The organism is Streptomyces sp. CNZ287, assembly GCF_007827615.1.
In genome coordinates this window covers 1-55,224 of record NZ_VISV01000007.1, presented here as the reverse complement: position 1 = coordinate 55,224, position 55,224 = coordinate 1, and the positions used below count along the sequence as shown (strand labels likewise).

The 55,224-nt window shown below is 72.8% G+C and carries 60 protein-coding genes (1 of these 60 only partly in view); 34 read left to right on the top strand and 26 right to left on the bottom strand.

Annotated elements, in window-relative coordinates:
• The 8 genes from trpB to hisI form a co-directional block, all read right to left on the bottom strand.
• On the bottom strand, positions 1–300 hold the start of the coding sequence (gene trpB / locus FB457_RS15030; protein ID WP_047015212.1) for a tryptophan synthase subunit beta. 942 nt of this gene lie to the left of the window's left edge; the window shows 300 of its 1,242 coding nt (coding positions 1–300); its start codon is at positions 298–300; its stop codon lies beyond the left edge, outside the window.
• Positions 275–418: a hypothetical protein gene (locus FB457_RS36145; RefSeq protein WP_442802413.1), complete on the bottom strand. Its 144-nt coding sequence runs from the start codon at positions 416–418 to the stop codon at positions 275–277. Before FB457_RS36145 ends, trpB begins: the two co-directional genes overlap by 26 nt.
• A gap of 148 nt (positions 419–566) precedes the next feature.
• Positions 567–1,376, bottom strand: coding sequence for an indole-3-glycerol phosphate synthase TrpC (gene trpC / locus FB457_RS15020; protein ID WP_047015213.1), 810 nt, complete (start codon positions 1,374–1,376; stop codon positions 567–569).
• Between the two features lie 159 nt (positions 1,377–1,535).
• A complete protein-coding gene (locus FB457_RS15015; protein ID WP_145782188.1) occupies positions 1,536–1,970 on the bottom strand; it encodes a DUF2752 domain-containing protein in 435 nt (144 codons plus the stop codon).
• A gap of 130 nt (positions 1,971–2,100) precedes the next feature.
• A complete protein-coding gene (locus FB457_RS15010; protein WP_047015215.1) occupies positions 2,101–2,325 on the bottom strand; it encodes an HGxxPAAW family protein in 225 nt (74 codons plus the stop codon).
• A gap of 89 nt (positions 2,326–2,414) precedes the next feature.
• Positions 2,415–3,029, bottom strand: a complete 615-nt coding sequence (locus FB457_RS15005) for a TIGR02234 family membrane protein (RefSeq protein WP_047015216.1) — start codon at positions 3,027–3,029, stop codon at positions 2,415–2,417.
• 162 nt (positions 3,030–3,191) lie between these two features.
• Complete coding sequence (locus FB457_RS15000) at positions 3,192–4,745, bottom strand: anthranilate synthase component I (RefSeq protein WP_047015217.1); 1,554 nt, start codon at positions 4,743–4,745, stop codon at positions 3,192–3,194.
• Positions 4,742–5,119 (bottom strand): phosphoribosyl-AMP cyclohydrolase, encoded by a 378-nt coding sequence (hisI, locus tag FB457_RS14995; protein ID WP_047015218.1) that lies wholly within the window; start codon positions 5,117–5,119, stop codon positions 4,742–4,744. The genes FB457_RS15000 and hisI overlap by 4 nt, the downstream gene beginning before the upstream one ends.
• A gap of 115 nt (positions 5,120–5,234) precedes the next feature.
• Between hisI and FB457_RS14990 the strand changes: the two genes are divergently transcribed.
• The 3 genes from FB457_RS14990 to FB457_RS14975 all read left to right on the top strand — a co-directional run bounded on the left by FB457_RS14990 (position 5,235) and on the right by FB457_RS14975 (position 7,898).
• Entirely contained in the window at positions 5,235–5,882 is a 648-nt protein-coding gene (locus FB457_RS14990) for a hypothetical protein (RefSeq protein ID WP_145782187.1), read from the top strand.
• A 79-nt stretch (positions 5,883–5,961) separates the two neighbouring features.
• Positions 5,962–6,594, top strand: a complete 633-nt coding sequence (locus FB457_RS14985) for a TIGR03085 family metal-binding protein (protein WP_047015220.1) — start codon at positions 5,962–5,964, stop codon at positions 6,592–6,594.
• A 974-nt stretch (positions 6,595–7,568) separates the two neighbouring features.
• On the top strand, positions 7,569–7,898 hold the full coding sequence (locus FB457_RS14975) for a hypothetical protein (protein WP_145782186.1): 330 nt from the start codon (positions 7,569–7,571) through the stop codon (positions 7,896–7,898).
• Between the two features lie 106 nt (positions 7,899–8,004).
• Here the strand turns inward: FB457_RS14975 and FB457_RS14970 are convergent, their stop codons facing one another.
• A complete protein-coding gene (locus FB457_RS14970; RefSeq protein WP_047015221.1) occupies positions 8,005–8,709 on the bottom strand; it encodes a response regulator transcription factor in 705 nt (234 codons plus the stop codon).
• Between the two features lie 152 nt (positions 8,710–8,861).
• Here FB457_RS14970 and FB457_RS14965 point away from each other — a divergent pair, with 152 nt between their 5' ends.
• The 3 genes from FB457_RS14965 (at position 8,862) to FB457_RS14955 (ending at position 12,606) form a co-directional block, all read left to right on the top strand.
• Positions 8,862–9,479 (top strand): M15 family metallopeptidase, encoded by a 618-nt coding sequence (locus FB457_RS14965; RefSeq protein ID WP_347615313.1) that lies wholly within the window; start codon positions 8,862–8,864, stop codon positions 9,477–9,479.
• 17 nt (positions 9,480–9,496) lie between these two features.
• Positions 9,497–10,543 carry an endonuclease/exonuclease/phosphatase family protein gene (locus tag FB457_RS14960; RefSeq protein ID WP_145782245.1) on the top strand — a complete coding sequence of 349 codons (1,047 nt, stop codon included), beginning with the start codon at positions 9,497–9,499 and terminating at the stop codon, positions 10,541–10,543.
• A gap of 212 nt (positions 10,544–10,755) precedes the next feature.
• Positions 10,756–12,606 carry a glycoside hydrolase family 3 protein gene (locus FB457_RS14955; protein WP_145782185.1) on the top strand — a complete coding sequence of 617 codons (1,851 nt, stop codon included), beginning with the start codon at positions 10,756–10,758 and terminating at the stop codon, positions 12,604–12,606.
• Between the two features lie 85 nt (positions 12,607–12,691).
• Here FB457_RS14955 and FB457_RS14950 read toward each other — a convergent pair whose 3' ends face one another.
• A complete protein-coding gene (locus tag FB457_RS14950; RefSeq protein ID WP_047015224.1) occupies positions 12,692–13,600 on the bottom strand; it encodes a LysR family transcriptional regulator in 909 nt (302 codons plus the stop codon).
• A gap of 93 nt (positions 13,601–13,693) precedes the next feature.
• On the opposite strand from FB457_RS14950, the gene FB457_RS14945 reads away from it, so the two are divergent.
• Genes FB457_RS14945 through FB457_RS14935 form a run of 3 tightly spaced genes read left to right on the top strand, consistent with a single transcriptional unit; the run spans position 13,694 to position 17,138 of the window.
• A complete protein-coding gene (locus tag FB457_RS14945; protein ID WP_078898174.1) occupies positions 13,694–14,446 on the top strand; it encodes a succinate dehydrogenase in 753 nt (250 codons plus the stop codon).
• A gap of 2 nt (positions 14,447–14,448) precedes the next feature.
• Positions 14,449–16,398, top strand: a complete 1,950-nt coding sequence (locus FB457_RS14940; protein WP_145782182.1) for a fumarate reductase/succinate dehydrogenase flavoprotein subunit — start codon at positions 14,449–14,451, stop codon at positions 16,396–16,398.
• The gene (locus FB457_RS14935; RefSeq protein WP_047015226.1) at positions 16,395–17,138 is read left to right on the top strand and encodes a succinate dehydrogenase/fumarate reductase iron-sulfur subunit; all 744 of its coding nucleotides are present in this window, start codon (positions 16,395–16,397) and stop codon (positions 17,136–17,138) included. The genes FB457_RS14940 and FB457_RS14935 overlap by 4 nt, the downstream gene beginning before the upstream one ends.
• Positions 17,139–17,148: 10 nt before the next feature.
• On the opposite strand, the gene FB457_RS14930 is transcribed toward FB457_RS14935, so the two are convergent.
• Positions 17,149–18,375 carry an MFS transporter gene (locus FB457_RS14930; RefSeq protein WP_078898175.1) on the bottom strand — a complete coding sequence of 409 codons (1,227 nt, stop codon included), beginning with the start codon at positions 18,373–18,375 and terminating at the stop codon, positions 17,149–17,151.
• Between the two features lie 201 nt (positions 18,376–18,576).
• Between FB457_RS14930 and FB457_RS14925 the strand changes: the two genes are divergently transcribed.
• Positions 18,577–19,464: a LysR substrate-binding domain-containing protein gene (locus FB457_RS14925; protein ID WP_145782243.1), complete on the top strand. Its 888-nt coding sequence runs from the start codon at positions 18,577–18,579 to the stop codon at positions 19,462–19,464.
• A 67-nt stretch (positions 19,465–19,531) separates the two neighbouring features.
• Here the strand turns inward: FB457_RS14925 and FB457_RS14920 are convergent, their stop codons facing one another.
• Positions 19,532–19,975 (bottom strand): nuclear transport factor 2 family protein, encoded by a 444-nt coding sequence (locus FB457_RS14920; RefSeq protein ID WP_047015228.1) that lies wholly within the window; start codon positions 19,973–19,975, stop codon positions 19,532–19,534.
• Between the two features lie 159 nt (positions 19,976–20,134).
• Between FB457_RS14920 and FB457_RS14915 the strand changes: the two genes are divergently transcribed.
• From FB457_RS14915 to FB457_RS14900, 4 genes are all read left to right on the top strand, one after another.
• Positions 20,135–20,977, top strand: a complete 843-nt coding sequence (locus FB457_RS14915; RefSeq protein ID WP_145782181.1) for a Scr1 family TA system antitoxin-like transcriptional regulator — start codon at positions 20,135–20,137, stop codon at positions 20,975–20,977.
• Complete coding sequence (locus FB457_RS14910) at positions 20,961–21,203, top strand: DUF397 domain-containing protein (protein ID WP_047015230.1); 243 nt, start codon at positions 20,961–20,963, stop codon at positions 21,201–21,203. The genes FB457_RS14915 and FB457_RS14910 overlap by 17 nt, the downstream gene beginning before the upstream one ends.
• Positions 21,204–21,316: 113 nt before the next feature.
• Complete coding sequence (locus FB457_RS14905; RefSeq protein WP_047015231.1) at positions 21,317–21,721, top strand: type II toxin-antitoxin system PemK/MazF family toxin; 405 nt, start codon at positions 21,317–21,319, stop codon at positions 21,719–21,721.
• 181 nt (positions 21,722–21,902) lie between these two features.
• Entirely contained in the window at positions 21,903–22,481 is a 579-nt protein-coding gene (locus FB457_RS14900) for a phosphotransferase-like protein (protein WP_145782180.1), read from the top strand.
• A gap of 40 nt (positions 22,482–22,521) precedes the next feature.
• On the opposite strand, the gene FB457_RS14895 is transcribed toward FB457_RS14900, so the two are convergent.
• Both FB457_RS14895 and FB457_RS14890 read right to left on the bottom strand, forming a co-directional pair.
• Positions 22,522–23,217, bottom strand: coding sequence for an ATP-binding cassette domain-containing protein (locus tag FB457_RS14895; RefSeq protein ID WP_047015233.1), 696 nt, complete (start codon positions 23,215–23,217; stop codon positions 22,522–22,524).
• Positions 23,186–23,776, bottom strand: a complete 591-nt coding sequence (locus FB457_RS14890) for a hypothetical protein (RefSeq protein WP_145782178.1) — start codon at positions 23,774–23,776, stop codon at positions 23,186–23,188. Before FB457_RS14890 ends, FB457_RS14895 begins: the two co-directional genes overlap by 32 nt.
• A gap of 12 nt (positions 23,777–23,788) precedes the next feature.
• Here FB457_RS14890 and FB457_RS14885 point away from each other — a divergent pair, with 12 nt between their 5' ends.
• Positions 23,789–24,253: a ribonuclease FAU-1 family protein gene (locus FB457_RS14885; protein ID WP_145782177.1), complete on the top strand. Its 465-nt coding sequence runs from the start codon at positions 23,789–23,791 to the stop codon at positions 24,251–24,253.
• On the opposite strand, the gene FB457_RS36140 is transcribed toward FB457_RS14885, so the two are convergent.
• Complete coding sequence (locus tag FB457_RS36140; protein WP_486589040.1) at positions 24,185–24,883, bottom strand: flavin reductase family protein; 699 nt, start codon at positions 24,881–24,883, stop codon at positions 24,185–24,187. The two genes, FB457_RS14885 and FB457_RS36140, sit on opposite strands and share 69 nt — an antisense overlap.
• A 572-nt stretch (positions 24,884–25,455) precedes the next feature.
• On the opposite strand from FB457_RS36140, the gene FB457_RS35235 reads away from it, so the two are divergent.
• The 9 genes from FB457_RS35235 (at position 25,456) to FB457_RS14830 (ending at position 35,135) form a co-directional block, all read left to right on the top strand.
• On the top strand, positions 25,456–25,878 hold the full coding sequence (locus tag FB457_RS35235) for an LmrA/YxaF family transcription factor (RefSeq protein ID WP_186461983.1): 423 nt from the start codon (positions 25,456–25,458) through the stop codon (positions 25,876–25,878).
• Between the two features lie 57 nt (positions 25,879–25,935).
• The gene (locus FB457_RS14870; protein ID WP_145782242.1) at positions 25,936–26,826 is read left to right on the top strand and encodes a 2-dehydropantoate 2-reductase; all 891 of its coding nucleotides are present in this window, start codon (positions 25,936–25,938) and stop codon (positions 26,824–26,826) included.
• A gap of 385 nt (positions 26,827–27,211) precedes the next feature.
• The gene (locus tag FB457_RS14865) at positions 27,212–28,582 is read left to right on the top strand and encodes a glycoside hydrolase family 6 protein (protein WP_145782176.1); all 1,371 of its coding nucleotides are present in this window, start codon (positions 27,212–27,214) and stop codon (positions 28,580–28,582) included.
• Positions 28,583–28,867: 285 nt separating this feature from the next.
• Positions 28,868–30,898 carry a glycoside hydrolase family 48 protein gene (locus FB457_RS14860; RefSeq protein ID WP_145782175.1) on the top strand — a complete coding sequence of 677 codons (2,031 nt, stop codon included), beginning with the start codon at positions 28,868–28,870 and terminating at the stop codon, positions 30,896–30,898.
• A 217-nt stretch (positions 30,899–31,115) separates the two neighbouring features.
• Positions 31,116–32,219 carry an LLM class flavin-dependent oxidoreductase gene (locus FB457_RS14855; RefSeq protein WP_047015237.1) on the top strand — a complete coding sequence of 368 codons (1,104 nt, stop codon included), beginning with the start codon at positions 31,116–31,118 and terminating at the stop codon, positions 32,217–32,219.
• Positions 32,219–32,869 (top strand): FMN reductase, encoded by a 651-nt coding sequence (locus FB457_RS14850; RefSeq protein ID WP_047015238.1) that lies wholly within the window; start codon positions 32,219–32,221, stop codon positions 32,867–32,869. The genes FB457_RS14855 and FB457_RS14850 overlap by 1 nt, the downstream gene beginning before the upstream one ends.
• Before the next feature lies 1 nt (position 32,870).
• Positions 32,871–33,281: a tetratricopeptide repeat protein gene (locus FB457_RS14845; protein WP_047015239.1), complete on the top strand. Its 411-nt coding sequence runs from the start codon at positions 32,871–32,873 to the stop codon at positions 33,279–33,281.
• A 327-nt stretch (positions 33,282–33,608) separates the two neighbouring features.
• On the top strand, positions 33,609–34,451 hold the full coding sequence (locus tag FB457_RS14835; protein ID WP_047015240.1) for a helix-turn-helix domain-containing protein: 843 nt from the start codon (positions 33,609–33,611) through the stop codon (positions 34,449–34,451).
• Between the two features lie 72 nt (positions 34,452–34,523).
• On the top strand, positions 34,524–35,135 hold the full coding sequence (locus tag FB457_RS14830; protein ID WP_047015241.1) for a dihydrofolate reductase family protein: 612 nt from the start codon (positions 34,524–34,526) through the stop codon (positions 35,133–35,135).
• A 301-nt stretch (positions 35,136–35,436) separates the two neighbouring features.
• Here FB457_RS14830 and FB457_RS14825 read toward each other — a convergent pair whose 3' ends face one another.
• Complete coding sequence (locus FB457_RS14825) at positions 35,437–36,609, bottom strand: thiolase family protein (RefSeq protein WP_047015242.1); 1,173 nt, start codon at positions 36,607–36,609, stop codon at positions 35,437–35,439.
• Positions 36,610–36,723: 114 nt separating this feature from the next.
• Between FB457_RS14825 and FB457_RS14820 the strand changes: the two genes are divergently transcribed.
• Positions 36,724–37,353, top strand: coding sequence for a TetR family transcriptional regulator (locus tag FB457_RS14820; RefSeq protein ID WP_145782172.1), 630 nt, complete (start codon positions 36,724–36,726; stop codon positions 37,351–37,353).
• Positions 37,354–37,404: 51 nt separating this feature from the next.
• Positions 37,405–38,508: an ABC transporter substrate-binding protein gene (locus tag FB457_RS14815; protein WP_047015244.1), complete on the top strand. Its 1,104-nt coding sequence runs from the start codon at positions 37,405–37,407 to the stop codon at positions 38,506–38,508.
• A 21-nt stretch (positions 38,509–38,529) separates the two neighbouring features.
• Here the strand turns inward: FB457_RS14815 and hisF are convergent, their stop codons facing one another.
• Genes hisF through hisD form a run of 8 tightly spaced genes read right to left on the bottom strand, consistent with a single transcriptional unit; the run spans position 38,530 to position 44,429 of the window.
• The gene (gene hisF, locus FB457_RS14810; RefSeq protein ID WP_047015245.1) at positions 38,530–39,318 is read right to left on the bottom strand and encodes an imidazole glycerol phosphate synthase subunit HisF; all 789 of its coding nucleotides are present in this window, start codon (positions 39,316–39,318) and stop codon (positions 38,530–38,532) included.
• Positions 39,315–39,737 (bottom strand): RidA family protein, encoded by a 423-nt coding sequence (locus FB457_RS14805; protein ID WP_047015246.1) that lies wholly within the window; start codon positions 39,735–39,737, stop codon positions 39,315–39,317. The genes hisF and FB457_RS14805 overlap by 4 nt, the downstream gene beginning before the upstream one ends.
• Entirely contained in the window at positions 39,737–40,477 is a 741-nt protein-coding gene (gene priA, locus FB457_RS14800; protein ID WP_047015247.1) for a bifunctional 1-(5-phosphoribosyl)-5-((5-phosphoribosylamino)methylideneamino)imidazole-4-carboxamide isomerase/phosphoribosylanthranilate isomerase PriA, read from the bottom strand. Before priA ends, FB457_RS14805 begins: the two co-directional genes overlap by 1 nt.
• Complete coding sequence (hisH, locus tag FB457_RS14795) at positions 40,477–41,145, bottom strand: imidazole glycerol phosphate synthase subunit HisH (RefSeq protein ID WP_047019823.1); 669 nt, start codon at positions 41,143–41,145, stop codon at positions 40,477–40,479. The genes priA and hisH overlap by 1 nt, the downstream gene beginning before the upstream one ends.
• Positions 41,146–41,201: 56 nt before the next feature.
• Positions 41,202–41,366: a hypothetical protein gene (locus FB457_RS35230; RefSeq protein WP_047015248.1), complete on the bottom strand. Its 165-nt coding sequence runs from the start codon at positions 41,364–41,366 to the stop codon at positions 41,202–41,204.
• Positions 41,366–41,959, bottom strand: coding sequence for an imidazoleglycerol-phosphate dehydratase HisB (gene hisB / locus FB457_RS14790; RefSeq protein ID WP_145782171.1), 594 nt, complete (start codon positions 41,957–41,959; stop codon positions 41,366–41,368). Before hisB ends, FB457_RS35230 begins: the two co-directional genes overlap by 1 nt.
• Positions 41,956–43,062 carry a histidinol-phosphate transaminase gene (locus tag FB457_RS14785; protein ID WP_047015250.1) on the bottom strand — a complete coding sequence of 369 codons (1,107 nt, stop codon included), beginning with the start codon at positions 43,060–43,062 and terminating at the stop codon, positions 41,956–41,958. Before FB457_RS14785 ends, hisB begins: the two co-directional genes overlap by 4 nt.
• Positions 43,059–44,429 (bottom strand): histidinol dehydrogenase, encoded by a 1,371-nt coding sequence (gene hisD / locus FB457_RS14780; RefSeq protein ID WP_145782170.1) that lies wholly within the window; start codon positions 44,427–44,429, stop codon positions 43,059–43,061. Before hisD ends, FB457_RS14785 begins: the two co-directional genes overlap by 4 nt.
• Positions 44,430–44,590: 161 nt before the next feature.
• Between hisD and FB457_RS14775 the strand changes: the two genes are divergently transcribed.
• The 6 genes from FB457_RS14775 to FB457_RS14750 all read left to right on the top strand — a co-directional run bounded on the left by FB457_RS14775 (position 44,591) and on the right by FB457_RS14750 (position 50,486).
• The gene (locus tag FB457_RS14775) at positions 44,591–46,192 is read left to right on the top strand and encodes a hypothetical protein (RefSeq protein WP_047015252.1); all 1,602 of its coding nucleotides are present in this window, start codon (positions 44,591–44,593) and stop codon (positions 46,190–46,192) included.
• Positions 46,193–46,222: 30 nt separating this feature from the next.
• A complete protein-coding gene (locus tag FB457_RS14770; RefSeq protein ID WP_047015253.1) occupies positions 46,223–46,960 on the top strand; it encodes an LON peptidase substrate-binding domain-containing protein in 738 nt (245 codons plus the stop codon).
• Positions 46,961–46,977: 17 nt separating this feature from the next.
• Entirely contained in the window at positions 46,978–47,475 is a 498-nt protein-coding gene (ybaK, locus tag FB457_RS14765; RefSeq protein WP_047015254.1) for a Cys-tRNA(Pro) deacylase, read from the top strand.
• Between the two features lie 292 nt (positions 47,476–47,767).
• Positions 47,768–48,763: an ABC transporter ATP-binding protein gene (locus tag FB457_RS14760; protein WP_145782241.1), complete on the top strand. Its 996-nt coding sequence runs from the start codon at positions 47,768–47,770 to the stop codon at positions 48,761–48,763.
• A gap of 113 nt (positions 48,764–48,876) precedes the next feature.
• A complete protein-coding gene (locus FB457_RS14755) occupies positions 48,877–49,734 on the top strand; it encodes an ABC transporter permease (RefSeq protein ID WP_047019824.1) in 858 nt (285 codons plus the stop codon).
• A gap of 77 nt (positions 49,735–49,811) precedes the next feature.
• On the top strand, positions 49,812–50,486 hold the full coding sequence (locus tag FB457_RS14750; RefSeq protein WP_047019825.1) for an SLC41A family transporter: 675 nt from the start codon (positions 49,812–49,814) through the stop codon (positions 50,484–50,486).
• A gap of 77 nt (positions 50,487–50,563) precedes the next feature.
• Here FB457_RS14750 and FB457_RS14745 read toward each other — a convergent pair whose 3' ends face one another.
• Positions 50,564–51,832: an NYN domain-containing protein gene (locus tag FB457_RS14745; RefSeq protein ID WP_047015256.1), complete on the bottom strand. Its 1,269-nt coding sequence runs from the start codon at positions 51,830–51,832 to the stop codon at positions 50,564–50,566.
• A 236-nt stretch (positions 51,833–52,068) separates the two neighbouring features.
• Here FB457_RS14745 and FB457_RS14740 point away from each other — a divergent pair, with 236 nt between their 5' ends.
• Both FB457_RS14740 and FB457_RS14735 read left to right on the top strand, forming a co-directional pair.
• On the top strand, positions 52,069–52,254 hold the full coding sequence (locus FB457_RS14740) for a hypothetical protein (protein ID WP_047015257.1): 186 nt from the start codon (positions 52,069–52,071) through the stop codon (positions 52,252–52,254).
• Between the two features lie 5 nt (positions 52,255–52,259).
• Positions 52,260–52,445: a hypothetical protein gene (locus FB457_RS14735; RefSeq protein WP_047015258.1), complete on the top strand. Its 186-nt coding sequence runs from the start codon at positions 52,260–52,262 to the stop codon at positions 52,443–52,445.
• Between the two features lie 93 nt (positions 52,446–52,538).
• Here the strand turns inward: FB457_RS14735 and dnaE are convergent.
• Positions 52,539–55,224 (bottom strand): DNA polymerase III subunit alpha (dnaE, locus tag FB457_RS14730; RefSeq protein ID WP_145782168.1); only part of this gene is annotated, 2,686 nt, incomplete at its 5' end.

The window sequence follows — 55,224 nt, the reverse complement described above, 5'->3', positions numbered from 1 at the left end:
CTTGTGCGAGCCGGTGTGGTTGAGGTCCTCGCGCTTGAGGAAGACCCTGGCGCCGCCGGCCTCCGCGGCGAAGCGCGGCACCTCGGTGAGCGGGCTGGGCCGGCCGGTGTAGTGGACCAGCAGGTCGTTCAGCTCGGCGACGAACGACTCGTCGTCCTTGGCCTTCTCGTACGCGACGGCGACCTCGTCGACGGCGGCGCGCAGCGCCTCGGGGATGAACTTGCCGCCGTACGCGCCGAAATAGCCTTCGGCGGTCGGCACCTGACGCTCTGGGTCAGGGATGAAGAATTCTGCGGGCATGACTGATCCTCGGTCGGAACGGATGACGGACGGCGTGGGGACACGCCGCGTGCCATCGCATGCCGTTGATCTGGCCCGGCTCGGCCCCGATGTGGTACCTCACCCGCCGCCCGCGCACCCGCCGCGCGGGAGCCCGGCAGCCACGCGGCCGGCACCCGGGGGCGAGGACACCTCCCGCCTGGCGGACGGAGGCGAGCGCGGCGCCGCCGCCGGCCGCCGCGCCCCGCGGCGGGTGGGAGCGCTCCGCGTGCGTGCTCACCGGGGCGTCAGCCCCGCCCGTGGCGCAGCGCGGGGTGGGCGCCCGCGGCGACGAGGTCGGCGACGGCGGCGCGCGGGTCCTTGCCGGTGACCAGGGACTCGCCGACGAGCACGGCGTCGGCGCCGTCGTTCGCGTACGCGATGAGGTCGTGCGGGCCGCGCACGCCGGACTCGGCGATCTTGACGATGTGGTCGGGGATCTCGGGGGCCACCCGGCCGAAGTTGCCGCGGTCCACCTCGAGCGTCTTGAGGTTCCGCGCATTCACGCCGATGATCTTCGCCCCGGCGGCCACCGCCCGCTCGGTCTCCTCCTCGTCGTGCACCTCGACCAGGGGCGTGAGCCCGATGGACTCGGCCCGCTCCACCAGCGAGACCAGCGCCTCCTGCTCCAGCGCCGCGACGATCAGCAGCACCAGGTCGGCGCCGTACGCCCGCGCCTCCCAGAGCTGGTACGACGTGACCACGAAGTCCTTGCGCAGCACCGGCAGGTCCACCTTGGCGCGCACGGCCTCCAGGTCCGCCAGCGAGCCGCCGAAGCGGCGCTGCTCGGTGAGGACGCTGATGACGGCGGCGCCGCCCGCCTCGTAGTCCGCGGCGAGCGCGGCCGGGTCGGCGATCGCCGCGAGCGCGCCCTTGGACGGGCTGGAACGCTTGACCTCGCAGACGACGGTGACGCTGTCGCCGCGCAGCGCGGCCACGCCGTCGCGCGCCTGGGGGGCTCTGGCGGCGCGCTCCTTCAGCTCGTCGAGGCCGACCCGGGCCTGCCGCTCGGCGAGGTCCTCGCGCACGCCGTCAATGATCTCGTCGAGCACACTCACGCGAGCGGACCCCTTTCTGCTGGCGCCGGTGCCGGTGCCGGCCGGCGCCGGGCGCCGGCCGCCGGCGGGCGGCTGTTCGGGTACCTGTGATGGTATCCGGCACCGGGCGGAAGCCCCGAATCCGGACCTTCTCCGTCCCACCAGCCGGACGCGCCTCGGCTACGGTCCCAGCGCCGCCCCGAACGGCAGGTTCCGCAGCAGCGCAAACGCTGCGACCAGCGCGAACAGCACCGGCCCCACGGGCAGTCGCGCCGGGATCCGGATCCGCGGGAGCGCGCGCGGGAGGGGGCGTACGGCGGCGAGGAGCCAGCCCAGCAGGGCGACGCCGAGGACGGCCGCGCCCGCGGCCGCGAGGGCGTTGGCGCCGAGCGCTCCGGCCGCGTCGCCGTGGGCGAGCGCGTACGCGCAGCGCAGGCCGCCGCAGCCGGGGCAGGCCAGGCCCGTGTACGCGAGGACGGGGCAGGGCGGGTAGCGGCCGGGCTCGTTCGGGTCGGCGGCGCCGACCGCGGCGAGGCCGGCGGCGGCGCAGGCCAGCGCGGCGAGCGGGGGCGCGAGGCGCCGTAGCGGGGCGGTCGCGGCGGTACGGGCGGACACACCCGGATTGTCCCGGTGGGGGAGCGCGGGCGCATCCGGTACGGCGTACGGCAGGCAAAGGCGGCGCACGGGCGGCGCCGCGCGCCCCGGCGCGGATCTCCCGGCCGGGGCGGGGCGCGGACCGTACGGGCTACTCGCCGGCGGTGCGCACCGGCGGCAGCGGCTTCTTGCCCATGCCCATGCCGCGCATCACGGCGCCGACCACGCCGCCGATGGGGATGATGGCCAGGCTCAGCCAGAAGAGCAGGGGCTGGTCCATCACCATCAGAGCGCCCGAAACGCAGAACCCGATGAAGATGATGACCACCGCGGTCCATGCGGCCGGCGTGTGTCCGTGGTCGTGGTTCTCCGCCATTACTGCACTCCTCGAAACGTACAACCGCTCATATCACCAGACGGGGCCATTGTCCCCGATCGGTCCCGGCCGCCGACGACGGGGGCCGGTCAGCGTTCGCGGGTGGGGTCCTCGCCGCGGTCGAGGGCCTTCCACAGCTCCTCGGGCCGCTCCGGGTCCACGGGCGCTGCCCGCCGCGGGCGGGCGGCGGCGCCGGCGCCGGGTCGCTCGTAGCGCCCGGACATCGCCGGCCAGCCGGGGCCGTAGCGGAGCGCGAGCAGCCCGGCGCAGAGCAGCAGCACGCCGCCGGCCAGGCTCACCCAGGCCCAGGCGGTGTGGCTGACGGCGGCGACCGTGGCGTCCGTGAGGCCGGCCGCCTCGGCGGCCTGGTCGTCGAGCGCGGCGGTGTCGGAGGCGCCGAGGGCGGAGGCGGCGATCACGCCGACGCCGCAGAGCGTGAGCAGCGCGGCGACGACGGTGCGGCCGGCGCGGCGGACGGCGAAGACGGCGACGAGGGCGGCGAGCCCGACGATCGCCAGCGCCGACGGCACGCCGGTGACGTCCCGGCCGCCGGCGGTGACGTGCAGCGCGGCGTCCGCGACGGGTGTGGCCGCCTCGCCCTCGGCCCAGGTGCGGCCGGCGGCGACGAGGATCACGGCCGCCCCGAGCGCGCCGGAGAGCAGGGCGGCGGCGAGCGGGACGCGGGAGGCGGACTGATGTGTCACCCGGTAAGTGTCTCGCACCCCTCAGGACCGGTCCCGGCAGGGGGCGCGGCGGCCGGGCACACGCGCCGGAGCCGCCGGGCCTGGACGGGCGCCGAAGGCCGTGGCGTACGGCCCCGGCGCCCCCGTCCTGCCGCCGCGGCCGGGCCGCCCCCGTACGCCCCGCTACCCCGCCGTCTCCCGGCCGGCCCGCGACAGGTGCCCCGCCGCCGAGACCGCCCGCAGCACCGCCGCCGCCTTGCTGCGGCACTCCGCGTCCTCCGCCGCCGGATCGGAGTCCGCCACGATCCCGGCGCCCGCCTGCACGTACGCCGTGCCGTCGCGCAGCAGCGCCGTGCGGATCGCGATGGCGGTGTCCGCGTCCCCGGCGAAGTCCAGGTACCCGACGCAGCCGCCGTACAGCCCGCGCCGCGTGGGCTCCAGCTCCTCGATGATCTGCAGCGCCCGCGGCTTCGGCGCCCCCGACAGCGTCCCGGCGGGGAAGCAGGCGGTGAGCACGTCGAACGCGGTACGCCCCGGGGCGAGCCGGCCGGTGACCGTGGAGACGATGTGCATCACATGGCTGTAGCGCTCGATGGACATGAAGTCCACGACCTCGACGCTGCCGGGCTCGCAGACCCGGCCGAGGTCGTTGCGCCCGAGATCGACGAGCATGAGGTGCTCGGCGCGCTCCTTCTCGTCGGCGAGCAACTCCTCGGCCAGCGCCGCGTCCTGCTGCGGCGTCGCGCCGCGCGGGCGCGTACCCGCGATGGGGTGCAGCAGGGCGCGCCCGTCCTCGACCTTGACCAGCGCCTCCGGGCTGGAGCCGACGACGTCGAACGCGCCCCCGCCCGCGCCGGTGTCGGGCAGCCGGATCAGATACATGTACGGGCTGGGGTTGGTGGCCCGCAGCGCGCGGTAGACGTCGAGGGCGCTCGCGGCGCACGGCGTCTCGAACCGCTGCGAGGGCACGACCTGGAACGCCTCCCCCGCCCTGATCCGCTCCTTGATGTCCGCGACCGCCGCCCTGAACTCCGCGCCGCCCCACAGCTCCCCGTACTCCGGCAGCGCGGACGGCGGCAGCGGCGCCGCGCTCGCGGCGGTGGGGCGGGCGAGGTCGGCCGTCATCGCGTCGAGCCGGGCGACCGCGTCCGCGTATGCCTCGTCGACGCCCGTGTCGAGGTCGTTGTGGTTGATCGCGTTGGCGATCAGCAGGACGCTGCCGTCCCAGTGGTCGAGGACGGCGAGGTCGGAGGTGAGCAGCATCGTCATCTCCGGCAGCCGCAGGTCGTCACGAGCGCTGTCGCCGATGCGCTCCAGCCGCCGCACGGCGTCGTAGCCGAGGTAGCCGACCATGCCGCCGGTGAAGGGCGGCAGCGCGTCCCGGCCTTCGGCGCCCTGGTGCAGGTCGCGCGGGGTGTGCAGGGCTTCGACGGTGGCGCGCAGGGCGGCCAGCGGGTCGCCCCCGGTGGGCAGGCCGACGGGCGGGGTGCCGAGCCAGTGGGCCCGGCCGTCGCGCTCGGTGAGGGTGGCGGCACTGCGCACGCCGACGAACGAGTACCGCGACCACGTGCGGCCGTTCTCCGCCGACTCCAGCAGGAACGTGCCGGGGCGCTCGCCGGCGAGCTTCCGGTACAGCCCCACGGGAGTGTCGCCGTCGGCGAGCAGCCGGCGCACGACGGGGATGACGCGGCGGTCCTTGGCCAGCGTGCGGAACGTCTCCCGGTCCGGAGTGGTCACTCGGCGCCGCCCACGGTCAGCTCGCGGCCGTCGAAGCAGGTGCGGCTGCCGGTGTGGCAGGCGGGGCCGACCTGGTCGACGCGGACGAGCACGGTGTCGGCGTCGCAGTCGAGCGCGACCGACTTCACGTGCTGCACGTGCCCGGACGTCTCGCCCTTGACCCAGTACTCCTTTCGGCTGCGGCTGTAGTACGTGCCGCGGCCGGTGGTGAGCGTGCGGTGCAGCGCCTCGTCGTCCATCCACGCCAGCATGAGCACTTCGCCGCTGTCGTACTGCTGCACGACGGCGGGCAGCATGCCGTCGGCGTTCCGCTTCAGGCGCGCCGCGACGGCGGGATCGAGGTCGGAGGGCCGCGCGGGCCGGTTGCCGGTCATGGGGCCATTGTGCCAACAGAGACGGACACACCACGGTCCCGGAGGGCGCGACGCGCGCGGCCGGGGATGGCCCCTTCCCGTACATCGGAACGTGCCGATAGGGCATGCTTCGCCCATGACCAACCCACCTCCGGATCCGCCCGCAAGACCCCGCGGGCCGATGACCGCCGTCACCGCCGCGGTGGCCGCGGCCCTGCTCGTCGCCGTGGCGGTCGCCGCCTTCCTCGTGCTGCGCGGCGGGGACGGCGGCGGGACGCAGGCGGGCGGCCCCCGGCCGCAGGGCAGCGCGGAGCGGCCGGCGGGGCAGGACAGCCTCGGCGGTGCGGAGACGATGAGCGCGAGCGCGGGCTCGGCGGCGGGCACCGCGGACGCGCGGGGGGACCTGGAGCCGACCGAGTCGCACATCCCGTACGTGGTGCTGCGGACCGGCGAGTGCTTCGACCACCCGTCGCTCGACACCAGCGTCGAGTCGGTCGAGACCCGCCCGTGCACCGGCCCGCACGACGGCGAGGTCATCGGCAACCGCACGCTCAGCGGCGACTTCCCGGACGGCGACGCGCTGGACGACCAGGCGCTGGGGCTGTGCCGGCGGGCCGCGGAGGAGAAGCTGGAGACGATGCCGGCGGACGGGCGGCACTACTTCTACTACGCGATGTACCCGACGATGACGACGTACGAGTACCAGAGCCAGGACGAGATCTCCTGCGCGCTCACCCTCAGCACCGAGCCCGACGGCCCGAAGCTGACCGGGCCGCTGCCGTGACTCCCGCCCGATCCGCGGGCACCGGCTCCCGGCGCGGCCTTGCGTGCCCCGGCGTCGCGGACGGTCGTAGGGTGGCCGCATGACGACCCATGCGAAGCGGGAACGGCTGCTCCTCGCCGATCTGCTGGAGGGCGCCGGATCCGAGGCGCCGACGCTGTGCGAGGGCTGGACGACGTACGACCTGGCGGCGCACGTGGTGGTGCGCGAGCGCCGGCAGGACGCGGCGGGCGGCATCCTCTTCAAGCCCCTGCAGAACCGGCTGGAACGCGTGCAGGCGGAGTTCCGGCAGAAGTCGTACGAGGAACTGGTGCAGCTCATCCGCAGCGGGCCGCCGCGGTTCTCGCCGTTCGCGCTCAAGCAGGTCGACGAGGCCGCGAACGTCGTGGAGTTCTACGTGCACGCCGAGGACGTCCGCCGCGCGCAGCCCGACTACGCGCCGCGCGAGCTGGACCCGGTCTTCTCCGACACCCTGTGGAACCGGCTGGAGCGCGGCGCGAAGATGATGGGCCGCAAGTCGCCCGTCGGGCTGGTTCTGCGCCGCCCCGACGGCCAGACGGCGGTGGCCCACCGGGGCGCGCCCGTGGTCACGGTGACCGGGGAGCCTGCGGAGCTGCTGCTGTTCGCCACCGGGCGGCAGGAGGCGGCGAAGGTGGAGCTGGAGGGCGACGAGGACGCCGTGGCGCAGGCGCGGTCGGCGCCGCTCGGCATCTGACGCCGCACGGCGGCCCCGCCCCGGCTTCTGACGTCGCCCGGCCGGACATTGCGCCTGGCAGCGGGGCGCCGGTCCGGCTACGGGGCCGGGGCGGGCGGCGGTTGTGGCAGCGGGCCCGATGAGCCGGTGCCCGCGCACGTAGTGCAGTCCCTCGCGCAACTCCCGCCCGGCGCCCGCCGGATGCGCCCGCGCCGCTGCCGCTGCGGGTCCGTCGGGCCCGTCGGGCGCGTCGGGTGCGTCCGGCGCGTCGGGCCGGTCCGGCAGGGGGCGTAGCGCAGCGGCAGCAGCAGCGGCACCGACGCGGCGAACAGCAGCCCATCGCCCTCACCACCCCGGTCTCCGCGGTCCCGCGACCCGCTGCGCGGCCCAGCCGAGGGCTGGGAGAACACGCCGTCGCCGAGCACGGAGAGGGCGTACGCGACGAGCCACCGCAGGACCACGGCGTCGCGGTACGCGGGCATGCGCGCGGGCCCCCGGCTCAGGGGCGGAAGGGGAAGCCGTAGAGGTGGAGGGCGACGGTCTCGCGCCCGGAGGACCCCGCGGCCTCCGCCGCCTGCGCCCGCTCCCGCCACTTGCGCACGAACGCGCCCATCTCCTCCGCCAGCTCCTGCAGTTCGCCGGCGGTCAGCCGGACGGTGTACTCCGAGCTGAACGCCGCCCGCGTCCACTCCCGCCCCCACCCGGCCTGCTGGTCCAGGTAATTGAGGTACGTACGGGTCCGGGTGGCCAGCAGCTCGCGGGTGACGCCCGTCAGCGCCGCCGTTCCCTCAATGTTCGTTGCACAACAGCCCGGCAGTTCTGCGGCGGCGCGGGGCCCGCAGGGGCCTCGTCGCCGGTGATCGCCGACGTTGTGGATGGCCGGTTTCGTACTCCTGAGCTAAAGATTCCGCAGGTACGTTCAATGCCGCATCGGCCGGGATATGAAGGGGGAAGAGGTTGCCGTGAAAAGGTTCGGGCGAAGGTTCGCAGTCCTGTTGTCCGCCGCAGCACTGCTTGGCGCCACACAAGTCGCTGCTTCGCCGGCCGCCAACGCTTCGGTGAGCTGCAACTGGGGTGGGGGCAACTATGATTCGGGTTACGGCATCATCAAAAGTGGGACCTATGGCCTCAAGGCCGGCCCGTATTCCTCCTGCAACACGGTGGGCACACTCGTCGGCGGAGTGCTGCTGTATTTCCACTGCTGGCACTACAACGACTACGGGAATCTCTGGGTATATGGCCGCATCGCCGGCACCGACACCATGGGCTGGACGTCGGGTGCCAACTTCTCCAGCCACTGGACGGATGGAACGCCCGGCTGTTGACGTCGGCGTGGCGCCCATCGGCTCGCCGCGCGGGGTTCCGGGACGCCTGCCGGGGCGGCCGGCGACCGGCGGGATGCCGCATCTCCACAAGATCGCGTGACGGGTTCTACGCACGGTCCGCCGTCCCGCTTTCCTCGTCCTCGCCGCCGGATCCGGTGTCGATGCGGTAGCCGACGCCGGGGACCGTGGCGATCAGCCAGGGCTCGCCGAGCCGTTTGCGGAGCGCCGAGACCGTGATCCGCACGGCGTTGGTGAACGGGTCGGCGTTGGCGTCCCAGGCCCGCTCCAGCAGCTCCTCCGCGCTGATCACGCCGCCCTCCGCGGCGACGAGGACGTCGAGCACGGCGAACTGCTTCCGGGTCAGCGCGACATACCTCCCGTCCCGGTAGACCTCGCGGCGGAACGGGTCGAGCCGCAGCCCCGCGATCTCCCGCACGGGCGGCCGGATATGGGCGCGCCGTCGGTCGAGTGCGCGGAGCCGGAGGACGAGTTCGCGGATGTCGAAGGGCTTGGTGAGGTAGTCGTCGGCGCCGAGCCCGAAGCCCGTCGCCTTGTCGTCGAGCCGGTCGGCCGCGGTGAGCATGAGGATCGGCATGCCGCTGCCGGAATCGACGATCCGCCGGGCGATCTCGTCGCCGGAGGGCCCGGGGATGTCGCGGTCCAGGACGGCGATGTCGTACGAGTTCACACCCAGCAGTTCCAGGGCGGTGTCCCCGTCCCCCGCGATGTCGCCCGCGATCGCCTCCAGGCGGAGGCCGTCGCGGATCGCCTCCGCCATAAAGGGCTCGTCCTCGACGATCAGCACGCGCATGAGCCGATGCTACGAGCGCACGCATATCGTCCGCGTATAGAAAACCGCATACGCACCGGCAACGGCCCGCCGCGTGCACTGGCGGAATGACTCGAACCCGGCGATCGGCGCGCAGAGGAATCCGTGGGATACGCACGCTTCTGGGGGTCGGCATGATCGCCCTCGTCGTGGCGATCGTCGCGCCGCTCGGCTACCGGTCGATGCAGACCCCGTCCGGCTCCACCGCCTCCCCCGCCCCGGCCACCCCGTCTTCCGCGGAGGCACCGGAGCCGGCCGAACCGGCGGAATCCCCGCAGCGCAAGCGGTCCGGGCCGGTCGGCGAGGCCGACGGCGTCGTCCCCGAGGGCACGACGGTTTTCGACGACGGCGTTCCGGCGGTGGCCGGACTCGACGCAGCTTTGCGGACCGCGCTGCGCGAGGCGGCGACGGATGCCGCGGCGTACGGAATCGACATCCGGGTCAATAGCGGCTGGCGTTCTCCGGCGTACCAGGACCGGCTTCTCCGCGACGCGATCGGGAAATACGGGTCGGAAGAAGAAGCCGCCCGCTGGGTGGCCACCGCGGAAACCTCGCCGCACGTGTCGGGCGACGCGGTCGACCTCGGGGAATCCGACGCGACGATGTGGCTCGCCGAGCACGGCGCCGCCTACGGGTTGTGCCCGGTCTACCGGAACGAGCCCTGGCACTACGAGCTGCGCACCGAGGCGATCGGCGGCCGCTGCCCGCCGATGTACGCCGACCCCACCCAGGACCCGAGGATGCAGAGTTGAGCGAGCGAGTTCTCACGATGAAACAGCCGGACCCGGCGGATACCTCGAACACTCCGGACACCCCGGACGCCCCGGACGCCGCGGCCACACCCCGGCCCCGTACCCCGCCCCTCCGCCGTGCGGCCCGCGCCCTCCGCCGCCCCGCGCCCTGGCGGCGCGGCCTCGTGCTCGCCGCGCTGGCTCTGCTGCTCGGCCTGGTGATGGCGCTGCACGCGCGGGTCCCCAGCGGGATCATGAACCTCGGCAGCTTCACGGAGACCTTCCTGCCGTGGTTCGGCCTCTGCGTCCTCCCGCTGCTCGCCGGGGCGCTGTGGCGCCGTTCCGCGTCCGCGGTGGTCGCGCTGGTGCTGCCGGTCACGGTGTGGCTGAGCCTCTTCGGCGGGCTGCTCACCGACAAGTCCCGGCCGGGCAGCGACCTCACGGTCGCCGGCCACAACGTCGGCGCGGCCAACCCCGACCCCGCCGGCACCGCCCGCGACCTGGCCGCCTCCGGTGCGGACCTGCTGGCGCTGCAGGAGCTGACCGACACGGCCCGGCCGGTGTACGAGGCGGAGCTGGCGAAGACGTACCCGCACCACACCACGAGCGGCACCGTCGGGCTGTGGAGCAAGCTCCCGCTGTCGGAGACCCGCCCCGTCGACATCGCGATGTATCCGTCCCGCGCGCTGCGCACCACCGTGGCGACCGAGCAGGGACCCCTGGCGGTGTACGTGGCCCACCTGGGGTCCGTGCGTGTGAACCTCCGCGCGGGCATGTCGACGGCCCAGCGGGACGCGGGCGCCGAGGCGCTGGCCGCGGCCGTCGCCGCCGAGCCGACCGGGCGCGTGGTGGTCCTCGGGGACCTCAACGGCACCGTGGACGACCGGGCGTTCGACGCCCTCACCGGCCAGATGCGCTCGGTCCAGGAGGAGGCGGGGAACGGCTTCGGCTTCAGCTGGCCGGCCGGCTTCCCGGTGGCGCGGATCGACCAGATCCTCGTACGCGGCGTGGAGCCGCGGAGTGCCTGGCTGCTGCCCGCCACGGGCAGCGACCACCTGCCGGTGGCGGCGGGCATCGCCTGGTGAGCGCGGGCGCGGGGCACCATGCGGCGGATAACCCCGTTCTGCGGGATCCGACAGGAAAATGGCACCGCGCGCACCGGAGTATTGACGCGCCCCCGCGCCGTTGCCAGACTCCGCGGCCGAGTTCTCCTCGGCGGCCTCCATGGGGGAGCAGCCCCGTCGGCCGGCCACCGATGCCCACGCAGCACACCCGATGCGCTGAGGAGTGTTCTCGTATGCGGTCAACCACCACGCGCAGACAGGCGGTCACCGGCCTCCTCGGCACCGCGGCGGCGCTCGGCGCCGGCACGGCCGCCGCCGGCCCCGCCGCGGCCCGCTCCGGCGGCACGGCGGGGTCCGGTTCGTACGCCCGGCTGCTGGCCGGGGCGCTGGCCCGCCGGATGACCCTGGAGGAGAAGGTCGGCCAGCTCTTCGTGGTCGAGGTCGCCGGGCAGGACGCCGACGACGTGACCGACGCGGCCGCCGCCGTCAACGAGCGGCGCTACGGCGTCCGCACCCCCGCCGACGTCGTACGCAAGTACCGCCCCGGCGCCGTCATCTACTTCAGTGCCCGCAACGACGACAACCTCCGCGACGCCCGCCAGATCGCCCGGCTCTCCAACGGCCTGCAGCGTGCCTCGCTCGCGCAGCGCCGCGGCGTCCCGCTGATCATCTCGACCGACCAGGAGAGCGGCCTCGTCCAGCGGCTGCCCACCCCGCCGGCCACCGAACTGCCCGGCAGCATGGCCGTGGGCGCCACCTACGCGACCGCCGACGCCCAGCGCGCCGCCGAGATCACCGGCCGGGAGCTGGCGGCGCTGGGCATCAACCAGAACTACGCGCCCGTCGCCGACGTCAACGTCAACCCCGACAACCCCGTCATCGGCCTGCGCTCCTACGGCGCCGACCCGCAGCAGGTCGCGCGCATGGTCGCGGCGGCGGTGCGCGGCCAGCGCCGCGGCGGCGTCGCGTCCGCCGCCAAGCACTTCCCCGGCCACGGCGACACCGGCCAGGACAGCCACTTCCTGCTGCCGCGCATCGAGCACACCCTGGAGCAGATCCACGAGCTGGACCTGCCGCCGTTCCGGGCCGCGATCGCCGCGGGCCTGGACACGGTGATGACCGCGCACATCCTCGTCCCCGCGCTCGACGACGGCGTGCCCGCCACCATGTCGCACCGCATCCTGACCGGGCTGCTCCGCGAGGAGCTGGGCTTCGACGGGCTGATCGTCACGGACGCGCTGGACATGGGCGGCGCCACCTCGCAGTACCCGCCGGAGCGGGCGTCGGTGGCGGCGTTCGCGGCGGGCGCGGACATGCTGGTGCTGCCGCCGCAGACGGACGTCGCGTACGCATCCGTGCTCGCGGCGGTACGCGGCGGCGAGATCGGCGAGCGGCGGCTGGACGAGTCGGTGGTGCGCATCCTGGCGCGCAAGATCGACGAAGGGCTGTACTTCGGCCCGTTCGTCGACGAGCGCCGGGCGGAGCGGATCGTCGGGAACGCCGCGCACGTCGCGGACGCGCGGGCCCTCACCGGGCGGGCGGTGACGCTGGTGAAGAACGACACCGGGCTGCTGCCGCTGGCCGCGGGGGCACGGCGGGTGCTGGTCGCCGGGTGGCAGACGTCGTCGGCGCCGGCGCTTGACCGGCTGGCGCAGGCGGTCGGGGCGCGTGCCGGGCAGACCGCGACGGTGCTGGCGACGGGCGGGACGCCGGCGCAGGCAGTGATCGACGCGGCGGTGGCCGCGGCACGGGACCACGACCTGGTGCTGGTCGGCGCCAACGCGGCGGCCGGGGCGGAGCCGGTGGCGCAGCGGGGCGCGGCGCAGGCGGCGCTGGTGCGGGCGCTGCTCGCGTCGGGGACGCCGGTCGCGGTGGTGGCGGTGCGCAACCCGTACGACGTGCGGCGGTTTCCGGAGGCGCCGGTGTACCTATGCACGTACGGCACGGGGGCGGAGGTACTGACGCGGGCGGTCGACGCGCTCTACGGCGACCTGCGGCCGACGGGGCGGCTGCCGGTGGCGATCCCGGAGCCGGGGGCGACGGGCGCGGACCTGTACCCGCTGGGGCACGGGCTGGAGTACTGAGGCGGCGGGGTGCCGCGGCCGTCTCCCGTACGGCCGCGGTGCCGCCGGGCGTCCCCGTTCGCGTACGGCCCGCGGCGCCCCGCGGTCACGTCCCCGACCCGCCGCCGGCCGCGCTGATCAGCAGCCGGCGCAGCTCCCGCGCCGCCCGGGGCGGCGACACGTCGCCCCGGTGCGCCACGGAGATCGTCCGGTGCAGCCCCGGCGCCGCGAACGCCGTCGTCCGCAGCCCCGAGCGCTCCGCGACCATGCTCGGCACCACCGCCACCCCGAGCCCGGCCCGCACGAACCCCAGCACCGCGTCCATCTCCCCGCCCTCCACCCCGAACTCCGGCTCGAAGCCAGCCTCCCGGCACGCCGCGACCGTCAGCTCCCGCAGGTCGTACCCGTGCCGGAACATCGCCAGCGGCCGCCCCCGCAGATCCCCGATCCGGATGCCCCGGCCGGCGCCGTCGGCGCTGGTCACCGGCGGCGCGTCCGGCGACGAGACCACGACCAGCTCCTCGCGCAGCAGCTCCGTCGTCGTCAGCGCCGGTGCCTGCCCCGCCAGCGGCGTGATGACGAGGGCGAGGTCCAGCTCGCCGGCCGCGAGCGTCCGTACGAGATCCTGCGAGCCGTCCTCGTGGACGTGCAGCTCGATGCCCGGGTAGCGGGCGTGGAACGCGCGCAGCGCGTCCGGCACCAGGCTCGCGCAGAGGCTCGGCGTGGCCCCCAGCCGCACCCGCCCGCGCCGCAGGTGCGCGACCTCCTGCACCTCCCGCCGCGCCGTCTCGGTGTCGGCGAGGATCCGCCGCGCCAGCGGCAGCAGCGCTTCGCCGGCGTCGGTGAGCGTGATGTGGCCGCGGGCGCGGTGGAACAGCTCGGCGCCCAGCTCCCGCTCCAGCGCCCGTACGGACTGCGACAGCGACGGCTGCGCCACGTGCTCGCGCTCGGCGGCCCGGGTGAAGTGGCGGGTGTCGGCGACGGCGGCGAAGTAGCGGAGCTGCTGCAGGTGCATGGATCCAGCGTAGCCGACGATAGCCACCGCCTATCGAAAGCAGCGAATTCATGTCTTGGACGGATCCCGGGTGGCGTCCCTACCGTCACAGGCATGGCCCTGACCACCAAGCCGGCGTCGAAGCCCGCCGGCGCCCCCGTCCGGGAAGCGGCCCGCCCGCGGGCGTACCCGCCGTCGCTCCTCGCGCTGCTGTGGCGCTCCACCGTCGGCAAGAAGACGGTGCTGGCCGTCACCGGCCTGATCATGCTCGCCTACCTCGTGGCCCATCTGATCGGCAACCTCAAGATCTTCTACGGCGCCGAGGAGTTCAACGACTACGGCCACTGGCTGCGCACCCTCGGCGGCCCGGTGCTGCACTACGAGTGGGCCCTGTGGATGATCCGGGTGGTGCTGGTGGTCGCCGTCGTCCTCCACGGCGTGACCGCGTACCAGCTCAGCCGCCGCGACATCGCGGCGCGCCCGGTCGCGTACGTCCACAAGCGCCGGCGCGCCGGCTACGCCACCCGCACCATGCGCTGGGGCGGGGTGATCCTCGGTCTCTTCATCGTCTGGCACATCCTCGACCTCACGACGCTGACCGTGAACGAGAACGCCCAGACCGGCCGCCCGTACGAGAACACCGTCGCCACCTTCTCCACCTGGTACGGCAACGTCGTCTACATCACCGCGATGCTCGCCCTCGGTCTGCACCTGCGGCACGGATTCTGGAGCGCCGTGCAGACCCTCGGCGTCGCGAGCCCGGCCCGCGAGCGGGCCCTCAAGACCGTCACCAACACCCTTGCGCTGGTGCTGACCTGCGGCTTCATCTCCCTCCCCGTGGCCGTCATGACGGGAGTCGTGAACTGAGGATGTCACCGGCATACACGCAGTACACCGAGGGCGACCCCGTCGCCGACACCGCCGCCCCGCCCGGCGACATCGCCGAGCGCTGGGACCGCCGCCGCTTCACCGCCCGGCTGGTCAACCCCGCCAACCGGCGCCGCTACCGCGTCATCGTCGTCGGTACGGGCCTGGCCGGCGGCGCCGCCGGCGCCACCCTCGCCGAACAGGGCTACCAGGTCGTCCAGTTCTGCTACCAGGACTCCCCGCGTCGCGCCCACTCCATCGCCGCCCAGGGCGGCATCAACGCCGCCAAGAACTACCGCAACGACGGCGACTCCGTGCACCGGCTCTTCTACGACACCGTCAAGGGCGGCGACTTCCGCGCGCGCGAGTCCAACGTGCGCCGCCTCGCGCAGGTCTCGGTCGAGATCATCGACCAGTGCGTCGCGCAGGGCGTGCCCTTCGCCCGCGAGTACGGCGGCCTGCTCGACACCCGCTCCTTCGGCGGCGTCCAGGTCTCCCGCACCTTCTACGCCCGCGGGCAGACGGGACAGCAGCTCCTCCTCGGCGCGTACCAGGCGCTCTCCCGGCAGATCGAGGCCGGGAACGTCGAGATGCACCCGCGCACCGAGATGCTCGACCTGATCGTCGTCGACGGCCGGGCCCGCGGCATCGTCGCCCGCGACCTGGTCACCGGCCGGATCGAGACCCACCTCGCCGACGCCGTCGTGCTCGCCACCGGCGGCTACGGCAACGTCTTCTACCTCTCCACCAACGCCAAGAACTCCAACGCCACCGCCATCTGGCGGGCCCACCGCCGCGGCGCGTACTTCGCCAACCCCTGCTTCACCCAGATCCACCCCACCTGCATCCCGCGCTCCGGCGACCACCAGTCGAAGCTGACGCTGATGAGCGAGTCGCTGCGCAACGACGGCCGCATCTGGGTGCCCAAGGCGCACGGCGACACCCGCCCGCCGAACGCCATCCCGGAGCACGAGCGCGACTACTACCTGGAGCGCCTCTACCCCTCCTTCGGCAACCTCGTCCCCCGCGACATCGCCTCGCGCGCCGCGAAGAACGTCTGCGACGAGGGCCGCGGCGTCGGCCCCGGCGGCCAGGGCGTGTACCTCGACTTCGCCGACGCCATCCGGCGGCTGGGGCGCGCGGCGGTCGAGGAGCGGTACGGCAACCTCTTCGAGATGTACGAGCGGATCACGGCGGAGGATCCGTACCAGGTGCCCATGCGCATCTACCCGGCGATCCACTACACGATGGGCGGCCTGTGGGTCGACTACGACCTGCAGACCACCGTCCCCGGGCTCTTCGCCATCGGCGAGGCGAACTTCTCCGACCACGGCGCCAACCGCCTCGGCGCGTCCGCGCTCATGCAGGGCCTGGCCGACGGCTACTTCATCCTCCCCGCCACCATCGGCGACTTCCTCGCCCGGCACCGCCCCGAGCAGGTCTCCCCCGACCACCCGGCGGTCACCGAGGCCGTCGCGGACACCGAGGACCGCCTGCACCTCCTCCTCGCCGTCGACGGCGACCGCACGCCCGACTCCTTCCACCGCGAGCTGGGCGAACTGCTCTGGGACGAGTGCGGCATGGCCCGTACGGAGCCGGGGCTGCGCAAGGCGCTGGAGCGGATCCCGGCGCTCCGCGAGGAGTTCTGGCGCCGGATCAAGGTGCCGGGCACCGGCACGGAGCTGAACCAGTCGCTGGAGAAGGCCAACCGGATCGCGGACTACCTGGAGCTGGCCGAGCTGATGTGCCTCGACGCGCTGCACCGCGCGGAGTCGTGCGGCGGCCACTTCCGCGAGGAGAGCCAGACCCCGGACGGCGAGGCGGCCCGCGACGACGAGCAGTTCTCGTACGCGGCGGCCTGGGAGTTCACCGCCACCGGCACCGCCCCGGTCCTGCACCGCGAGGACCTCGCATTCGAGTACGTCATCCCGACCCAACGGAGCTATCAGTGAAGGTGACCCTGCGGGTCTGGCGGCAGCCGGGCCCCGACGCGCCCGGCGAGATGGTCTCGTACGAGGTCGAGGACGTCACGCCGGAGATGTCGTTCCTGGAGGTGCTGGACACCCTCAACGAGCGCCTGATCCTCGACGGATCGGAACCGGTCGCCTTCGACCACGACTGCCGCGAGGGCATCTGCGGCGCGTGCGGCGTCGTCATCAACGGCCAGGCGCACGGCCCGGAGCGTACGACGGCGTGCCAGCTGCACATGCGGTCCTTCGCGGACGGCGACGTCATCGACGTCGAGCCGTGGCGGGCGGCGGCGTTCCCGGTGGTGAAGGACTTGGTCGTGGACCGCTCGGCCTTCGACCGCATCATCGGCGCCGGCGGCTACATCACCGCCCCCACGGGCAGCGCCCCCGACGCCCACGCCACCCCGGTCCCCAAGCCGGCGGCGGAGACGGCCTTCGAACACGCGGAGTGCATCGGCTGCGGCGCCTGCGTCGCCGCCTGCCCCAACGGCTCGGCCATGCTGTTCACCGCCGCGAAGGTGGTCCACCTGGGCGCCCTGCCGCAGGGCGCCCCGGAGCGCGAGTCGCGGGTGCTGGACATGATCGGCCGGATGGACGACGAGGGCTTCGGCGGCTGCACGAACACCGGCGAATGCGCGGTGGCCTGCCCGAAGGGCATCCCCCTCCAGGCGATCTCGTCGCTGAACCGGGAATTCCTCCGCGCAGCCCGCAAGTCGGCGTAGGGCGGCTCCCTCACCCGGCGGTGCGGGCGAGGCCGTCCTCGGAGGCGCCGTCCGAGGTCTTCCCTCCCCGGCCCGTACCGAGCCGCAGCAGCAGCGAGGCAGCCGCCAGGACCACACCGAACCAGATGACGCTCGTGACGCCGACGTGGTCGGCGAACAAGCCGCCGAACAGCGCTCCGAGCGCGATGCAGGTGTTGTACGCCATGGTGTTCAGCGACATGGCGGCTTCGAAGGTCTCGGGTGCGGCGGCGAGCGTCATGTTGACCTGGGACAACTGCACGGCACCGAAGGAGAGCCCCCACAGGGTCAGCGCGACGGCGGCGCCCGGTTCCCCGTTTCCGACGGTGCGCAGCAGCAGAAGGGCCGCCAGGAGGCCCACGAGGCCGATGACGAACGTACCCCGCAGGTTCCTGTTCACCGTGTAGCCGGCGACGAAGTTCCCCACCGCACCGCCGACGCCGAAGACGATCAGGACGGTGGTGACGAAGGCGGCGGACGCGGACGCGGTGTCCTCCAGGTAGGGGCGTACGAACGTGTAGGCGCCGAAGTGCCCGAGCACGAAGAAGACGACGATGAACAGCACCGTGCGCAGTTGCCTGTTCTCGACCGGCAGGCTGAAGACCTCGCGGACGGACACGGCGTTCTGCGCCGGCATGGACGGGACGAGGGCCGCGACCGCGGCGAAGACCAGCACGCTGAGGCCGGCCCAGATACCGAAGGTGGTCCGCCAGTCCGTCTGCGCCTCGATGACCGTACCGAGGGGGATGCCCACGACCGTGGCGATGGAGATGCCGGACATCACCACCGCGGCGGCCCGGCTCGCGTGCCGTTCGGGCACGATCCGCATGGCCATGCTCACGCCGATGGCCCAGAAGACGCCGCTGGCGAAGCCCATGCACAGCCGCGTGCCGAGAATCAGTGGGTAGTTCGGCGAGACGGCGGTGACGAGGTTGCCCAGGGCCAGCACGGCGAGGAGCGTGGTCAGCAGGACGCGCCGGTTGACGCGCCTGGTCCAGGCCACGATGAACGGTACGCCGAGGCCGGCCGCGACACCCTGTGCGGTGACCATGAGACCTGCCGCACCGACGGATATGCCGAGGCTCTCACTCAGCGGAGTGAGCAGGCCCACGGGCATCAACTCGGTGGTGAGGAAGACGAACAGGCTGGCCGTGATGGCGGCGACGCCCAGCCATCCTTTCAGGGACGAGGGTGAATTCTGTTGCGCCTGTACAGGCATGACATCTCTCCAGCGGTGTTTCTTACGGGTGAGGGTGAGGGGCGCAGCAACCGGAAAAGCCCGCTCTCACGACGCGTAGAAGCCCGCCGCAAAAAGCGCTCCGCGAGCCCGGCCAACGCACGCTCCGATTCTGAACCGAGCCCGATCCATGAGTCCAATACATGCTTGTCATCTCATTTATCGTGAGACAAGATGAATCCCATGGAGCTCCAGCAGATGCGTTACGTGCTCGCCGTCGCCGAGACGAAGAGCTTCACCCGTGCCGCCGAGCGCTGCCTCGTCGTCCAGTCCGCCCTGAGCCACCAGATCGCCCGCCTGGAACAGGAGTTGGGCACCAGGCTGTTCGAGCGCACCACCCGCCGGGTGCGGCTGACGCCCGCGGGCGAGGCGTTCCTCCCGGCGGCCCGCCAGTGCCTGGCCGCCGCCGAGCGCGCGAGCGTCGAGGTCGCCGCCGCCATCGGCGAAGTACGCGGGCAGCTCTCCGTCGGTGTGATTCCGTCCGTGGCCGCCGTCGACATCCCGGGCACCCTGCGCGACTTCCGCCGGCAGTATCCGAAGGTGCGCATCAGCCTGCGCGTGGGTGCCAGCGACGAACTCGTCGAACAGGTCAGGGAAGGGGACATCGAGATCGCTTTCCTCGGGCTGCCGACCACCGCGCGGCCCAAGGGGGTCGAGGCCCGCGAGATCGGGCGGGACCGGCTCGTCGCCGTGGTCTCCCCCGACCACCCCCTCGCCGGTGCAGGGTCGGTCGACCTGCGACGGCTCTCCTCGGAGGAGTTCGTGGACCTGCCGGCGAAGACCGCCGGCCGCACCCAGTCCGACCTGGCCTTCTCCGCCGCCGGCCTCACCCGTGACGTCACGTTCGAAGTGACCAACGCGGACTTCCTGGCCCGGCTGGTCGGGCAGGGACTCGGCGTGGCGATGCTGCCCTCCGCGTACGTGCCCCAACTCAGCGGCGTGACCACGATCCAGGTCACCGACGCCCCGGCCCGCGTCGAGTACGTCGTCTGGACCTCCGACAGCCGCACCCCCGCGGCGACCGCGTTCCTTCGCCTGCTCAACCTCCCGGACGCCCGCGAAGCACCGTGAGACCGCGGGACGTCCGGCCGAGCCCCGCGGTCCTCCGCCTCACGCCGTACGGGCGCGCCCTGGGCACCTACGCCGGCGGCTCCGCGCATGCGGCGGCGATGGCCGCCGTGTCCCAGTAGAAGGGGCGCACCTCGGCTATCCGGCCGTTCTCGATCCTGATCGTCTGCAGGATCGGAAAGGTCAGCTCCCGCCCGGTGGCCCGGGCCCGCGCCCGCACCTGCGTAAGCACCACCGATGTCCCACCGGTGGCGAGGAACCGCTGCTCCAGCATCTCGAACTCCGCCCAGGTCGCGGACATCGCGAGAAAGAACTCCGTCATCCCGTCGTGCCCGCGCCACGTCCCCCCGTAGGGCAACGCCTCCGCCTGGTGCAGAACGACGTCCGGCGCGAAGTACGGCGCGAGCGTGTCGAAGGAGGCCACACCGGGTCCGCCGGCTGCCAGGTACACGGCTTCGGCTTCGTACATCCCGCGGAGCACCGCCGCCGCGTCTGAGGTCTGTGCGGTCGTCATGCGCCCAGACTGCCGCGCGGGGCAGGCGCTGTCTGGCAGGAATCCGACGGCAGGTCGGCAAGCCCCCAGGAGGGTTACTTCTTGTAACTGTGAAGTGACCGTGCGGCGCTAGGCTCGGGGGCACGTCGATCACCAGACGAAGGACATGGGGGTTTGCGGATGTCTGCCAAGCCGCGTGAGCTGCACCCGGACCGTTCCGCCCGCGACCTGTACGGATCGGAGGTCCGCCGGTACCGGAACAACGCCGGGATGTCGCTGGAGGCGTTGTCCGGTGTCGTGATGTACAGCAGGGCTCACCTGTCGCGTATCGAGACGGCGGAGGCGATCCCGCCGCCGGACCTGAGCGAGAAACTGGACGCCTGCTTCGGCACGGACGGCCACTTCGGACGCCTGTACGGCGTCGCCAGGCGGGAGATCCACCCCGACCAGTACCGGCGCCGGATGGAGCTTGAAGCGCGGGCCGTCGCCATCGTGCACTACGCCCCGTTCGTGATCCCCGGCCTTCTCCAGACCGAGCGTTATGCCCGGGCGATCTTCACGGTCTGCAACCCGTCCGCACCTGCCGGGTCGATTGACGACCTGGTGACTGCCCGTCTCAGTCGGCGGGACATCCTCAAGGGGGAGAAGCCCGCGCGGCTCTCCTTGATCCTCGAAGAGTCGGCGATCACTCGGACCATCGGCGGGCCGGGTGTGATGCACGAGCAGCCCCGGTCACTGCTCACATGGGTCGAGAGCCGGTCGAGTCTCGTCCAGGTTCTCCCGCACTCGCACGGGGCACACGCTCTGTTGGGCGGTACGTTGGCGCTGTGGACCCTGGACAACGGCACCGCGGTCGCCTACGAAGAGAGCATCACCACGGGCCACTTGATCGAGGATCCCGAGAAGATTCGCTGGTGGGCCCAGGCGTGCGATGTACTACGTGCGTACGCGCGATCGCCCGCCGAGACCGCGGAGTTCATTCGGTCTGTCATGGAGGAACTTCCCGATGAGCATCACCCCTGACCTGTCCGGCACGAACTGGGTCAAGTCCAGCTACAGCAACGGCAACGGCGGGGACTGCGTGGAATGGGCACCCGACTTCGCTGCGACGGGCATCGTGCCCGTCCGGGACTCCAAGGACCCGGACGGACCCGCCCTCACCTTCACGACCGACGCCTGGGCAGCGTTCATCACCGACGTGAAGACCGGCACCTTCCCCACCCCCAAGCACTCCAGCCGTAGATCGTGATCTTCATGCCTGAGTGGCTTGTCGACGGGAGCGGAATGAGGGCATCGGGCGCGGGGCGGGTGTGCTCGTCACGCGTACGACGGCGAGGAAGGCGTGCGCGAGCAGGAGGACATGTGCAACGTGGCGAAGTCTGGTGGGTGGAGTTCGACGAGCGGCGGCCGGTCGTGCTGCTGTCGGGAGACGACGCGTCCGGGATCCGGGTGATGCAGGTCGTCGCTCCAGCGGGTGTCGACATCACCGGTCTGGGCGTCGAAGTGGCAGTAGGCGCCGTGGAAGGACTGCCCTTTGAAGGCGTGCTGCGGTTCGCGTTGCCGCGTCCGGGCTTTACCCCTTGCACGTGGCTGACCACCGTGTCCCGGGACGACCTGATCGAGCGAGCGGGCGTTCTGTCCCCCGCGAAACTCAGCGAGATGGAGAACGCCCTCCGTCTCGGTGAGCAGGCCAAGGAGTGGACCCCGGCGACGACCGCGAAGCTCAGCGAGCTGAGGAACGCCCTCCGTCTCGGTGGACTCGGGTAGGCGTCGAAGGACCGGACGCCCGCGACGGCGTGGCCGGTCTCGTCCAGATGATCGACGCTGCCGGCTGCCTCCTCGGCGCTCCTCACGATCGAGATCACGCGCCAGCCCGGTGGATCAGCGCAGTCGAGCGGGCAGGCATGCGCTGTGAGCTGCGGCCACCGCAACGTGTGATCATGGTGCCATGGCATCCGGTCGGATCATCTTCCTCAACGGCACCTCCAGCTCGGGGAAGTCGAGCATCGCCAAGGAGCTTCTGGGCATCCTGGACGACGGCGTCTACTTCCACATGGCGGTCCACGGCTTCAACGCGATGCGCACCAAGCGGGAACTCGGGGCGGACGAACTCGATGCCGCGCTGCGGCGGACCAGGATGGGCTTCCACCGCTCGATCGCGGCCATGGCGGAGGCGGGCAACGACATCGTGGTCGACCATGTGCTGAGCGAGCCGTGGCGGCTGCTCGACTGCCTGACGCTGCTGCCGGCTGAGGACGTGCTGTTCGTCGGTGTCTACTGCCCGTTGGACGAGCTGACCCGCCGCGAGCGGGCCCGGGGCGACCGCCCGCCGGGCCTCGCGGCGCACCAGTACGACCTGGTCCACAGCCACGGTGACTACGACTTCGAGTGCGACACCAGCGCGGCAAGCCCACGGGAATGCGCGCAGCGGATCAAGGAGTTCCTCCCGCACCGCCCCACGCCCACCGCCTTCACCCGCCTCCGCCGACACCACCTGGCTGACGGCCGGGAACCGCTGACGGCATGAGGCATGCGTACTCGGCCGTTGGCTCGCTCATGGCGGAAACCTACCCCGTGAGAGCCGAGTAGGCGGCCTCCGCTCTGCGCCCCGGAGCCACGTCACTCGGAGCGTGCGCCAGGAACGCATTGGTCGGGCCCTCGAACACGAGCCTTCCGGTGCTCAGAACCGCAACGTGATCCGACTCCTCCGCCAAGTCCGTCACGTCGTGGGTGGACATCATCACGCGGACATCCGGCCGGAGATCAGTCAGATGAGTTCGGAACTGACGCCTCTGCGTCGGGTCCAGGCCGGCAGTCGGCTCGTCAAGGAGCAGGACCTTTGCCCCGTGGACCATTGCTGACGCGATGCCGATGCGCCGCACCTGGCCGCCGCTCAGCCGATTCATCTTCACATTCTCTTGCGCGGAAAGCTCCACCTGCGCCAGCGCATCGGAAGCAGACTCCCATGCCGAAGACTTGCTCATCCCCTTCAACCAGCCGACGTAGGCGACCTGCTCTCTGGCCGTAAGTCCTGCCATGACGGGGATGTTCTGGGGCATCCAAGCAACCGTTCTCCGGTATGAGCGGTCCCCGGACGGTATGCCGTCGAGGGCGATCGCGCCCTTCGTTGGCTGCGCAACACCCGCCGCCAGGCGCAGGAGGGTGGACTTCCCCGCACCGTTGGGGCCGAGAAGAATGGTCACTCCAGGGTTGAGTTCATAGTCAATGCCCTCAAAGTTCGCCGAACAAGAGATCCGTCGCATAATGCCCCGAGAGGTGTCGCAACCAGAACGGCTCGTACGACCATGCCGCAGAAACCGCGTAGAAGACGGCGACGGAAAGAATCGGCGGCGCAAGACGCGGCGGGGTGACCGTGCCGACACAGAACCCGATCGCACAGTGCGCGAGTGAAATCACCAGCGCCATCAGCACAAGGACCAATGATCCTGCGTCAGGTGCCGTTCCTTCTTGCACCAGAGCCATGCACACAGGGACAAGAATCAGAATCCATGCGACAGCGACGACAGGCAGAAGTGACTCTAATGCAATCCTGTAGCGAAAGCGCACGGGGGATAGCTTCCACACCTGGTCCCGCTTGAGGCGACCCGCTTCCCATGCGGAAAGCCCCGAGGCGACAGCATATGACACCGCGTAGAACGACAAGAGTACGGACGAAACAACGTACGGCGCATATTCAGGCTGCCCCGTGGGTGGCTTGAAGTCTTCCTTGAAGCTCTTGAAGAAGTAGAGATATATCAACCCGAGGCAGACGGGGACGGCCCAGGTTGCGCTGCTCACCCGAAGCCGGGTTCCAAGCTTCACGGCGTAGCTCCGATGCACACCTTCGCGTCCTGCGAACTCAAGGCTCCTCCTGGACTCGACGCGAACGTGAAGCTAATCCGGGCGCCAGAAGCTCATCAAGCGAACTCGGAAATGCACCCATTGCGTCACAAACCGAACCGCCCACGGCTCGGCACGCTCGAAGGCGGATGGTACGTCGACCTGGTCGAAGTGGCGGAAACCGCCCCGAAGCAACTGGTGGTCCACGACCTCTACGTCGATATCGTCGTGCCCCCGCGCGGCCGGCGCTACGAAGTCCTCGACCTCGACGAACTCGCCGACGCGCTGCGGGACGGCAGTATCGAAGCCCTCACCGCCGCCGGAGTTCTGCGCAACGCCCAGCGCTTCATCGACAAACACCTGCGCGTTCTCGATCGGGAAGCCCCCGACTCATGGCCGGACTTCCCGCCGGCAGCCATTCGGGACCTGGTCGAGCTGCCTCCCGTCGGCGTCGGGTGAGGCGGTGCCACCCCCTGCCCCCTCGCCCAGCCTCCGGTAGCTCCGGGCCGGATAGAGCAGCGGCTCCCCCGGCCCTCCGCAGCCGACCGCCGTCACCTCCGCGATGATCAGCGTATGGTCGGCGACCTCGACGTGTCGCGTCGTACGGCACGACAGGACCGCCGCGCTCCCCGCCAGTTCCGGCCCGCCGCCGTACCGCGAGGGACGGTGGTCGATGCCCGCGAACTCGTCGGCGCCGAAGGCGTCGCGGCGGGTGAAGTGGTCGGCCAGGGCGTGTTGGTCGGCGGCCAGGATGTTCACGGTGAAGGCACCCGTCTCCCGGATGAGGGCCTGCGTGCGGCTGCCCCGCTGGGGGGAGATCAGCAGGGTCGGCGGGCGCAGGGAGATCGACAGCAGCGAGTTGGCGGTCATGCCGTGCGGGGCGCAGGCACCGCGGGGGCCAGCAGCGCCCCCGCAGGCATCGCACGCACTGCAAGCACCCTCCTGGCCGCACGCACCACCCGGGCCGCAAGCACCCTCCGGACCGCACACACCACCCGGGCCGCAACCACCCTGCTGCCCGCCCGCCCCCTGCGTGCCCCACCGCCCGCACGTCGTGACCACCGCGATGCCCGTCCCAAAGTGCCGCATCGCCTCGCGGTACGCGCCCGGGTCCGCCTGGTCGGAGCCGGGAGGGCGGAGCGGGGTCACCACGCGGGGTCGAGCGGCGCCGGGGCCGCCAGGGCGGGGAAGTGCGGGACGACCTCCTCGGCGAGTTGGGCCACCGCCTCCGCCGCGGGGCGGCGGCCGTGCTGGACACCGAGGGCAGCGTGGTTGACGCCGACGTCCCGCCAGCGGCCGAGGAGTTCGACGAGTCCGCGCGCGCCGGTACGCAGGACGAAGCCGCCGCGCAGCGGGGTGGGCGGGTGGCCGGGGGTCCTCGACGAGGTCGATCCACTCGTTGGTGGCGACCGGGCGGAACTCGCCGCCGGGGACCAGCGCCCGCCAGTCGGCGAGCTTCTGCCCCAGTCGCTGCGGGCCCGCGGGGTCGGCGGTGGCCGACGGGTACACCAGCCACCCGTCCGCGTACTCGGCGATCCAGTCGCGGGACTGCTGCGAGGACCCGGTGACCAGCAGCGGCACGCCGCCGGACACCGGCTTCGGCAGCAGGTGGGCGCCGCCCGCGCCGTCGAGGGCGCCGTCCCCCAGCAGCTCGCGGAACGATGGCCGTCGAGGCGATGCGCCACGGCGCCCGCGAGTTCGGCGAGCTGCTGGCGCGCGGGCTCGCCTCCGCCGCCGACCCGGCCGAGGCCACGGCCGCGTGCGCGCTGCTGCTCGCCGAGGACCTCAGGCGGTCGGAGTGGACGGACGGCTGCCCGGTCGCGGTGACCGCGCTGGAGACCATCGGCCGCGTCCCCGGACTCCAGGAGGCGGCCACCCGGGCGCTTACGGACTGGCGCGACATGATCATGGTCAAGCTCACCAGGAGCGGCATCGAGCCCGCGGCGGCCCGCTCGCTGGCCGGCACGGTCATCAGCGTCCTGGAGGGCGCCGAGCTGCTGACCCGCGTGACCGCGGACGACACCCCGCTGCGCGACGCCGCCGGCCACCTCGCCCAGCTCGTCGCGGCGGCGCCGCGGAGGTGACCGCGGGCGGTGTGGACGTCCTCGGTGAACTGGCCTTTACTGCTCCGCATGGATCCGATGAACGCTGCCGTGCTCGGTCCCGGCGGGGTCGGCGGGCTGCTCGCCGGGCTGCTCGCCCGGGCCGGGCACCGGGTGACCTGTCTGGCCGGCGACGCGACCGCCGGCGCCCTCCAGGCCGACGGAATCACCGTCAACAGCAAGCAGTTCGGCGACTTCGCCACCCACGTGGCCGGCGACACCGAACTGCGCGAACCCGTCGACCTGTGCGTCGTCGCCGTGAAGGCCACGGCCTTCGACGCCGCCCTGGAACGGGTGCCCCCCGCGGCGCTCGGCGACGGACTCGTGGTGCCGCTGCTCAACGGCGTCGACCACATGGCCGCGCTGCGCGAGCGCTACCGCCCCGAGCAGGTCGCCGCCGGCACGATCACCGTGGAGTCCACCCGGATCGCGCCCGGACTCATCGAGCACGGCAGCCCGTTCACCAAGGTCTCGCTCGCCTCCGCCACGGCGCCGCGCGCGCGGCTGGAGGCGGTCGCGCGGGTGCTGACCGACGCCGGCGCCGAGGTGCAGGTCCGGGACGACGAGGCGAGCGTCCTGTGGACGAAGATGGCCTTCCTCGCGCCGATGGCCCTGCTCACCACCCGCCACGGCCTGCCCGTCGGCGGCGTACGGACCGAGCACCGGGACGAGATGCTGGCGCTGCTGGCGGAGACCGCCGCGGTCGCGAGCGCGTCCGGGGCCCGGGTGGACGCGGACGCGGTCGCGTCGATGTACGACACCTTCCCGGCCCGTACGAAGTCCTCGATGCTCCGCGACGCGGAGGCGGGCCGCCCCCTCGAACTCGACCCCATCGGCGGCGCGCTGCTGCGCGCCGCGGGGGCGCACGGGATCGCGGTGCCGGTGGCGGAGCGGCTGGTCGCGGAGATCGGGGCACGGGCGGGCGCGTAACGCCCCGAGGGCCGCGGCGACCGCGGCGACCGCGGCGGCCGACCGGGCGGGCGGGCGTCCGGGACAACTGGCACGCGGCGGGGCGCGGCATCCAACTGCCGTGCCCCGCCCGCCTGTTCGCCACCTGCCCGGTTCGCTCCTACGACCAGTGAAGACGCCCGTCCTCGTGGGCGGACCCTTCACAACACTTCTTTGAGCTGTTAGCCTCGCAACGCGATATGGGAGCGCTCCCACCCTTCACACACCACCGCTCGGGACGCGCGGCGGGAAGGTCAAGAATTGACATGTACTCGTCAGTAATGCCGCGCTCCTGAACGGCCCCCCACGCACACCCCCCGCAACCCCCCACCTCCAACGCCCGCCACGGGCGTGGAAGGAGAGCCGCATGAGAAAGTCACGCCTCCGTGTCACCGGCGTCAGCGCGGCGGCGCTGGCGGCCACCGGGACCCTGCTGACGTACTCGCTGTCCGCGCCGCCCGCGGCGGCCGAGACCGCGGCGCCCGGCGACAACCCGTACGCGGGCAGCCAGTTGTACGTGAACCCCGACTGGTCCGCCGCGGCCACCCAGGGCGGCGGCGCCGCCATCGCCGACACCCCCACCGCCGTATGGCTCGACAGCATCGCGGCCATTACGAGCGGCTCCGACGGCTCCAACACCATGGGTCTTCGCGAGCACATGGACGAGGCGCTGGCGCAGGGCGCCGACGCCATCCAGATCGTCACGTACAACCTGCCCGGCCGCGACTGCGCCGCGCTCGCCTCCCGGGGCGAGCTGGGCCCGACCGAGATCGACCGGTACAAGAACGAGTTCATCGATCCGATCGACGAGATCCTCGACGACCCGGCGTACGAGAGCCTCAAGATCATCAACGTCGTCGAGATCGACTCGCTGCCCAACCTCGTCACCAACGTCAGCGGCCGGCCCACGGGCACGCCCGAGTGCGACGTGATGAAGGCCAACGGCAACTACGTCAAGGGCGTGGGCTACAACCTCGCCACGCTCGGCGACAACGGCAACGTCTACAACTACATCGACATCGGCCACCACGGCTGGATCGGCTGGGACGACAACTTCCAGCCGACCGCCGACCTGCTCTACCAGGCCGCCAACGCCGAGGGCGCCACGCCCGAGGACGTCACCGGTTTCGCCGCCAACACCGCGAACTACGGCGCCACCGAGGAGCCGTACTTCTCGATCGACGACGTGGCCGGCGACGGGCCCATCCGGGAGGGGCACAGCTCCTGGGTGGACTGGAACCGCTACGTGGACGAGCAGTCCTTCGCCCAGGCGTTCGTCACGAAGGCAGCTCCGGCCGCCGGGTTCCCGTCCGGCATGGGCGCGATCATCGACACCTCGCGCAACGGCTGGGGTGGCGCCGACCGGCCGACCGGTCCCGGGGACATCTCCGGGCCCGGTGAGGAGTACGTCAACGACAGCCGCACCGACCGCCGGATCCACCTCGGCAACTGGTGCAACCAGTCCGGAGCCGGCCTCGGCGAGCGGCCGACGGTCTCGCCCGCGGCCAACATCCACGCCTACGCGTGGATCAAGCCCCCGGGTGAGTCGGACGGCGCCAGCGAAGAGATCCCGGACGACGACAAGGGCTTCGACCGGATGTGCGACCCGACGTACGAGGGCAACGCGCGCAACCAGTTCAACATGTCGGGCGCCCTTCCCGACGCGCCGACCTCCGGTCACTGGTTCCAGGCGCAGTTCGAAGAACTGATCGCCAACGCGAACCCGCCGGTGAACTAGCGCACGCGAGTTCCCCGCGCCCTCCGCCGCCGGCCGCCGGATCCCGGCGGCGGAGCGGCCCGGTGGCGGCCCCCGGGACGGCCGCCACCGGGCACCCACGGCGCCTCACGGGCAGAAGGAGCCAGGCGTCCACCCCCCTCACCGGGCAGCGAGGGCGCCCCGCCGGACCCCGCGCGGTCCGCCCGGCTCCCGGGATCGGCCTGGCCCCTGCCCACGGCCCCGCATCACCACCTCCCACCCCTCCCGCAGGGCCGCGCGCCCGCGGGCTCCCCGAGGAGACCCCCCATGTCCAAGTCACTGTCCCGCCGGCGGTTCACCGCCGCGGCCGGCGGCGCCGCCTTAGCTACGGCCGTCGCAGCACCCACCGCCGCCCGGGCCGGCACGGCCCCCGAGGAGACGACGACGGCGGCCCCGCAGGGTCCGTACGACGACCTCTTCCTCGCCCAGTACGAGAAGATCAAGGACCCCGCCAACGGGTACTTCAGCCCGGACGGCATCCCCTACCACAGCGTGGAGACCCTGATCGTCGAGGCGCCCGACCACGGGCACGAGACGACGTCCGAGGCGTTCAGCTACTGGATGTGGCTGGAGGCCGCGTACGGCAGGGTCACCGGCGACTGGGGTCCGTTCAACGCCGCATGGGAGGCGGCAGAGCAGTACATCATCCCGACCCGCGCCGACCAGCCCGCCAACGGCTCGTACAACCCGGGCGCGCCCGCCACCTACGCGCCCGAGTACTCGGACGTCTCCCAGTACCCGGCGCAGCTCGACCCGTCCGTGTCCGTCGGCCAGGACCCGCTGGCGGCCGAACTGGCGTCCGCGTACGGGACGATGGACATCTACGGCATGCACTGGCTGCTCGACGTCGACAACACCTACGGCTACGGCAACACCCCCGGCACCGGCGGCCAGAACGGCCCGGGGCCCGGTCCCTCGTACATCAACAGCTACCAGCGCGGCTCGGAGGAGTCGGTCTGGGAGACCATCCCGCAGCCGACGACCGACCTCTTCGAGTACGGCGGCCCCAACGGCTACCTCGACCTCTTCGTCGGGGACGCCTCCTACGCGCAGCAGTGGAAGTACACCAACGCCCCGGACGCCGACGCCCGCGCCGTGCAGGCCGCGTACTGGGCGCTGACCTGGGCCGAAGCGCAGGGCAACGCCGGGCAGATCTCCGCCTCGGTGGCGCGGGCCGCGAAGATGGGCGACTACCTGCGGTACTCGATGTTCGACAAGTACTTCAAGCGGATCGGCGACTGCACCAGCCCCACCGGGTGCCCGGCGGGCTCAGGACGCAGCTCCCAGCACTACCTGCTGTCCTGGTACTACGCCTGGGGCGGCGCCGCGGGCAGCGGCGGCTGGGCCTGGCGCATCGGCGACGGCGCCTCCCACCAGGGCTACCAGAACCCCTTCGCCGCCTGGGCGCTCTCCACCGTGCCCGAGCTGACCCCCAAGTCCCCCACCGCGAAGAGCGACTGGTCGACGAGCCTGACCCGGCAGTTGGAGTTCCTGCGCTGGCTGCAGTCCGCGGAGGGCGGGATCGCCGGCGGCTGCACCAACAGCTGGGAGGGCCAGTACGGCAGCCCGCCCGCGGGCACGCCGACCTTCTACGGCATGGCCTACGACTGGCAGCCCGTCTACCACGACCCGCCCAGCAACAACTGGTTCGGCATGCAGTGCTGGGGCATGGAACGGGTCGCGGAGCTGTACTACGCCTCGGGCAACGCGACGGCGCAGGCGCTCCTGGAGAAGTGGGTGGCCTGGGTCACGCCGGAGATCACCGCGGAGGCGGACGGCACGTTCCGCATCCCGGCGACGCTGTCCTGGGACGGCGCCCCGGACACCTGGAACCCGGCGAGCCCCGGCGCGAACGCCGGGCTGCACGTCTCGGTCGCGGAGTACGGCACGGACGTGGGCGTCGCGTCGGCGCTGGCCAAGACGCTGACGTACTACGCGGCCAAGGCCGGCGACGCCGCCACGGCCGACGTCGCCAAGCGGCTGCTGGACGCGCTGGCCGCGAACGCCGACGACCTGGGCATCGCGGTACCCGAGACGCGGGCCGACTACCGGCGCTTCACCGACGAGGTGTACGTCCCGTCCGGCTGGTCGGGGACGATGCCGAACGGCGACGTCGTCGAGCCGGGCGTCACGTTCATCGAGCTGCGCTCGTGGTACCGCGACGACCCGGAGTGGCCGAAGGTGCAGGCCCATCTGGACGGCGGGCCGGCGCCGGAGTTCACGTACCACCGCTTCTGGGCGCAGGCGGGGCTGGCGATCGCCTTCGCGGTGTACGCCGAGCTGTTCCCGTCCGCCTGACGCGGCGGGCCGGCCGGCGCCCCGCCACGCGGGGTGGCCGGCCGGCTTCGCCGCGTGGTGCCGCCGTCCCGCGCCGCGCCCGGCCGCCCCGGGCGGCGGCCCCGGCGCGGGCTCCCGGCAGGGCTCCGACCTGCCGGGACATGGCGGGGAATAGGGTTGCGCAGACACACGTTCTCCGGTGTGATTGAGCTTTCAACCACGGAGAGGGTGAGATCCGGTGCAGTTCGGGATCTTCAGTGTCGGCGACGTCACCCAGGACCCCACCACGGGTCGGGTGCCGAGTGAGCACGAGCGGATCAAGGCCATGACCGCCGTCGCGCTCAAGGCCGAGGAGGTCGGTCTCGACGTCTTCGCCACCGGCGAACACCACAACCCGCCGTTCGTCCCCTCGTCCCCCACCACCATGCTGGGCTGGATCGCGGCGCGCACGGAGCGGCTGATCCTGTCCACCTCCACCACGCTGATCACCACGAACGACCCGGTGAAGATCGCCGAGGACTTCGCGATGCTCCAGCACCTGGCGGACGGCCGGGTGGACGTGATGATGGGCCGGGGCAACACCGGGCCCGTCTACCCCTGGTTCGGCCAGGACATCCGGCAGGGCATCCCGCTCGCCGTGGAGAACTACGCGCTGCTGCACCGCCTGTGGCGCGAGGACGTCGTCGACTGGGAGGGCCGCTTCCGCACCCCGCTGCAGGGCTTCACCTCCACCCCGCGTCCCCTGGACGGCGTGCCGCCGTTCGTCTGGCACGGCTCCATCCGCTCGCCGGAGATCGCCGAGCAGGCCGCGTACTACGGCGACGGCTTCTTCGCCAACAACATCTTCTGGCCGAAGGAGCACTTCCAGCGGCTGATCGAGCTGTACCGCACGCGCTACGCCCACTACGGGCACGGCACGCCGGAGCAGGCGATCGTCGGCCTCGGCGGGCAGGTGTTCATGCGGAGGAACTCGCAGGACGCGGTACGGGAGTTCCGGCCCTTCTTCGACAACGCGCCGGTGTACGGGCACGGGCCCTCGCTGGAGGAGTTCACCGAGCAGACGCCGCTGACCGTGGGCAGCCCGCAGGAGGTCATCGACAAGACGCTGACGTTCCGCGAGTCCTTCGGGGACTACCAGCGGCAGCTCTTCCTCCTCGACCACGCGGGCCTGCCGCTGAAGACCGTGCTGGAGCAGTTGGACCTGCTCGGCGAGGAGGTCGTGCCGGTGCTGCGCGCGGAGTTCGCGAAGAACCGTCCGGCGTCCGTGCCGGAGGCGCCGACCCACGCCGCCCGCGTGGCGGCGGCCGCCGCCGGGCAGGGCGACGAGGAGGAGGTGGCGTAGTGACCGCGCTGAAGCTGACCGTGGTGTCGGCCGGGCTGAGCGTGCCCTCGTCCACCCGGCTGCTCGCCGACCGGCTGGCGGAGGCGGTACGGCGGCAGCCGGCCGACGACGGCCGGCAGGTCGAGGTGCAGGTGGTCGAGCTGCGCGACCTGGCCGCCGACATCGCCCACAACACCGTCACCGGCTTCCCGTCCGCGGCCCTCGCCAAGGCGATCGACGCGGTGACGGGCGCCGACGGCCTGATCGCCGTGACGCCGGTCTTCTCCGGCTCGTACAGCGGACTGTTCAAGTCGTTCTTCGACGTGATCGGGGCGGCGGACGACGGTGCGCTGGCCGGGAAGCCGGTGCTGGTCGCGGCGACCGGCGGGACGGCGCGGCACTCGCTGGTGCTGGAGCACGCGATGCGGCCGCTCTTCGCCTACCTGCGGTCCGTCGTCATCCCCACCGCGGTGTACGCGGCGGCCGACGACTGGGGCGGCAGCGGCGACCCGCTGACCGACACCCTGCCCACCCGGATCGCCCGCGCCGCGGGCGAGCTGGCCGAGCTGATGCACGGCCGGCAGCCGCGCCCGGCGGCCGGCGGTCCCGAGCAGGTGGTCCCGTTCGAGCAGCAACTGGCCGCACTGCGGCCGGAGACCCGGAAGGAGTGACATGAGCGAGGAGTTCCGGGGCTTCAACGCCTTCGGTCCCGACGGCGAGCCGGCCGCCAGCCGCTGGAGCGACGTGCTGAACATCTTCGCGGCGCCCGAGGCGGAGGACGCGGCGTCCCGCTGGGAGCGGGCCGGTGCGCTCTTCGACTCGAAGGACTACGTGGGGGCGGCGAAGCTGCTGACCGCGGTGGTCGAGGAGTACCCCGACCAGGTCGCGCCCCGGCTGCTGCTGGCCCGGGCGTACTATCACTCCGCGCAGTTGACCCGCGCCGAGACGGAGCTGCGCGCGGTCCTCGACCGCGACCCGGTCGAGCACTACGCCCACCTGATGCTGGGCCGCACGCTCCAGCGCCAGGGCCGCGAGGACGAGGCGGCGGGCGCGCTGCGCACGGCGGAGGCGCTGGGCGCCTAGTCCCTGTCTGACACACAGCGCCGTCCGCCCTCTGGGCGGGCTCCCCCACAGCGCGCAAGCGCGCGTGGGCGGTACCCCCAGGCGTCTGGTGCGTGCGATCGCAAGGCGGAGGGCCGACCGCATAGCGGGCCTCTTCGGCCGATCCCGACAACGCAGCGAGCGTGCGTGCCAGGCTCCCCCACAGCGCGCTGCGCGCACGTGGGCGGTACCCCCAGCCGCAGACGGGATTTGTCAGACAGGGCCTAGCGGCGCCGGACGGCGGGCCGGGCTGCGTCAGGGCCCGGGCCGCCGTTCCCTCGCCCGCGGTCAGGCGGCCATACTGGGCCCGTGGAATACGTCGGCATCGTGCCCGCTCCGCCGCTCGACCGCTTCATCGACGACATCTACTGCCTCACCGGAGTGCCGCGGCACCGGCTGATGAACGTTCCCCCGATGCCGTCGGCGCACTTGTTCCTGCACCACGGCGGACCGGTCCGCCTGTGGGACTCGGACCGTTCCGTGCCGCCGGCGCTGATGACGGACGGGTGGTTCATGGGCGTATGGACCAGGCGCTTCCTCTTCGCGTACCCTCCGCGTGTGCGGCTCGTCGGGGTGCACTTCAAACCCTGGGGCATGTCGCCGTTCGCCGGCCTGCCGGCGGCCGAACTGCGCAACCGGTGGGCACCACTCGACGCCGTCTGGCAACGCTCCGCGGACCGGATACGCAACCGGATCGGCGACGCCGCGTCGGCCGCCGAGGCGCTGCGGGTGGTGGAGGAGGAGCTGCGTTCGCATCTCGCCGTGGCCCCCGCGCGCGGTCTCGACCTGGTCCGGCACACGGGCGGGTGGCTGGAGACCTCGCACGGCACGGTCGCGGTCCGTGCGCTGGCCGATGCCGCCGGGGTGAGCGGCAATCATCTGGCCGGCCTCTTCAAGGATCACGTGGGTGTCACCCCGAAGCGGATGGCGCGGATCTACCGCTTTGCGCGGCTGATCGTGTCGGTGGACGCCCTGCGCCCGGTCGACTGGTCCGGTCTCGCCCAGACGGCGGGCTATTTCGACCACGCCCACTTCAGCAGGGAGTTCAAGGACTTCACCGGCCACACTCCCACGGAGTACCTGGCGCTGCGGCGCCGGTTCCCCGCCGAGCGGCGGGATCCGCAGGATCTCGGCCCGATGCCGGCCGATTGATTTCTTACATGCCCGGGTCCCCACGGTGCGGGAAGATCGCGGAAACCCGCAAGGACACGTCGAGGAGAGCCCGTGGGCACGGTGATCATGCACAGTGTGGTGTCGGTGGACGGCTTCATCGCCGATGAGAACGGCGAGGTCGGTCCCCTGCACGACTGGTACTTCGGCGGGGACGTCCCCCTCGTCGTGGGCGAGGAGGGGGAGTTCGACCATTCCGGTGCCGGAACCGGCTTCAAGGTCTCCCGCGCGTCGGCAGACTATGTCCGGTCGATGTGGGAGTCGATCGGCACGATCGTGATGGGCCGCACCCTCTTCGACCAGGTGAACGGCTGGGAGGGCCGGCCGCCCGCAGGCGATCACATCGTCGTGGTCTCCCACCGGCCGAAGCCGCCGGGGTGGCATCCGGAGGCGTCCTGCCACTTCGCCGACAGCGTGCCGGGTGCGATCGGCAAGGCCCGGGAGCTCGCCGGGGAGCGGGTTGTCGCGGTGAACGCCGGCGAAGCGGGGGCCCAGGCGCTCGCGGCCGGTCTGGTGGACGAGGTGGCGATGGACGTGGTCCCGGTGGTGTTCGGATCGGGCAGACGCTACTTCGGCGGCATCCGCGGGCAGCACCTGCTGGAGGATCCGCACGTCGTCATCGAGGGCGAAGGAGTGCTGCACCTGAAGTTCAAGGTACGCCGCTAGGGTGTCTTCACTCTCCCGTCTGCGGCTGGGGGTACCGCCCACGTGCGCGCAGCGCGCTGTGGGGGAGCCTGGCACGCACGCTCGCTGCGTTGTCGGGATCGGCCGAAGAGGCCCGCTATGCGGTCGGCCCTCCGCCTTGCGATCGCACGCACCAGACTCCCCCTACGCCCCGGGGGCGTGGGCGGTGCCCCCTGCGCCGCCCTCCCTGCGGGCGAACGACGCGAGATTGAAGACAGATCCTAGGGTCTCGCCGCCCGGTTCCTCCGCCGGTAGGACGCCGGCGGCGGAACTCCGCGCAGCGCTACCGGAGGCGTTCCACGATCGTCGCGTTCGCCAGGCCGCCCGCCTCGCACATCACCTGCAGCCCGTAGCGGCCGTCCACCGCGTCCAGCGCGCCGAGCAGCGTGCCCAGCAGCCGCGTGCCCGACGCGCCCAGCGCGTGGCCCAGGGCGATCGCGCCGCCGTGGACGTTGACCCGCTCCGGGTCCGCTCCCACGTCGCGCTGCCATGCCAGCGGCACGGGCGCGAATGCCTCGTTCACCTCGAAGGCGTCGATGTCGCCGATCGTCAGGCCCGCCTTGGCCAGCACCTTCCGCGTCGCCGGTACGACGCCCATCAGCATCAGCACCGGGTCGTCGCCGGTCACGGCGAAGGAGTGGAACCGCGCCCGCGGCGTGAGGCCCAGCTCCGCCGCCCGCTCCTCGCTCGTGATCAGCACGGCGGAGGCGCCGTCCGTGAGCGGCGAGGAGTTGCCGGGCGTGATGTGCCAGCCGATCTCGGGGAAGCGCTCGGCGACGGCCGGGTCGTAGAAGGACGGCTTGAGCGCGGCGAGCCCGTCCAGGGACGTCGACGGCCGTACGGTCTCGTCCTTGCGGTGCTCCCCCACGGGCACGACGTCCGCGTCGAAGACGCCCCGCTCCCAGGCCCGTACCGCCAGCCGGTGCGAGCGCTCGGAGAACGCGTCCAGCTCCGTACGCCCCAGCCCCCAGCGCGCCGCGATCAGCTCCGCGGAGTGGCCCTGGGCGATCAGCCCGCCCGGGTAGCGGGCGGCGAGCCGGTCGCCGAACGGGTCGCGGCCCACGGCGGCGGTGCCCATCGGCACCCGGCTCATCGACTCGACACCGGCGGCCACGGCGATGTCGTACGCCCCGGCCATCACCCCCTGCGCCGCGAAGTGCGCGGCCTGCTGCGAGGAGCCGCACTGCCGGTCGACGGTGGTGCCGGGCACGGACTCGGGGAAGCCGGCGGCGAGCACGGCGTTGCGGGCGATGTTGAACGACTGGTCGGCGGCCTGCGTGACGCAGCCGGCGATCACGTCGTCGAGCCGCGCGGGGTCGAGCCCGTTGCGGTCGACGAGCGCGCGCAGCACCTCGGCCAGCAGGTCGACGGAGTGGACGCCGGACAGGGCGCCGCCCGGCTTGCCCTTGCCGGAGGCCGTGCGGACGGCGTCGACGACGACTGCGGTGGTGGTCATGGGCGTCGGGCCCCTCTCTCGCGCTGCGGCGTCAGGTTCTCGGCCTGGCCTGGCTACCGCAGAGTTACATACCGGGAGTACGTATGTACAGGGTACGCCGCCTAGAATGCCCGCATGAAGACCCGCAGAACGCAGCAGGAGCGCACGGCGACGACGACGAAGGGCCTGGTCGGCGCCGCCCGCGTGCACTTCGCCCGGGACGGCTACGCCGCCGCCTCCCTCGACGCGATCTGCGCCCAGGCGAGCATCACGAAGGGTGCGCTCTACCACCACTTCCGTAACAAGCAGACCCTCTTCCACGCCGTCTACGCGGCCGAGCAGCACCGGCTGCGCGACGCCATCGCCGACGCCTTCCGCGCCTGCCCGGACCCGTGGGACGGCCTGCGCGCGGGCCAGCGCGCGTTCCTCACCGGCTCCATCGAGCCCGGCACCCAGCGGATCACGCTGCTCGACGCCCCGGGAGCGCTCGGCTGGGCCGTGATGCGCGAGGTGCAGGCGGACTGCCGGGCGATGACGCGGCGCGGGCTGGAGCAGGCGGTCGGCACGGTCGTGTACGGCGGTGAAGACGCCGTTCCGGCGGTGGAGTTGGACGCGATGGCATCGGTGGTCTTCGGGGCGCTCTGCGAGTGCGCGATGGCGGTGGCGCACGCCCCGGACCCGGACGCGGTACTGGCGGCGTCCCTGCGGCAGGTGGACCGGCTGGTGGCGGCCCTGCCGGGCGCGCCCGTGGGCCGCGCCGGGTGAGCCGGTCCGCGGACTGATAATCGGTTGCCGGCGGGGGCGTTGACCTGTGCAATGGCCGCCATGGTCACCCAGGCGCCCCCACCGCGACGAGACGACGAGCCCGTGCGCATCGGCGCCCTCGCCCCGCTCACCCCGCCCGGCTGGGCCGAGGCGGGCCGGCATCTGGTCGCCGGGCTCGAACTGGGCGCCCGCGAGGTCAACGACGCCGGCGGCATCGCCGGGCGCCCCCTGGAGCTGCTGGTACGGGACACGGCCGCAGATCCGCGGCGCGCCGCGGCGGCGGTGGACGAGTTGGCCGGGCTGGGCGTCGCCGCGCTGGCGGGCGAGTACCACAGCGTCGTCGCCCGTACCGCCGCCGCCCGGGCCGACGCCCTCGGCGTGCCGTTCCTGTGCTCGTCCGCGGTCCTGGACGCGCTCACCGAGCAGCCGGCCGACGGCATCGCGCGGATCGCCCCGGCGCAGACCCACGGCTGGCGGCTGTACGCGGACTTCCTCCTCGGCGCGGGCCACCGCCGTCTCGCCGTGGCCGCCCAGCCGAGCGTCTACTGGGCGTCCGGGACCCGGATCCTGCACGACCGGCTCGCCCCGCACGGGGGCACGGTGACGGAGCTGGACGTGGGTGCGCTCACCCCCGAGGCCCTGTGCGACGCGCTCGCCGCCAGTGGCGCGACGGCCCTCCTGCTGCTCGTCGGCCACCCGGAGCCCGCGGTGCCGCTCGTCCGGTCCGTACGCCGCGACCCGCGGCTGGCCGGGATGCTGCTCGGCGCCCCGGCCGGACAGCCCGAGTTCGACGAGTGGGCGGCGCTGCTGGGCGCCGAGGGCGCGGGGGTCCCCTTCCTGCGCTATCTGCCGGAGCGGCTGACGCCCCTCGGCGTACGCGTCGAGGCGGCGCTGCGCGAACGGCTCGCCGGGGCGCCCTCGTTCGTCGCCTTCGAGGGCTACGACACGCTCGCCGTCCTCGCCGCCGTGCTCCGCGGCGGGGCGGGCGCGCGCACCGCCGCCTGGGGGGACGTAGCGGTCGACGGGACCCGGGGGCCGATACGGTTCTCGCGCGTGCCCGGGATCGACGTGTGGCAGTGGGCCTGGCCGCCGGTCCAGGTCGTCGACCGGGATCCGGCGGAGCCCGGCCGCTTCCGGGTCCTGCACACCGGCTGAGCCGGCCGCCGCGGGGCCCGCTCAGGCCCGGGGCGGCGTGGCCCGTACGGCACGGCCCGCTGTGCGCAGCGTCTCCTTGACCTCACCGATCCGCAGGTCCCCGAAGTGGAACACCGACGCCGCCAGCACCGCGTCCGCGCCCGCGTCGATCGCCGGCGGGAAGTGGTCGAGGCGGCCCGCGCCGCCGCTCGCGATGACCGGGACCGTCACCCGCTTGCGGACGGCGGCGATCATCTCCGTGTCGTAGCCGTCCTTGGTGCCGTCGGCGTCCATCGAGTTGAGCAGGATCTCGCCCGCGCCCAGCCCGGCGGCCCGCTCGGCCCATTCGACGGCGTCGAGGCCCGTTCCGCGCCGCCCGCCGTGGGTCGTCACCTCGAAGCCCGAGGGCGTCGCCGCGCCGGCGCCGCAGCGCCGCGCGTCGGCCGAGAGCACCAGCACCTGGCTGCCGAAGCGCTCGGCGATCTCGCGGATCAGCTCCGGGCGGGCGATCGCCGCGGTGTTGACGCCGACCTTGTCGGCGCCCGCGCGCAGCAGCCGGTCCACGTCCTCGACCGTCCGCACGCCGCCGCCGACCGTGAGCGGGATGAAGACCTGCTCCGCGGTGCGGCGCACGATCTCGTACGTCGTCTCGCGGTCGCCGGAGGACGCGGTGATGTCGAGGAACGTCAGCTCGTCCGCGCCCTCCGCGTCGTACACCTTGGCCATCTCGACGGGGTCGCCGGCGTCGCGCAGATTGCGGAAGTGGACGCCCTTGACGACGCGGCCGCCGTCCACGTCGAGGCAGGGGATGACCCGTACCGCAAGGCTCATGCGCCGGCCGCTTCCCGGGAGCCGCCTGGGCGGTACGCCTCGACCTCGACCTCGACGACCAGCCGCGGGTCGACGAAGCCGGAGACGATGATCAGCGACGCGGCGGGGCGGATGGTGCCGAACAGCTCCTTGTGCGCCCCGCCGACCGCCTCCACATCGCGCGCGTGGGTGAGGAACATCCGGGTCCGCACGACGTCCTCGCGCTCCAGGCCGACCCGCTTCAGCGCCTCGAACGCGACGCCGAAGGCGGTCATGGCCTGAATGTGCGGATCGCCCTCGCCGACGATCACGCCGTCCACGACGGACGTGCAGCCGGCCACCAGCACGAGGCCGTTGGGCAGTTCCACCGCGCGCGAGTAGCCGAACTCCTCCTCCCACGGGGCACCGGACGAGATTCGACGCACTCCGCCACCGGCCATCAGGACACCGCCTCCAACGCCTCTTCCATCGTGAACGCCTTCGCGTAGAGCGCCTTCCCGACGATCGCTCCTTCGACTCCCTCCGGGACGAGAGTGGCGAGAGCCCGCAGGTCGTCGAGGGAGGAGACGCCGCCGGACGCGACGACCGGCCGGTCGGTGGCGGCGCAGACGTCGCGCAGCAGTTGCAGGTTGGGGCCCTGGAGGGTGCCGTCCTTGTTGATGTCGGTGACCACGTAGCGCGCGCAGCCCTCGGCATCGAGCCGGGCCAGCGTCTCGTACAGGTCGCCGCCGTCGCGGGTCCAGCCGCGGCCGCGCAGGGTGGTGCCGCGGACGTCGAGGCCGACGGCGATGCGGTCGCCGTGCTCGGCGATGACCGCGGCGACCCACTCGGGGGACTCCAGGGCGGCGGTGCCGAGGTTGACGCGGGTGCAGCCGGTGGCGAGGGCGGCGGCCAGGGACGCGTCGTCGCGGATGCCGCCGGAGAGCTCGACCTTGAGGTCCATCGCCGCGACGACCTCGCCGATACGGGCGCGGTTGTCGCCGGTGCCGAAGGCGGCGTCGAGGTCGACCAGGTGCAGCCACCCGGCGCCGGCGCGCTGCCAGGTGAGCGCGGCCTCCAGCGGGTCCCCGTAGCCGGTCTCGGTGCCGGACTCGCCGTGCACCAGGCGTACGGCCTGGCCGTCGCGGACGTCGACGGCGGGCAGCAGCTCCAGGGCGGTGGTCATCTCGCGGGGCGTCATCAGAGGGTCTCGATCCAGTTCTTGAGGAGGAGGGCACCGGCGTCGCCGGACTTCTCGGGGTGGAACTGGGCGGCCCACAGGGGTCCGTTCTCGACGGCTGCGACGAACGGCTCGCCGTGGGTGCTCCAGGTGACGGCGGGCGGGGAGATGCGCGGGTTGTGCACCTCCAGCTCCCAGCGGCGGGCGGCGTAGGAGTGCACGAAGTAGAAGCGCTCCCCGGCGTCGATGCCCGCGAACATCCGGGAGCCGGCCCCGACCTCGACGGTGTTCCAGCCCATGTGCGGCACGACGTCGGCCCGCAGCGCCTCCACCGTGCCGGGCCACTCGCCCATGCCGTCGGTCCGTACGCCGTGCTCGACGCCCTGCTCGAAGAGGATCTGCATGCCGACGCAGATGCCCAGCACGGGCCGGCCGCCGGCCAGCCGGCGCTCCACGACCCAGTCGCCGCGGGCCTCCTTCAGCCCGCCCATGCAGGCGGCGAAGGCGCCGACGCCGGGCACCAGCAGGCCGTCGGCGGCCATCGCCCGGTCGTAGTCGCCGGTGATCTCCACCTCGGCGCCCGCGCGGGCGACGGCGCGCTCGGCGGAGCGGACGTTCCCGAAGCCGTAGTCGAAGACGACGACGCTCTTGCGCCCGCCGCCGCCCTCACCGCGGCGGGCGGCGGGCACGGCGGAGGCGGTGGGAGCGGTGGCGGCGGTGGGAGCGGTGGCGGCGGCGCGGTCGGTCAACCCCACACCCCCAGCCGCAGGACGCCCGCGGCGAGCGCCATCGCGGCGCCGATGGCGAGCACGGCGATCACGTTCTTCGACTGGCCCTGCTTGACGAAGGAGATGACGCCGCCGAGCAGGAAGAGCCCCACGAAGATCAGCAGTATCGACAGGCCGTTCATTACAGCGCGCCCTTGGTCGACGGGATGCCGGTCTGCCGCGGATCGATCTCCGCCGCATAGCGCAGGGCGCGGGCGAGCGCCTTGAACTGGCACTCGACGATGTGGTGCGCGTTGCGCCCGTACGGCACGTGGACGTGCAGGGCGATCTGCGCCTGGGCGACGAACGACTCCAGGATGTGCCGGGTCATCGTCGTGTCGTAGTCCGCGCCGATCACCGGGGCCATGCCCTCGGGCTCGGTGTGCACCAGGTACGGGCGGCCGGACAGGTCGACGGTGACCTGGGCCAGCGACTCGTCCAGCGGCACGGAGGCGTCGGCGAACCGCACGATGCCGCGCTTGTCGCCGAGGGCCTGCCGGAAGGCGGCGCCCAGGGCCAGCGCGGTGTCCTCCATGGTGTGGTGGCTGTCGATGTGCAGGTCGCCGTCGGTCTTGACGGTGAGGTCGAAGAGGCCGTGGCGGCCCAACTGGTCGAGCATGTGGTCGAAGAAGCCGACGCCCGTCGACACTGAGACCTCGCCGCGGCCGTCGAGGTTCAGCTCGACGACGACCGAGGTCTCCTTCGTGGTGCGCTCGACGCGGCCCACGCGGGTCATGAGTTGCTCTCCTTCTTCAGCGCGCGCACCGCATCGAGGAACGCGTCGTTCTCCGCCGGTGTGCCTGCGCTGACGCGCAGGAAGCCGGGCACGCCGTTGTCACGGACCAGCACGCCCGCGTCCAGCAGCCGCTGCCATGCCGCGTACGCGTCCGGGAAGCGGCCGAACTGGACGAAGTTGGCATCGGACTCGGTGACCTCGCAGCCGAGCGCGGTCAGCTCCGACACCAGCCGGTCCCGCTCCTGCTTGAGCTGTTCGACGTACTGGAGCAGGGTATCGGTGTGCTCCAGGGCGGCGAGCGCGGTGGCCTGGGTGACGGCGGACAGGTGGTACGGCAGCCGGACGAGCTGGACCGCGTCGACCACGGCGGGGTCGGCGGCGAGATAGCCCAGCCGCAGGCCGGCGGCGCCGAACGCCTTGGACATCGTGCGGGTGAGGACCAGCCGCGGGCGGCCCTCGATCAGCGGCAGCAGCGACGGGCGGTGGCTGAACTCGCCGTACGCCTCGTCCACCACGACCATCGAGGGGCCCGCCGCCTGCGCGGCCTCGTACAGCCGCAGGACCGTCCCGCGGTCCACGGCGGTGCCGGTGGGATTGTTCGGCGAGCAGACGAACACCACCTCGGGGCGGTGCTCGGCGATGGCGCGCTCGGCGGCGCCGGCGTCGATCGTGAAGTCCTCGCGCCGCGGGCCCGAGAGCCAACCGGTGCCGGTGCCGCGGGAGATGAGCGCGTGCATCGAGTACGACGGCTCGAAGCCGATGGCGGTGCGGCCGGGGCCGCCGAAGGTCTGCAGCAGTTGCTGGATGACCTCGTTGGATCCGTTGGCCGCCCACACCTGGGCGGTGGTCACCTCGTGGCCCGCGGTGCGCGACAGGTAGCGCGCCAGCTCGGTGCGCAGCTCGACCGCGTCCCGGTCGGGGTAGCGGTTGAGGTGGCGGGCGGCCTCGGTGACGCGCTCGGCGATGCGCCGGACCAGCGGCTCGGGCAGCGGGTAGGGGTTCTCGTTGGTGTTCAGCCGGACGGGCACGTCGAGCTGGGGCGCGCCGTACGGGGACTTGCCGCGCAGTTCGTCGCGGACGGGCAGGTCGTCGATCGCGGTCACTGCTGCGGCACCTTCCCTCCGCTGTGCCCGCCTGGCTCGCCTCCGGCGAAACGCGCCTTCAGCGCGGCGCCGTGCGCGGGCAGGTCCTCGGCCTCCGCGAGGTTCACCACGTGCGCGGTGACCTCGGCGAGGGCGTCGCGCGTGTAGTCCACGACGTGGATGCCCTTGAGGAAGGACTGCACGGACAGGCCCGAGGAGTGGCAGGCGCAGCCGCCGGTGGGCAGCACGTGGTTGGAGCCGGCGCAGTAGTCCCCCAGCGAGACCGGGGCGTACGCGCCGACGAAGATCGCGCCGGCGTTGCGCACCCGGGCGGCGACCGCCGCCGCGTCGGCGGTCTGGATCTCCAGGTGCTCGGCGGCGTAGGCGTCGACGACGCGCAGGCCGGCCTCCAGGTCGTCCACGAGCACGATGCCGGACTGCCGGCCGCCCAGCGCAGCGGTGATCCGCTCGACGTGCCGGGTGGCGGCCACCTGCGTCTTCAGCTCGGCCTCGACCGCCTCCGCCAGCCGCTCCGAGGGCGTGACCAGCACGGCGGCGGCCAGCTCGTCGTGCTCGGCCTGGCTGACGAGGTCCGCGGCGACGTGCGCGGGGTCCGCGGTGTCGTCGGCGAGGACGGCGATCTCGGTGGGGCCGGCCTCGGCGTCGATGCCGATCCGGCCCTTCAACAGGCGTTTGGCGGCGGCCACATACACGTTCCCCGGGCCGGTGACCATGTCGACGGGGGCGCACTCGTCCGTGCCGTACGCGAACATGGCGACGGCCTGGGCGCCTCCCGCCGCGTACACCTCGTCCACGCCGAGGAGGGCGCAGGCGGCGAGGATCGTCGGGTGCGGCAGTCCCGCGCCCCACGAGTTCGGCACGTCCTTCTGCGGGGGCGAGGAGACGGCGAGCGACGGCACGCCCGCCTCCTGGGCCGGCACCACGTTCATGACGACGGAGGACGGATACACGGCCTGGCCGCCCGGCACGTACAGCCCGACGCGGGCGACCGGGAGCCAGCGCTCCGTGACGGTCCCGCCGGGGACGACCCGCACCGCGGTGTCGGCGCGGCGCTGCTCGCGGTGGACGATGCGGGCGCGGCGGATCGACTCCTCCAGCGCGGCGCGCACCTCCGGGTCCAGCTCGGCCAGCGCGCGCCGCAGCGCCTCCGCGGGCACCCGCAGCCGCTCCAGCGTCACTCCGTCGAAACGCTCTGTGATCTCGATCACCGCCGCGGTGCCGCGATGCCGGACGTCCTCGCAGAGCGGACGCACCTTCTCCAGGGCGGCCTCGACGTCGAGCTCGGCACGGGGCAGCAGGTCGCGGTCGATGCCGCCGCCTGCATCGGAAGCGGCGGCGGAGCCGCGCAGATCGATTCGGGAGATCACGCCTCCAAGTCTCTCAGACGGCCCAGGGCCGCGGCCCGGTTGTCCACAGGCTGGACCGCAAAATCGTCACTGTCAGTACCTGGTACTAGCGTTCAGTGTGCCGCCCCGAGGGGAATCAGAGCCGTACGGGACGGACGCGGGCAGACCAGGGGAGCGTGTCGTTGACCGCTGCACAGCACGACCGGGCGGTGCCGCCCGAGGACCTTTCGGCGACGGAGCGGGGGCTGTGGGAAGCCTTCCAGGAAGGAGCGACATACGATCTGCGTTCGCGCGATCCCGGGCAGAACGACCCGGCTGGGCTGCACATCTGGGGGCCGGAGCGCAGCGTGCGCGCCTCCTTACTCGCCCGGCTCCTGCTGCACGGCCCGCCGGCCCGTCCCGGCCGCGTCTCGTCACTGAAGCTGGCCGGTGCGTACGTCACGGGCACGCTCGACCTCTCCGGCGGCAGCGTCGAGCCGTACGTGGAGCTGCGCAACTGCCGCTTCGAGAACGAGATGCTGCTGCCCGAGTGCTCCTTCGCCACGCTGCGCCTGGTGGAGTGCTCGGTCCCCAGGCTGGAGGCCGCCCGGCTGACCACCAGCGGGGACATGCACATGCCCCGCTGCACCGTGGACGGCGGCATCCGGCTCACCGACGCCCACATAGGCACGGACCTGCTGCTCAGCCAGCTCACCGTCGGCCGTGACCGGCGAGGCGTGGCCGTCGCCGCCGACGGCATCACCGTCGGCCAGGACCTCCAGGCCGACCTGCTCCAGGCACACGGCGAGCTGCGGATGCGCGGCGCGACCGTCGGCGTCTCGCTGAACCTGAGCGGCAGCGTCCTGCGCAACCCGTACGGCAAGCGCGCGCTCAACGCGCCGCAGCTCACCGTCGAGCGCTCGCTGCACATGGGCCCGGCGGCGGTTCCCGAGGCCGCGACGGGCGGGGCCACGCCCCCGTACGGCATCAGCGGCCACACCCCGCCGCGCGGCACGCGGATGCAGCGCTTCGAGTGCCACGGCGGGCTGCGCCTGGACGACGGCCGCTTCGGTGACTCCATCGACCTCGACGGCGCGCGCTTCGTGATGGATCCGGAGCAGGAGATGTCCCTGCGCCGGATCCAGACGCCCGAGCTGCGCTTCATGGGCCGCGAGCCGGAGGGCGGCAGGGTGGTGCTCTCCGGCGCCCGGGTGGTCAACCTCCGCGACAAGTACACGAGCTGGCCGGGTCCCGGCCGGCTGGCGATGGCCGGGTTCTTCTACGAGCACCTCATACCCGTCGGCGCCTTCCCGCTGGTGCACCGGCTGGAGTGGGTGGAGGCCGCCACCCCGGAGTTCTCCCCCGAGCCGTACGAGCTGCTGGCCGCCGTCCTGCGGAACACCGGCGAGGACCACGAGGCGCGCGAGGTCATGCTCGCCAAGCACCGCCGCCAGCGCGAGACGCTGCCGGTGACCGGCAAGGCGTGGGGCCTGCTGCAGGACTGGACGGTCGCGTACGGCTACCGCCCCACCCGCGCCGTGGTCTGGATGGCGGTCCTCTGGGCGGTCGGCTCGCTGCACTTCGCCCGGCAGGAGCCGCGCGCGCTGCGTCCCGGCGAGGGGCCCGAGTGGAGCCCGCCGCTCTACGTGCTCGATCTGCTGCTGCCCGTCATCGACCTGGGCCAGGACAACGCCTGGCATCAGTCGGGGCATTACCAGTGGACGGCCACGGTGCTCGTGCTCGCCGGCTGGGTGCTCGCCACCACGGTGGCGGCCGGCGTCTCCCGTGCGCTGCGCCGCCAGTGAGGTACCGGCCGGGACCGTTAGGATCCGCCTGTGACCACCGCACGCCTGCCCCTCTTCCCGCTGAACGCGGTGCTGTTCCCGGGCCTCGTCATGCCCTTGAACGTGTTCGAGGAGCGGTACCGGGCGATGATGCGCGACCTGCGCAAGCTGCCCGAGGCGGAGCGGCGGTTCGGCGTGGTGGCGATCCGGGACGGGCGCGAGGTCGCGCCCACGGGCCCGGGACTGCCGGACCAGACGGCGCTGCCCCGGCGCGGCCCCGCGGCGGGCTTCGGCGCCGACCCGATGCAGGCGTTTTACGGCGTCGGCTGCGTCGCGGACGCGGCGACGATCCGGGAGAAGGACAGCGGCGGGTACGAGGTGCTGGTCACCGGGACCCGCAGGTTCCGGCTGCTGTCGGTGGACGCCGCGGGCGAGTACCTGACCGGTGAGGTCGAGGCGCTGCCGGAGCAGTCGGGCGAGGGCGCGGGCGTGCTGTCCGCGGCGGTCGTACGGGCCTTCAGGACGTACCAGAAGAGGCTGGCCGGCGCCCGCGAACGCTCGCTGGGCGCGGCCACGGAGCTGCCGGACGAGCCGTCGGTGCTGTCGTATCTCGTCGCCGCGGCCGCCGTGCTGGACACCCCGTCGAAGCAGCAGCTCCTCCAGGCCAGGGACACCGCCTCGCGGCTGTCGGCGGAGCTGAAAATCCTGCGGCGGGAGAGCGCGGTGCTGGGTAAGCTCCCGTCGCTGCCCGCGGTCGACCTGACGCGGCATCCGACGAGCCCCAACTGACCCCGGTGCCCTTTCCCATGGCCAAGAAGAAGCAGGCCGGATCCACCCCGGCCACGGTGGCGCTGACCCAGGCCGGCGCCGAGTTCACCGTCCACGCGTACGCCCACGACCCCGCCGCCGCGTCGTACGGCGAGGAGGCGGCGGAAGCGCTCGGCGTCGATCCGGGCCAGGTCTTCAAGACCCTGGTCGCCGAGGTCGACGGCGCGCTGACCGTCGCCATCGTGCCGGTCTCGGGCGCGCTGGACCTCAAGGCGCTCGCCGCGGCGGCCGGCGGCAAGAAGGCCGTGATGGCGGACCCGGCGCACGCCGAACGCACCACGGGCTACGTCCGCGGCGGCATCTCCCCGCTGGGCCAGCGCAAGCGGCTGCCGACGGTGCTGGACTCCTCGGCCGCCGGGCGGCCGACGGTCTGCGTCTCCGCGGGCCGGCGCGGCCTCGAGGTGGAGCTGTCGCCGACGGTGCTGGCGGAGCTGACGGGCGCGGTCGTGGCGCCCATCGCGCGCGACGGCCGCTGACGCGGCGCGGGCGGGCCGGACCCCCGCCGGGCGGGCCCGCGTCCCGTCAGGCGGGCCTGCGGCCGTGGTTGGCCTTGCCCTTGCGGGTACGCCACTTACGCTTGCGCGTCTTCTTCGACATGTCCAGGTCATACCGGAGTGCACGGAATCCGTCCAGGCTCCGCGCAGCCCTCCCCCCGGCGGGCGGGCCGTTCGGCACCGCGTACCCTCGTAGTTCGTGAGTACGCGCAGCGAAGCGGCGGGTCCTGCCGCGGCCGGGACCGCCACCCCGCCGGGCGCGGTGGTGTGTGCCGTGCGCGCGCTCGTGAAGACCTATCCCGCGCCCCGCGAGAGGCGCCGGCGGCGCAGGGACGCCGAGGGGCCCGCGTCCTCTACCTCCCCCGCCGGTCCCGTACGGGCCAGTGACGGCGTCGAGCTGGACATCCACGCGGGCGAGATCTTCGGTCTCCTCGGCCCCAACGGCGCCGGCAAGTCCACTCTCGTACGCCAGCTCACCGGCCTGCTGCGGCCCGACTCCGGCGGCATCGAACTCTTCGGCCACGACCTCGTGCGCCGCCCGGAGCTGGCCGCGCGGCTGCTGGCGTACCTCGGCCAGGAGTCCACGGCGCTGGACGACCTGACGGTGGCGCTGGCCGCCGAGACCACCGCCCGGCTGCGCGGCCTGCCCGCGGCCGCGGCCCGCGCGGAACGCGACGCCGTGCTCGGCGAACTCGGCCTCGACCGCCTCGCCGACCGCCCGCTGCGCCGGCTCTCCGGCGGCGAGCGGCGGCTGGCGTGCGTGGCGGCGGCGCTGGTCGGCGAGCGCCCGCTGCTGGTGCTGGACGAGCCGACGACGGCGATGGACCCGGTGGCCCGCCGCGCCGTGTGGGCGGCGATCGACCGGCGCCGGGCCGAGCGGGGCGCGACCGTGCTGCTCGTCACGCACAACGTCATCGAGGCCGAGACCGTGCTCGACCGGGTCGCGGTGCTCGACCGCGGCCGGGTCATCGCCTGCGACTCCCCCGCCGGGCTGAAGGCCCTGGTGGGCGGGGAGGTCCGGGTGGACCTGGTCTGGCGCGACGAGCCGCCGCTCGACCTGCCGCAGATCGCGGAGCTGGCCCGCACCGCCCGCCGCACGGGCCGCCGCTGGACGCTGCGGCTGCCGGAGGACGCGGCGCGCGCCGCGGTCGCGGCGGTCACGGGCGGTCCCGCGTTCGCCGCGCTGGACGACTTCACGCTGACGACGCCGAGCCTGGAGGACGTGTACCTGGCCCTCGGCGGGCGGGACGAGGGACTGGTGAAGGCATGACGGACGGACATCTCGGCCTCGCGCAGGCCCCGCCCGGCGGCTCCGGCCCCGCGGCTGATGGACCGGCGGTACCCGGGCCCGCCCCCGCGAACGGGACCGCAGAGGGGACCGCCATGCCGAACGGAGCCGCCGGGGGCACCGGAGCCGACGGGGCCGAGGGAGCCGCCGGGAGCAACGGCAAGGGCTCCGCCCGGCGCGCCGCCTCCGTCCCGCTCGCGCCCCGCGTCCCGCTCCTCCCGGCCCTCGCCGCCGTCTACCGCGCCCAGCTCTCCCGCGCCAGGGTCGCCCGGCTGCCGCTGCTCTTCGTCGCCACCTTCCAGTCCATCGGGATCATGGTCCTGATGCGCGGCGTGGTCGACGCCGAGGCGCGCAGCTCCGAGGCCCACGCCGTGGTCGCCGGGTCGACGGTGCTCATCGTGGCGTTCGTGGCGCTGAACCTGCTCGCCCAGTACTTCGGCCAGTTGCGCGCCACCGGCGGCCTCGACCACTACGCGACGCTCCCGGTGCCGCCCGCCGCGGTGGTGCTCGGCGCGGCCGGCGCGTACGCCTCGTTCACCGTGCCCGGTACCGTCGTCACGGCCGTGACCGGCAGCCTGCTCTTCGAGCTGCCGCTGACGCACCTGTGGATCCTCGTGGCCGTCGTACCGCTGTCCGGCGCCGCGCTGGCCGGGCTCGGGGCGGTGCTCGGGCTGCTCGCGCCGCGGCCCGAGCTGGCGACGCTCTGCGGCCAGCTCGGCATGTCGGCGGCCCTGCTGCTCGGCGTGCTGCCCGCGGAGCGGATGCCGGGGCCGGTCTCCTTCGCGCGCGACCTGCTGCCGTCCACGTACGGCGTGGAGGCGCTGATGGAGACTTTCGCGCCCCGTCCCGAGTGGGCCGCGGTCCTCGCGGACCTGGGGGTTTGCGCCGGTGTCGGGGTGCCCGCGCTGGCGGCGGCGACGTGGGCGTACCGCCGGGCGGCGCTGCGCTCGTGAGGACCGGCGGTCACGGCGACATTCCGAACGACCGTCCTGGCTACGGCGCGCAGCCCCGGCCCTGGCACGATGACGGGGTGACAGCTCCCCTGACACCGCACGAGCAACCCCCGCACGAGCAACCGGGCCACAACCCCTGGCAGTACCCGCCCGCCTCCGGCGGCGGAAAGGGCGGCCGGAAGTCCGGGGCCGACGACGACACCGATCTCGCCGGGGAGCTGTGGCAGGCATTCCTGCTCATGGTGGGCGTGGCGGCACTGGGCCTGCTGCTGGGCTTCCTGTGGGAACAGTTCGCGCCGCGGGTGCCGCTGGTGGTCCGCGGGGGCGATGCCTGGCTGAAGGAGAGCGAGAGCGAGGACGCCATCTCCATCGACGGCACCTTCGCGCTGCTGGGGCTGGCCTTCGGCGTGGTGACCGCGGTGGCGGTCTTCCTGTGGCGGCGCCGCGGCGGGCTGCCGCTGGTGCTGGGGCTGGCGCTGGGCTCGCTGATCGGGGCGGTGGTGGCCTGGCGGTTCGGCATCTGGCTGGGCCCGCCGGGGAACGTGGAGCAGCGGGCCAGGGAGATGAGCGACGGCAGCGGCTTCGACGCGCCGCTGGAGCTGAAGGCCAAGGGCGCGCTGCTGGCCTGGCCGGGAGCGGCGATGGCCGTGCACCTGGTGCTGACCGGGCTGTTCGGGCCGCGCGACCCGGAGCCGCAGGCGCTCGCGCCGCCGACGGGCGGCTGGGGAGGCTGGGGTTCCCCGACGTCCTGAGGCGGACCTGACGGGGGCGGCGGCCGGTACGTACGACGTGCCTACGGGCGGCGCGCGACACCGCCCCGCCGAGGGCCCTACGCCTCCGGCTCCGCGGCCTGCGCGTGCTCCGCGGCGGAGCTGACGTCCACCTCGCGCCAGAACCCGGCCCGGATCGCGTACCGGTCGCGCTCGTCGATCTGGTCGTCCTTGTGCGCCAGCAGCCCGAAGCGGGCGGCGTAGCGCAGCAGCTCGCCGTCGATGCGGTGCGGGATGCGCGGGTACTGACCGGCCAGCAGCCGCAGCTTCGCCTGGTCCGCCAGCCGCTCCATCCAGCGCCTGGCGAAGACCTGGCCCACCTCGAACGGATCGCCGCCGATGACGGTGATGTCCTCCTCGCGGTCCGCCCAGCGCTGCTCCGCGGTGGTGAGCTGGGCGAGCGTGGGGAGCCCGGCGACATCCGGCGGCTCCGCGCCCGGCCGCTCCACCCAGCCGCGGTCGGACGACCAGCGCAGCGTGGCGTTGCCCACGGGGTGCCCGTGGCGGCCTTCCGGCACGGCGGGGCGGCCCAGGCTCGCGAGGTCCTTCGGAGTGGGCACGCCGCCCTTGGCACCGGGGTCGTCCTCGTCCTCGGGTACGGCGTCGGGGGCCGTGCCCGCGTCGTCGTGGCGGCGTTCGGTGACCGGGGCGGTGGCCTGCGCGGTGCCGTTGGCGACGGCCGTCTGCTTGCCGGCGACGGAGGTCTCCGAGGGCGGGGCGGAGAGGATCGCGGCGATCTCGGGCCGCGGCACCGGGCTGGGGGCGCAGATGCCGGTGAGGTCCTTGGCCTGCATGGCGCGGGTGATCCAGGCCCGGTCGAGCACGCGCCGCTCGTCGGCCTCGGCGACCAGGTCCTCGGACTGGTTGTAGTCGCCGTCCGCGGCCTGGACCGCCCACAGGTGCACGGCGACGCCGTGCTCCTTCGCGGACATCATCCCGGGCAGCAGGTCGCCGTCGCCGGTGACGAGCACGACGTCGGCGCAGGCGCGGTTGCGGGCCAGCTCGGTCAGCTCGGCGTGCATCGCGGCGTCGACGCCCTTCTGCGCCCAGCGGCCGTCGCTGCGGGTGAGCGCGCCGAGGCGGACGGTGACGCGGGACATCACGCGCAGCCGCCGGTGCTCCGGCTGCGGTACGCGGTCGGGGGCCCCGTCGAACCAGTAGATGCGCAGCAGCCGCTGCCCGGTGTCGGCCTCGGCCTGGTCCCGCAGGCCCTGGATGAGCGCGGGGTGGTCGACGGTGATCCGGGAGCGGGCGGGCTCTCCGGCGAGCAGGCTCGCGGCGGCGCCCAGCAGGTAGCCCGCGTCCACCAGGACGACGCAGCGGTCCACGATTCACCCTCTTCTCAGCCGGTTCCGGGCCCGAGCCGCGGAGTTCACGTCGGGTTGCCTTCGAGTCTGCCCCACTGAGGGGTGGTTAACAGCAGGGCATCGATCATCGGCGTGGCGGACACCGATGCCCGGCCATGAACAGCACGTACTACGCACGGTAATTATCCGACATGCGAGGCATCTCAGGCCGTGCGAAGGTGATCTCCGCGGGGGTCCGCGCCTGTAAAGGATCAGTGATGGGTAAGCGCAAGAACCGCGAGAAACAGCAGCAACAGCATTCCCACCGGGACAAGTACGCCGGCTCGCCGGCGGGCATACCCGACCGCGGCCGGCGGCAGTCCTTCGACGAGCCGCCGCCTGAGACCCGGGCCCAGGCGCCCGCGGGCGACGCCGGCACGCGTCCCCGGGCCGGGGAGCGGTGAGCCCCATGAGCCGTAAGAACAGGAACCGCCAGAACGACCGCGCCGCCTCCCCGCAGGAGGAACGCGGCACGGAGACCGACTCCCCCTCGGCGGGCGGCCCGCCGCCCGACCAGGTCAGCGAGGCCGTGAATCCCGGCTCCGGGAGCCACAAGACCCAGAAGCACAAGGAGAAGCGCTTCGGTCACAACTGAGCGCGGCCGGCGGGCACGCCCCTCGCGGGCGCGCCCGCATGCCGGCGCACGGCCGCCGGACCGGGCCGTCCCCGGCCCGGCGGCCGGCGCCCGTCAGCCTGCCAGACAGGACGGCCCGAGGAGCGCCTTCAGGTCGCCGAAGAGCGCCGGATCCGACGTCACCCGGTGACGGTCGAGGCGGAGCACGGTGGTGGTGCGGGAGCCCTGGAGCTTCACCCGCACCTCGGTGCCGCCGCGGTGCTGCGTCAGCACCTCGCCCAGCTTCTCCACCAGCGGCGGCGTGACCTTGACCGTGGGGATCGTGATCGTCACCGGCGCGTTCGCGGACACCTCCGACAGGTCGGGGACGGCGAGTTCCATGGCGACGAGCCGGGGCACGTCCTCGCGCTTGTCGAGCCGTCCCTTGACGAAGACGATGGCGTCCTCGACGAGTTGGGTGGAGACCAACTGGTACGTGGCCGGAAAGAACATGCAGTCGAGGGAGCCGCCGAGGTCCTCGACGGTGGCGATGGCCCAGGCGTTGCCCTGCTTGGTCATCTTGCGCTGAAGTCCGGAGATGATGCCGCCGATGGTGACGATCGCCCCGTCGGCGTGGTCCCCGCCGTTGAGCGCCGCGATGGAGGCGTCGGCCCTGTCACCCAGGACGTGCTCGATGCCGAAGAGCGGGTGGTCGGAGACGTAGAGCCCGAGCATCTCCCGCTCCTGGGCGAGCAGATAGGACTTCTCCCACTCCTCGTCCGTGAACTGCACGTCGAGCCCGAAGCCCGGCTCGTCCGCCGCCGCCTCGTCGCCCATGCCGCCGAAGAGGTCGAACTGCCCCTCCGCCTCCTTCCGCTTGACGGACACCACGTTGTCGATCATCGGCTCGTACTGCGCGGTGAGGCCCTTGCGGGTGTGCCCGAGGGCGTCGAACGCCCCCGCCTTGATCAGCGACTCGACGGTGCGCTTGTTGCAGACGACGGCGTCGACCTTGTCGAGGAAGTCGGGGAACGACGCGTAGCGCCCCTTGGCCTTGCGGTTGCGAACGATCGACTCCACCACGTTCTGCCCGACGTTGCGCACGGCGGTCAGACCGAACACGATCGTGTCATCACCGCGGGGAGTGAAGTTCGCGTCGGACTCGTTGACATCCGGCGGGAGCACCTTGATGCCCATCTTCCGGCACTCGTTGAGATAGACCGCGGACTTGTCCTTGTCGTCGCGCACCGACGTCAGCAGCGCGGCCATGTACTCGGCGGGGTAGTTCGCCTTGAGATACGCCGTCCAATAGGAGACGAGGCCGTACGCGGAGGAGTGCGCCTTGTTGAACGCGTACCCCGCGAAGGGGACCAGGACGTCCCAGACGGCCTGGATGGCCTGGTCGCTGTAGCCCTTCTCGCGGGCGCCCTTCTGGAAGTTGACGAACTCGGCGTCGAGGACTTCCTTCTTCTTCTTGCCCATCGCCCGGCGCAGCAGGTCCGCCTGGCCCAGCGAATAGCCGGCGAGCACCTGAGCGGCCTTCTGCACCTGCTCCTGATACACGATCAGGCCGTAGGTGATGTCGAGGACCTCCTTCAGCGGTTCCTCGAGCTCCGGGTGGATCGGGGTGATCTCCTGCTGGCCGTTCTTGCGCAGCGCGTAGTTGATATGCGAGTTCATGCCCATGGGACCCGGCCGGTAGAGCGCCGAGACCGCGGAGATGTCCTCGAAGTTGTCGGGCTTCATCATGCGCAGCAGGGAGCGCATCGGCCCGCCGTCGAACTGGAAGACGCCGAGGGTGTCGCCGCGGCCCAGCAGCTCGAAGGTCCTGGGGTCGTCGAGCGGCAGGGACAGCAGCTCGATGTCCCGGCCCTTGTTCTGCTTCACCATCTTGACGGCGTCGTCCATGATGGTGAGGTTGCGCAGGCCGAGGAAGTCCATCTTCAGCAGGCCGAGCGATTCGCAGGTCGGGTAGTCCCACTGCGTGATCGTCACCTGGTCGGTGTGGCGCACCCAGACCGGGACGTGGTCCGTGATCGGCTCGCTGGACATGATCACGCCGGCCGCGTGCACGCCCATCTGGCGCACCAGGCCCTCGACCCCGCGCGCGGTGTCGATGACCTTCTTCACGTCCGGCTCGTTCTCGTAGAGCCCGCGGACCTCGCCCGCCTCGGAGTACCGGGGGTGGTCGGGGTCGGTGATGCCGGAGAGCGGGATGCCCTTGCCGAGCACGTCGGCGGGCATGGCCTTGGTGATCCGGTCGCCCATCGCGTACGGGTACCCGAGCACCCGCGCGGAGTCCTTGATCGCGTTCTTCGCCTTGATCGTGCCGTACGTGCCGATCATCGCGACCTTGTCGGCACCGTACTTCTCGGTGACGTAGCGGATCACCTCCGCCCGCCTGCGCTCGTCGAAGTCGATGTCGACATCCGGCATCGACACCCGCTCCGGATTCAGGAACCGCTCGAAGATCAGCCCGTGCTCGATCGGGTCCAGGTCCGTGATCCCCATCGCGTACGACACGATCGAACCCGCCGCCGAGCCGCGGCCGGGACCGACCGCGATCCCGTTGTTCTTCGCCCACATGATGAAGTCCGCGACCACCAGGAAGTACCCCGGGAACCCCATCTGGATGATGACGTCCATCTCGTACTCGGCCTGCCGCTGGCGGTCCTCGGGGACGCCGCCCGGGTAGCGGCGGGCCATGCCGCGGCGGACCTCCTCCTGGAACCAGGTGACCTCGCTGTAGCCGTCGGGGACCTCGAAGCGGGGCATCAGGTCGCGCTTCTCGAACCACCCCGAGGTATCGATCTGCTCCGCC

What these genes read in the sequence shown, in the direction of transcription:
- FB457_RS15010 (WP_047015215.1), bottom strand. Translation starts at nt 2,325, where the DNA reads ATGGCGGAGAACCACGACCACGGACACACGCCGGCCGCATGGACCGCG.
- hisI (WP_047015218.1), bottom strand. Translation starts at nt 5,119, where the DNA reads ATGACCGGCAACCGGCCCGCGCGGCCCTCCGACCTCGATCCCGCCGTC.
- FB457_RS14990 (WP_145782187.1), top strand. Translation starts at nt 5,235, where the DNA reads ATGACCAACCCACCTCCGGATCCGCCCGCAAGACCCCGCGGGCCGATG.
- FB457_RS14985 (WP_047015220.1), top strand. Translation starts at nt 5,962, where the DNA reads ATGACGACCCATGCGAAGCGGGAACGGCTGCTCCTCGCCGATCTGCTG.
- FB457_RS14970 (WP_047015221.1), bottom strand. Translation starts at nt 8,709, where the DNA reads ATGCGCGTGCTGATCGTCGAGGACGAGCCCTTTATGGCGGAGGCGATC.
- FB457_RS14965 (WP_347615313.1), top strand. Translation starts at nt 8,862, where the DNA reads ATGATCGCCCTCGTCGTGGCGATCGTCGCGCCGCTCGGCTACCGGTCG.
- FB457_RS14960 (WP_145782245.1), top strand. Translation starts at nt 9,497, where the DNA reads ATGAAACAGCCGGACCCGGCGGATACCTCGAACACTCCGGACACCCCG.
- FB457_RS14955 (WP_145782185.1), top strand. Translation starts at nt 10,756, where the DNA reads ATGCGGTCAACCACCACGCGCAGACAGGCGGTCACCGGCCTCCTCGGC.
- FB457_RS14950 (WP_047015224.1), bottom strand. Translation starts at nt 13,600, where the DNA reads ATGCACCTGCAGCAGCTCCGCTACTTCGCCGCCGTCGCCGACACCCGC.
- FB457_RS14945 (WP_078898174.1), top strand. Translation starts at nt 13,694, where the DNA reads ATGGCCCTGACCACCAAGCCGGCGTCGAAGCCCGCCGGCGCCCCCGTC.
- FB457_RS14940 (WP_145782182.1), top strand. Translation starts at nt 14,449, where the DNA reads ATGTCACCGGCATACACGCAGTACACCGAGGGCGACCCCGTCGCCGAC.
- FB457_RS14930 (WP_078898175.1), bottom strand. Translation starts at nt 18,375, where the DNA reads ATGCCTGTACAGGCGCAACAGAATTCACCCTCGTCCCTGAAAGGATGG.
- FB457_RS14925 (WP_145782243.1), top strand. Translation starts at nt 18,577, where the DNA reads ATGGAGCTCCAGCAGATGCGTTACGTGCTCGCCGTCGCCGAGACGAAG.
- FB457_RS14920 (WP_047015228.1), bottom strand. Translation starts at nt 19,975, where the DNA reads ATGACGACCGCACAGACCTCAGACGCGGCGGCGGTGCTCCGCGGGATG.
- FB457_RS14915 (WP_145782181.1), top strand. Translation starts at nt 20,135, where the DNA reads ATGTCTGCCAAGCCGCGTGAGCTGCACCCGGACCGTTCCGCCCGCGAC.
- FB457_RS14910 (WP_047015230.1), top strand. Translation starts at nt 20,961, where the DNA reads ATGAGCATCACCCCTGACCTGTCCGGCACGAACTGGGTCAAGTCCAGC.
- FB457_RS14900 (WP_145782180.1), top strand. Translation starts at nt 21,903, where the DNA reads ATGGCATCCGGTCGGATCATCTTCCTCAACGGCACCTCCAGCTCGGGG.
- FB457_RS14895 (WP_047015233.1), bottom strand. Translation starts at nt 23,217, where the DNA reads ATGCGACGGATCTCTTGTTCGGCGAACTTTGAGGGCATTGACTATGAA.
- FB457_RS14885 (WP_145782177.1), top strand. Translation starts at nt 23,789, where the DNA reads ATGCACACCTTCGCGTCCTGCGAACTCAAGGCTCCTCCTGGACTCGAC.
- FB457_RS36140 (WP_486589040.1), bottom strand. Translation starts at nt 24,883, where the DNA reads ATGCGGCACTTTGGGACGGGCATCGCGGTGGTCACGACGTGCGGGCGG.
- FB457_RS35235 (WP_186461983.1), top strand. Translation starts at nt 25,456, where the DNA reads ATGGCCGTCGAGGCGATGCGCCACGGCGCCCGCGAGTTCGGCGAGCTG.
- FB457_RS14870 (WP_145782242.1), top strand. Translation starts at nt 25,936, where the DNA reads ATGAACGCTGCCGTGCTCGGTCCCGGCGGGGTCGGCGGGCTGCTCGCC.
- FB457_RS14865 (WP_145782176.1), top strand. Translation starts at nt 27,212, where the DNA reads ATGAGAAAGTCACGCCTCCGTGTCACCGGCGTCAGCGCGGCGGCGCTG.
- FB457_RS14860 (WP_145782175.1), top strand. Translation starts at nt 28,868, where the DNA reads ATGTCCAAGTCACTGTCCCGCCGGCGGTTCACCGCCGCGGCCGGCGGC.
- FB457_RS14845 (WP_047015239.1), top strand. Translation starts at nt 32,871, where the DNA reads ATGAGCGAGGAGTTCCGGGGCTTCAACGCCTTCGGTCCCGACGGCGAG.
- FB457_RS14825 (WP_047015242.1), bottom strand. Translation starts at nt 36,609, where the DNA reads ATGACCACCACCGCAGTCGTCGTCGACGCCGTCCGCACGGCCTCCGGC.
- FB457_RS14820 (WP_145782172.1), top strand. Translation starts at nt 36,724, where the DNA reads ATGAAGACCCGCAGAACGCAGCAGGAGCGCACGGCGACGACGACGAAG.
- FB457_RS14815 (WP_047015244.1), top strand. Translation starts at nt 37,405, where the DNA reads ATGGCCGCCATGGTCACCCAGGCGCCCCCACCGCGACGAGACGACGAG.
- hisF (WP_047015245.1), bottom strand. Translation starts at nt 39,318, where the DNA reads ATGAGCCTTGCGGTACGGGTCATCCCCTGCCTCGACGTGGACGGCGGC.
- FB457_RS14805 (WP_047015246.1), bottom strand. Translation starts at nt 39,737, where the DNA reads ATGGCCGGTGGCGGAGTGCGTCGAATCTCGTCCGGTGCCCCGTGGGAG.
- priA (WP_047015247.1), bottom strand. Translation starts at nt 40,477, where the DNA reads ATGACGCCCCGCGAGATGACCACCGCCCTGGAGCTGCTGCCCGCCGTC.
- FB457_RS35230 (WP_047015248.1), bottom strand. Translation starts at nt 41,366, where the DNA reads ATGAACGGCCTGTCGATACTGCTGATCTTCGTGGGGCTCTTCCTGCTC.
- hisB (WP_145782171.1), bottom strand. Translation starts at nt 41,959, where the DNA reads ATGACCCGCGTGGGCCGCGTCGAGCGCACCACGAAGGAGACCTCGGTC.
- ybaK (WP_047015254.1), top strand. Translation starts at nt 46,978, where the DNA reads ATGGCCAAGAAGAAGCAGGCCGGATCCACCCCGGCCACGGTGGCGCTG.
- FB457_RS14755 (WP_047019824.1), top strand. Translation starts at nt 48,877, where the DNA reads ATGCCGAACGGAGCCGCCGGGGGCACCGGAGCCGACGGGGCCGAGGGA.
- FB457_RS14740 (WP_047015257.1), top strand. Translation starts at nt 52,069, where the DNA reads ATGGGTAAGCGCAAGAACCGCGAGAAACAGCAGCAACAGCATTCCCAC.
- FB457_RS14735 (WP_047015258.1), top strand. Translation starts at nt 52,260, where the DNA reads ATGAGCCGTAAGAACAGGAACCGCCAGAACGACCGCGCCGCCTCCCCG.